Source organism: Psychrobacter sp. T6-6, from assembly GCF_052258185.1.
Taxonomy (GTDB): domain Bacteria; phylum Pseudomonadota; class Gammaproteobacteria; order Pseudomonadales; family Moraxellaceae; genus Psychrobacter.
The window spans coordinates 1-46,092 of sequence record NZ_JBQQEX010000016.1 but is presented as its reverse complement, the minus strand read 5'-3'; the positions used below and the strand labels follow the sequence as shown (position 1 = coordinate 46,092).

Here is a 46,092-nt window from a genome sequence, read left to right as displayed (position 1 = left end):
GGATTGAAACTCCGTAATGGACGGTTTTTGCAACTTCCAACCGTTCGCACCTATCACGGGTGCGTGGATTGAAACTCAATACCTGCTTACGTTCAATAGCCACACCGTTCGCACCTATCACGGGTGCGTGGATTGAAACTTTGATGTGACAGAAACCACAATTAATAATTGTTCGCACCTATCACGGGTGCGTGGATTGAAACATCTCATTATATGAGAATACTTGTAAAAAACATTCGCACCTATCACGGGTGCGTGGATTGAAACTTTAACATTTTGCACCCCTTGTCAATGTCCCATTTTCGCACCTATCACGGGTGCGTGGATTGAAACAGTAACCAGACTAGAAGCTATGCCACACCCAGTTCGCACCTATCACGGGTGCGTGGATTGAAACAGATCGGGCGCAAGCGATGAGCAGGGCGTAGTTTTCGCACCTATCACGGGTGCGTGGATTGAAACAGTAGCGACAAGTGAGCAATGGACCGATAAACATTCGCACCTATCACGGGTGCGTGGATTGAAACGCTAAGTGTAGGCATCACGCAGGGTTATGCAGTTCGCACCTATCACGGGTGCGTGGATTGAAACCAATTCATTGCTGCTGCTGCTAATTGGCAAGGTTCGCACCTATCACGGGTGCGTGGATTGAAACACTCATGACTAACTCCACACTCACAGCAAGAATTCGCACCTATCACGGGTGCGTGGATTGAAACTTGATGCCAGTGCCAGCAATTGCTAATCAGAACTTCGCACCTATCACGGGTGCGTGGATTGAAACGAGCTGTTGAAGGTATGATTGGCAACACTGGCATTCGCACCTATCACGGGTGCGTGGATTGAAACTTTGCAGACCTCTGGATAATGCTTTTGCCATGATTCGCACCTATCACGGGTGCGTGGATTGAAACACGGATTTTGACCGCAGTGTTTATCTAAGCGGTTCGCACCTATCACGGGTGCGTGGATTGAAACAAACCCTTTTATTTGGTTGATAAGTATTTCATTTCGCACCTATCACGGGTGCGTGGATTGAAACTTGTACCTCGCCCTCTTGGCTCCCAGCAGTGACCTTCGCACCTATCACGGGTGCGTGGATTGAAACCTCTTTGATATGAATATTCAGCACCTCAACGCTTCGCACCTATCACGGGTGCGTGGATTGAAACGTTGTGCTTGTCTGTCTGATGACGTTTGCAGCTATTCGCACCTATCACGGGTGCGTGGATTGAAACGTTTTCTAAGTTGCTCATGCTTAAATCTCCAAATTCGCACCTATCACGGGTGCGTGGATTGAAACAGTCACAGCAATAGCAGATATAACGCCTATTGCTTCGCACCTATCACGGGTGCGTGGATTGAAACCCACAGTATGAAAAGGTAGTAGATGCTCAGTTTTCGCACCTATCACGGGTGCGTGGATTGAAACAAAAACCTATCACCAGCACAGCAACGCTCAGTTTCGCACCTATCACGGGTGCGTGGATTGAAACAATATAAAAACTGTGGACTTTCACAACTCTCTCTTCGCACCTATCACGGGTGCGTGGATTGAAACACGCTTTTTTACCCATGCTTCAGCTAATGCTTTTTTCGCACCTATCACGGGTGCGTGGATTGAAACTTTTGATACACCTCTTTTTACCCAATTTGCTACCTTCGCACCTATCACGGGTGCGTGGATTGAAACATTGGCATAACTTTTATTGGTGGCAACATCAAATTCGCACCTATCACGGGTGCGTGGATTGAAACTTTTTGTATCAGTGCCAGTGGACGTGTGCGCTCGCTTCGCACCTATCACGGGTGCGTGGATTGAAACTGCTGTGGTGATGGCAATAAAGACTTCGGCTTCTTCGCACCTATCACGGGTGCGTGGATTGAAACACTTACCGGCTTATTGCCGATAACCGCGATTATTCGCACCTATCACGGGTGCGTGGGTTGAAACGGCGCAAGAGGTGATGGAGACCAATCGACTAAAAGTTCGCACCTATCACGGGTGCGTGGATTGAAACACACAATACGCGCAGTCAGTAAAGCGTAACGTATTCGCACCTATCACGGGTGCGTGGATTGAAACAAATGAGCATGGCACGACAATCGCTAATGATGTTCGCACCTATCACGGGTGCGTGGATTGAAACGCTGATCCGATTAAAAAGATGCTTGAGGTCATATTCGCACCTATCACGGGTGCGTGGATTGAAACTTAGCCACCCACTTAAACTCAGGCGCTTCAAAGTTCGCACCTATCACGGGTGCGTGGATTGAAACAACTGGCTTTGCAGACTGGTAGATAGTCTCAGTTTCGCACCTATCACGGGTGCGTGGATTGAAACAATCTTGCTGAACAGTTTTGGCAAGTCCACAGTCTTCGCACCTATCACGGGTGCGTGGATTGAAACTTTATGACTAATCATCGTCCTTACTCCTAAAGTTTCGCACCTATCACGGGTGCGTGGATTGAAACTTACTGGTGCTGGTCTTGGTTTGGTCAGTACCTTCGCACCTATCACGGGTGCGTGGATTGAAACAGGACGGCTTAACATACCTCCTTGCGCTTCTCTTTTCGCACCTATCACGGGTGCGTGGATTGAAACTGCCAGCTGCTGATTGGTGCGTTCAATGTTGCGTTCGCACCTATCACGGGTGCGTGGATTGAAACTAGTAAATAGTGTTCATTAGGATCAGTGTTACTTTCGCACCTATCACGGGTGCGTGGATTGAAACGTCAGCGAGTTGGCTGTTACCGTTAGTCGATGTTCGCACCTATCACGGGTGCGTGGATTGAAACATTGTCCATGAAGCTGTTAGTCCGTTGATACTAGTTCGCACCTATCACGGGTGCGTGGATTGAAACCATTTAGAAAAAGTACCTCGATTAAGAGCAGAGTTCGCACCTATCACGGGTGCGTGGATTGAAACATGGCAAATGTCTGTACACATCAGCGCGAAAATTCGCACCTATCACGGGTGCGTGGATTGAAACTTCATCGTCTGCCTTGGCGTCTGCTTCAGCTTGCTTCGCACCTATCACGGGTGCGTGGATTGAAACAGCAAAGTTGGCCGCTTGGCGGTTATTAAAGTTTCGCACCTATCACGGGTGCGTGGATTGAAACATTACTAAGATCAGGGAAGCCTTCAATGTATTCCTTCGCACCTATCACGGGTGCGTGGATTGAAACCAATCACGGCTATTATCTCGTTTACTGCAGTATTCGCACCTATCACGGGTGCGTGGATTGAAACGCAATATGCGAGAGACTGTACTGGGAAAAAGTAGTTCGCACCTATCACGGGTGCGTGGATTGAAACAGCCCATCGAAAACAGGCAATAGGGGCGATATGGTTCGCACCTATCACGGGTGCGTGGATTGAAACCCTACTCGTTTTGCCACCCCAATAAACCGTATTATTCGCACCTATCACGGGTGCGTGGATTGAAACGCAATATGCGAGAGACTGTACTGGGAAAAAGTAGTTCGCACCTATCACGGGTGCGTGGATTGAAACTCTACAGATAACGAAGATTGGGGCACTACTGCCATTCGCACCTATCACGGGTGCGTGGATTGAAACACGTATGCGAGAGTCACTATTAATCTTTGTACTATTCGCACCTATCACGGGTGCGTGGATTGAAACTAAGAGTATTTTGATTGTCATGGTTTTTGCTCCAGCTTCGCACCTATCACGGGTGCGTGGATTGAAACGAAACTTTCAAAAGCGTCTCAAGCCTTATCTGATGTTCGCACCTATCACGGGTGCGTGGATTGAAACCAGAAAAAAAGCACAAAGAGTATCAGCTCTTTGTGCTCAAATATTTATAAAACTCTAACTTTATAGCTCTAATTTATAACCCCAAATAACACATCACTGAACGACTCTTAGCATCAAACTCACCACCTCGAAGCTCATCCAAATCATCCCTTGTCGTCTTAAAAACTGGTTTCAGATCTACAAAGTTTGCATTTTTAAAATACAGCGTATCGTATACATAATCACTTTCTGGCTGATAAAACAGCTCCAAGCGCGATAAGTCATACCCACGGTAGGTGGCATTGTTAAAGTCCACATAATAATGCACACCTTTGCTGTCTTCTACCACAGAGATACTTTTAACAGCTTCTCTATAGTTAGCCGGAAGTTTCGATCGATAATCAGGTTTGACATAAGCGGTGTAACTGCCATCAGCTTTATACTGCTTTGCCATAAAAGACTCTTGAAAAGTGTCAAATCTTTTCTGAACTTGATTTTCTTTAGTTCCCTCAGTATAAGAGACTGGATCAAAACCACAACTGCTCTCAAACCAGCCGACCAATCCAACCAAATCTGTCTTTGATGAAGCAACTGTCTGAGATAAGGCAGCGGCTTTATTGGTTGGTTGCGCAATGCCTTGTTTGGGTAGATTTGAGGTAGTCATGGTTTGTAAGTCATTCATAACGCCATTCATCTCACTACAGCCCGCCAAAGCAGCTCCCGCGGTCAATACTACTGCCAGTGTTACTGACCGCATAGGTGCCTTTAAAATAGTTCTCATATTCATTCCTATCAGTCTTTTTATTATTTATTCCACTAAAACATTACCATCGCTAAGCCCATTCATTTCGATGAGCTACTTGAGACCAATCGCATAACTCCATGGTTGCTGCTGAAGATCATAGGTCTGAATGGCTTTGAGTTTGAAATCTTTACGGTCATAACTACTAGGGCTATTACTCAATTTTTCTTCTAATTTATCCATCATTAGATAGTAGTCATCTTGGCTAAAACTACCAAACAGCTTTTTCGCCATAAAGTTAAGATAATCGCTGTTATAACCTGCTATATCAAACTCGGTATAGTATTTGTCCTGATATCTATTAACTACTAAGCTATCAGGTAACTCAATACGCGAAGGACAATTAAAACAGCCTGGTATGAACTTAATGTCCTCAAGTTTTACTTGATTAAGAATGTCTACTGTTTTAGTACTTTTAGCATTGAAACTTGCTCCGCTCGACGTTGCTTGATAATTACACTTCTCAGTATTGGGTGAGACTTGAATGCGGGTTATGAGGTTCCGGTTGTTTGCTTCAACGTTAACACTACAATCGTATGCGTCGCTATTACTATAACTACCACCTTCCTGCTTTTTAAGCCCAAGCTTATACTGACTGTTGACTGTCTTGACGTCTTTGCCTAAAGAGCTGGGTGATAAAAAGCTATTGTAGTCAGCTGCCATGGCGGTGGTACTCAACGTTAAGCCAAGTATAAGGCTCAGGCAAAGAGATTGTTTATTCATGGTACATGTCCTTTTATAAGTTAACATATAATCGATTTTAGTTTACTTTTATGGTTTGTGCAGTATTAATTTAACAGGGCGTTTAATCTGGCCACCCATTGATCAGCGTCAACACTATCGGCTGCAAAAAAATCATATCTCGGCTGCTCAGGGTTTCTAATGTATACACTCACATAGTGCTTACTAATTAAGCTTCGCGTGGCGCCATACTGATTTTGCGCTTCTACTCCTTGCGAATACGCCTGCCAACGCTGCACATCCACAAAGTCACAGACAATTACCTGAGGTCTGACTTTAGGATCAAGCGTAAAAGCAATGCGTCCGGCTTGTGCATCAACCAAAATCCCCACCGATTCATAATCCACCTGAAAGTTATGATTTTGTACGAGGTGCTGCTTAAAGTAATCATGATTCTGCTGGAAATAAGCGGGAACCTTGTCGTTCCTGATGAGTCTAGCAAAAGCCTTAAATTGCGAACCTATCATTGAGGCTATAAAGCCAAGTATGGCAACGACAAGGTATATGAGGAATACGGTATCAAAAGGCACACCCATAATTAAAAAGAGCACTGATAAGCCGGCCACCACTATCCAAAATTTCTTATTGGTAAGAAGCTGTGTCGACCAGCCGGGCTTGCCCAAATTAAATTTAGGCGCACTGTTGTCAGGAGCAAATACAGTTTGGATAGTCATACTTATCATTCTCTAATCAATTAAAAGTCAATTTATTCCTTATATCATCTACACGACAAAAATCCGGCCTGCATAGATAAATAGCAATACTACGTTATTCGTAGTAAAAATCAAGAAGAAATAGACGAAATTCGTAGTTTATTTATTTTGAGATGACCTATGAATTTACAGACTGTATTTACTAAAAGGTTTAAAGAGGCTAGAAAAGCGAAAGGGCTTACGCAAGAGCAATTAGGTCTTGCTATTGGATTAGATGAGTTTGTGGCCAGTACGCGTATCAATCGTTATGAGCGCGGCATTCATCAGCCAGACTTTCAAATACTGACATTAATAGCCAAGACGCTAAAGGTACCGCCTGCGTATTTTTTTGCTGATGATGCGTTGGCGGCTCAGATACTTGAGTGGCGGTAGGATGGTTATGTAAACACTACTTACCTCGACTAACCACTTATTACTTAGATTGTTGTACGAAGTTTTATTTAATTTTAACATTCAAGTATTTGAGCTAGTATGAGACGCTACTTGGAATTTTCCAAATTATGGAACGCTATTTAATTTTTAACTTTTCATCACTGATCATCATTATATGTATAAAAAATCGTAATAACGGCGAGTACTTCCATCTGCCTTGGTTGTCCCTGACATCAGGGCTTACGATCCCAATCTGAACCGTGGTCATACTTTCTTTATAGTGGATTTTTATACCTTCAGCTTCCTCATTGAGACATTCAGCAAGTAGACATCTATTGCTAGTAATAAGCCAATTTTTTGCTGGCAGTAACTGTGTCGCTATAGTTATAAAACGTAGCAGTTCATTACTTTTTCTTCTTGTAAATGATACTAGGGAATTAGTAGTGGTTAAGCTTTGACTACAGATATTGGTAAACCACTGCCAATCATTTGAATTATGGTCACGTAGTTTGCGAGCGCTATATTGCAAAATTGATAACATTCTAAAATCGCTTTGATGCTGCAAACTCAGTGGACTAAAAAATATCTTATCCGTTTCTCTTACTTTTACAAATCTTGGTCGACTGTGTTTAGTCATTAATGTACTAACCTGATATGCTCTCTTTATCAAAATCTCGGCATCATCTTCACTTATTTGAGCCAAGTGTGCTGCTTCTTTCAGCGATGATAATTTATCAGATCCGTTTAAGAAAAGCTCAAGCTTATTAATACCATAACGCATAAATAGATCAGTTTTTTTATTGGATAGCTGATAATCCAATGGTTGCTCTTCAGAATTTTGAATAGTAAAATTCGGTGACTTTCTTATCTTTTTTATAGTGTTTTTAAAAAGTAATTTACGGATACTGGTTAACACTAATTGATTACCCTCAATTAAAGCTGCGTTTTCTGCAAGCTTCTTATTAGTTATGCTTGTAATATTGTTTACCATCTTTAGTGATAGACATATCTTTGCAAAGCTCAGCTCATAAGTCGCCATTAGAGTTGCAATATGATTGTAATATTCAAAACTACGTTTTGGTGATAGGTGACCCATTACCCCAGACAGAGCATACCAACGATCAGAACCTTCAGTCTGTATACCTAACAAACCATTCTTAATATGTAATACATCATCTTCATTATAGTCTGTTAGTGCCTGTATTAGATCCTGCCTGCCATTCAATACTAAAGATAAATTACTGACAGCCGTATGTCTGAATGCGTGAAAAGTAAAATTGCATAATTCGTCTGATACGGATATGTCTGCCAATACTTTTTTAAGTAATTGTAGTGGGACATGATCGTCAATCGGCTGATGAGCACTTGATAGCGTAAAGATAAATTTATTAGAGTTACTGCCTATATTGCTTTCTACAAAATTAATGAAAAATTCGAGTTCTTGTGGCTTTAGTAGTGCAAATATAGCTATCCTTCTGATACTCCCCTGAGTCTTGGTAGGTCGATATTTATTAGGACGCACAATGATAGAGGGCTGACCATGAGATAGTCCTTCTATATCTATATAACGTAGACCTAACAACTCTTTCTTACGCATACCAGTTCGATACACCAATATGAACAGTAACGTGAACATCTCCCTTTCCAAAACATCGACGGAGTTGAGTATTTGTCTGATAATGGCATGGTACGCTTGTGGTGGAATAAGCTCGGAGCGGACACGACGTTTATTTTTCGCCTGTTCGATAATCACTGGAGCTAAATTAAACTCCTTGACTGCGAGGTTATGCATTTTTTGAAATAATCTAGCCGGATAGCTAAGATCTGTTACTTTTCGTTCGAACTCTTTATATTCAAAGATATCATCATACATCTCTTCAAAATCTTCTGATGTCCAATTTTTTAATACCTGGCCTTCTGTAAAATAGAGCCACTCATAACCTATATTTTTGACATAATGTATAATAGAAGTATCACTGAGTGGTCTTTTTTGGCTCAATAGACTCAGCACCCATTGAATGACAATTTTTTCATTCATAGCATTGTACTGCTTATATCTTTTTCTTACTCTTTGAATCAATGTTGGAGGAGTATAAGCAAGCTTCTTATTCTTATTCTTATTCTTATTCTTATTCTTATTCTTATTCTTATTCTTTTCATGTACCTTAAAGTCTTTAGCCAAGGTTTGTATTAGATCTGACTTACGAACAGGTGTTTTAGAGGTACTATATTTTTCTTGAGTATTAATAATGGCGTTTGTAGACTTGATTTTAAGTTTTAATATCCCGCTTAGATCATACTGAGCGGGCGTACTACTATTCTTATACTGTCTACTCAAATATCCTTCAAAATCTGTAGTACTCAATCCAGTATGGTTGTATTTGCCTCGTATGATAGATGCTGAAGCTTGATCTATAGCTACTTTGTCTAACATCTCCCAATAGTAGCTTGCATTCACTAGTAACTTGCTAAGTGTCGTTAGCTCTATAGATAGCGGGTTTAATATGGGCAATAACGCTTTGAAAATATAGTTTTTGATTTGCTTTTGAGAGTATGGCCTTAAGGAACTTTGAATATTTTTAGTACTACTTTGAGCGTTATATCGTATTAGCCAACATTGGCTAACCAAATCAACAATGATTTGTTTGGTATTGTAAATATCACTACAGCACTCCATACGTTCATTACCGTAATTCCCTGACTTGTATCGAATAGACAAATAAACTCTCTCATTTATGAATGGACGAGCTTGGCCGTCTATAAGTGCTTTCAACCAACCACCTAGCAAATCAGCATCATTTATACCTCCATATATGATACCTGAATATAATAACCATCCTAAAACCTCATCATGGCTATACTTGGCGGTATTTTCCCAATGCACGTTTACCGCATTAATGATTTTAGTTAATTTTTTTCCTTCCGTAACCCAGTTTGTACTAATAACTAAAGGATTTAGCTTTGCTTTTTTTGGTGGTGTCAACGCAGAATAATAATACTTAGCTAACATGTAGTGCTTATTTTGATAATTGATAAACTCCGCTATCGTCGTCCAAGCTCGCTTAACTTCTTTCTCTGTTTTGCATTGTTTTCGTACCAATTCAATTGCAAAAGTCCTAAATTTCTCAAAGCCTTTTTGAGAGATAGGTTGTATACTTAATTTAAGCTGTTGTCGGAACTTATCAAGACCGCAGCCCCAATAGTTGTAATGAGAACCAAGATAATTGACTGGTATACTTCTGAAAGTAAACTGCCTATTATGCAAATTAAGAGCTTTGCGGTAATATTTAGTAGTAGATTGTAGCCATTTCATATTACCTGGCATTTGATGCTGTAAGTGCTTCCACTTCGTTTGTAGATCTGCAAGGAGCTGATACCTACTAATTTCTAATGCTTGATTTTCAGTTAGTGCACTGGTTGACTCACTAGGTATACTCAGTAAAACGTATTTTTTACGCCTGCCATCGTATTTAGCAAATTGATTTACTATCTTAGGTAGGTTTACCGGGTTAAGAACCTCATTTATCATAATTAAAATCCTTGAGCTGACCAATTAGGTAACTCAATCTCATCACTTAAACCTAATTGCCTAGCAATTTTTTCGAATGACTTACCCACTGATTTAATTTGATCTTTACTTAAAGATGAGAATTTACCTAATGCTTCTTGGCGGTTTTTTTCATGCCCAATGACACCATTTATTAACGCAATATCTACTCCTTGTCTTTCTAGCTGCGTTCTGACGAAATGACGTGTCCAGTACGGACTTATATCTATCATCTCTTTTGTCATATCATATACTGCACCGCGTTTTATAGGAATCAGCTTATCGTGCTTCTTGGACAAAAGCCTTAGGAGCGAGACTTCATCCCCAGAAATAATTTGATCAACAGTTTCATTAATATCAAGACTTAATGGATGCTCCAATTGATAATCTATTAAATAGCGCTGATATTTTTTGAGATAATTTGTAAGTGTGAAACACAGTGGTATAAGTCTATGATTTCTAACACTCTTACTAGGTTTGTCATCAATTAATAACCAACCCATATTTAAATCTATATCGCTGTTTCTTCCTATACCATTATTTGGTCTAACGCCTGTCAGTAAACAAAAGACAAACCATGTATAAATACTGACTCTATCGAAGTGCACCTCTTCACTTGAGCTAGCTCTAACCCACTGGATTAAAGTCTCCATAAAATCATGTACGTATTCAATCTTTAGAGCAAACCCTGAGCCAGTTGTATATTTATGCCAAGGCGTGACATAAGATAAGTCATATTTGCCCTCAGCATTTAATACAGACAGCGCGGTATTGTAATGAGATATCAGTTCTTCACTACTGTGACTACTGTAGTACATTGCTGGTGCCTGAGGTGCTGGTATGCGACAAATAATATTGGCTATATGTGAGTGACTATGTGGCGTATAGCGTGATAAAACAACGTGAAGGGCTGATTCAATTCTAGCAATCGACAAATAAGGAAAAGCGCGGTTTTTACGTAGTGATTTCAGATAAATCGTAATATCATCTTTTGAAGGAAGGTCGTTACCTATTAGTTTTTGAATCAGCCAAACCGGAACAGGAATTTTTATCACATCTAGTTTATTCTCGTACTTTTTATCATCAAAAACATCTAACCTTTTAGTTATTCCTAAATGATGATAAATATAAGCTCTACTGTCTCCAATACGAAAAGCTCTTGAGTGTTTTATATAATTCTTGGTTATTAGTGACTCTACTGGTAGAGCTGTCAGCATAGATAAAAGTAGAATACAAGCTGGTACGGCCTCTTTATCAAACTTTATCGGATATTTCTGGGCATCATGGACTAAAGTTGCAAATAATATTTGGTAGCCAGGAAATGATAACAAACGAGTATTAGAGTTGAGCGCTAACTCACGTTGAGAGATATAGTTTTGCTGTAGTGAGAGATCGATAGTCTGTAGCGGTACTGAATATCTAACAAATGTATTAGGAAGTTGTTCATAGTTAATATATGGTGAATCATAAGAATCTAATACTTCTTCGAAACTAGGTGTAAAACCATCACATATTTCGGTTTCAGCCTCTAAATAATCAACATTATAGTTAGCGCTGTATTGCTCTATATCTTCTTTTGGTGTGTCCCAATAATAAGGTCTTAATTCATTAGTAGGACCAAGGTTTGATAAGTCGTCTGATAAATTAAGAGGTTTGTCAGAAAATTCTTTTACCTTATCTTCTTCATCTTTCCTAGATTTTATCTTCTTTTTAGCATTCGGATAATGCGCACATACATAAGCAGTTAATATTTTACTTATTTGACTTTGTTTCTCTGGTAAATATTGATCTACATCTTTTTCGATCGAATCGAACGCAGAATAATTGGCAACTGTATTAAGCGTTTTTTCGGTCCGCTCTATAATATCAACGAGTACCGATAGTATCTTTTCGACATTTAATCTATTGTTAGAGTTAGGCCTGTAACTATAGTCGGGTAACTCCCTCCATATCCAACGCCTTTTTTTTGTAGTAAAAAATATTGCTAACTTAAACTGCATTAGCATCTGATTAGCCTGCGTGGTCTTATCGTAGTAATAAAGCACAACGCCTGTATGTATCGCTATCGCCAACCATAAAACCCGTTTATTTACATGCTCACCGCCATGTTTACACATATTTTGCATAAGTATAAGAAGCTGAACGATGAGAGGTTTCCCAACTAGTCCTGACTTGGAGGTATCCATATCACAAAGAGATACTGGGTTGCTTTTTATAGTCTGTAGTATCTGTCCTATGGCATCTGCCCCCTCTTCACCATATTCGTCGTAATTATTGTGGATGATCATTACGATATCGGTGATTGCACTAACGATAGATGGCTGAGCAACAAAACTATGGTCGGAGCTCATTTTGTAAACCATATTGCTTAGATCTTGCACTGAGAGATGTGATGGACGCTTTTTTTCAGATATCATATATTTAGAAATCATAACTATTGCACCTTAGTTCGGTTATGATAAGTTCTTACAGGTAAATTTATTAGATTGCAGAATAAAACTATGGAGAATTTATTTTTAACGAAGATCCTTTGACTGATCTTAGTATCTAACAACTCACTAAGTGCTAGATATATTCTCTCTAACTCTATTATATTGTGATATCTAGAAACTATGCTTATCAGCTCATAAAATACTAAATCGAATCTGAATAAATCAGCATTAATTTCTACAAGTAATACTTCTTGGTCTAATGGCTCATTAACTTTGTTAACGCTTTTTAAAATATTGAAAAGAGAGAAATTGTTCACCAAGAATAAGGTATTACCATCTTTAACACATACTAACGGTCTAGATAGTGCGCTTCTTTCTTCAAATTTCAGTTGATACTTATTGAGATGAGAATAGATTAATTTGTTATAAATCTTGTAGAGGGGCACAGCCTGCGGGTATAGTGCTAACGTTCGCTTCTGTATTTTTCCTATCGTGCTGATCTGCATATTGTCGTACCTGATAGTGGTTATAAACATTCAACTCCTATAGACTATATTTTGATCAAAAAAAATACGCTACATTATTTTTAAGTTTTTTTTATCTAATTTCAGGAAAATAAGCAAATACTCCTACTTATTCCTATGTTTAATTTTCCTATTAAGAAAATAGAGTTCTGCTTACAACACTAACTAACATCTTTTATAAAAATTCTTAACTTTTTATAAAAAAACAAAAAGCCAGATACTTGCAGTATCTGGCTTTTTGTAAGGTTCTAAATTATTTTAGAATAAAGAGTAAAAAGGTAAATCAATCGACTTAGATAACGTCTCCATATCCATTATTCATACTATTCTCATCGAACTGCTGCATCACATCTAACATAGAGCCCAGTGTGCTTTGATGCTGGGAGCTAGATACGTTAGTAGGATTTGGATTACTAATGCCATAAGCACCAAATATCTGATCAGCACTGATATTACCACCTGATGCGAAGCTGATATTCCCTACCGCCGACTCTCCTCCTTCAAAAAAGTCAGCAATCGTTAACTGATCAGTAGTGCCACTAACTTTGAGAATCAGATCGTCATTGCTACGCATAAGTCCACTGGCTATATCATTAAAACCAACACCATCAAAATAGATGTTGTCAATGCCGCCGCCCGTATTGTATATAATATCTTGGCCAAACCCTGCTTCGAAGTAATAGAGGTCATCGCCTTCACTACCTTTTAATAGATCATTACCCAGTCCACCAATGAGGATGTCATTACCTAGTCCACCATCCAACTGATCGTCGCCTAGTAGTCCCTGAAGTCTGTTATCGACTTCCGTACCTTGAAGTTGGTCATCACCATCTGTACCCACAATATCAGCAGTTGCATCAAGGCTATCAGGTGTACTTGGTATTGTATCGTCAATAGATGTGGTTTCTGGTATTGCTTTACCAAACAACCCGAATATTTGCTCATGTGAAATACTACCGCCAGTCTCAAAGCTAATAGTTTCAATGATGCTATCGCCATTACTAAAGTAGTCTTTGATCGTGACTTGATTATTGGCATTGCCATTCACTCGTAAAATGAGATCATTACCAGAACTCATCAACCCTGATCCAATCTGATTATAAGTGATACCGTTACTAAAGATAATTTCGTCTACACCATGCGTATCAATAATAGTATCTATTCCAGCTGTGTAGATATACGTATCGTTACCTCTGCCACCTTTCAACTGGTCGTTACCTGCCGTGTCTACGATAGTATTATCACCCGATAGATCTGTATTATCAGTAGGTACTTCAGGCTCGGTTGGTGTGGTGGTGTCGTCATTGCCACCATTATCTGTATCACCACTGCCAGATCCAGGTAATGCTGTCAATTGACTAGCGATACTCTGAGCAGAGATAACCATATTGCTACTTGGAACAATATAATCGATGGCTTTATCATTACTACTAAAATGTCCGTCAACTTTGACTTGCTGATTCAAGTCCCCATCGACTAGGATAATGAGATCATCTCCTTCTTGATGGTAGCTGAGTTGACTCTTATCTATACCTTGGAAGAAGATGCCGTCATTACCACCACCACTATTATTGATAATGTCAATGCCTTGGTTGGCTTTGTAGATGTAGCTGTCGTTACCAGCGCCACCAGATAAGGTATCGTTACCGTCTTCGCCAGATAACGTATCGTCACCAGCGCCGCCATTGATTATATCGTTACCTGAATTGGTACCTGAACCATTACCGCCTGCTAGGTAGTCATTACCTACGCCGCCGTTTAAGGTGTCATTGCCAGAAAAACCGAAAATCTGATCGTCACCTAAGTAGCCATTGATAAGATCATTACCGTTCGTACCGAGTAGCTGTTCACTGCTATCTGTGCCTTCTACGACATTATCAGGGCTGGTCTCTACGGGCACATCAACGGGTTGGCTTGAATTGACGGTAAGAGTGAGATAAGTACCTGCACTAGTGCCAAAGAGGTCACCCGCCCATAGTATGAATGAATAGCTGCCAATACTATCGACAGTCGGGCTACCTGTAAGTGTCCGAGTATCGGCATCGAAATTTAACCAATCAGGAATATCTTGATAGCTGCCATCGGCATTTTGAGTGTCTAAAGTGATGCGGTAGCTAAGACTTGAGTCCCAAGCATCTGCATCAACAATGGTATCCGCATCAAACTGAACGCTTAAAGCTTCGTCATCATTGATGGTAATGGCCTGTGCGTGTTTATTGACAGTCGGCGCATGATTGTCTGCTCTATCAATAATGGCATTATCAATGTCTTGTTGTGTGAGAACCACTTGTTCTCCGTTATTGTCGAAGATGATGCGGTCGATTTTGTTGTCGATCATGGGTATGGGTTGATCATTGATAAATAGATCTTCTGATGATGGTTCACCTAATGGCATCTCACTATCTAAGTTACCTTCTCCATTAGGAGAATCAGATAGCAATACTAATGTGTCACCACCAAGAGAATCACTATCAACATCGTTTACGGGTAAAAAGTCAACGTCAGGCTGATTCAGTTGGGTATCAGCTACAGCCTCTTTGAAGTAATCTGCAATCCAAATATGTTCATCACTACCGGCAAAGCGAATCATTAAGCTGTCTTGCTCTCGTGTGAACGACGATTGCTGTTGAGAGTAACCTTGAATGACCAGAGTATCAATTGCTTCTACATTATCAGTCACACTAATAGTGTCTTGACCACCACCTTTTTGATAAATGATAGTATCATTACCGCCTAAACCATTTACGAAGTTGTTCTGCTCATTAAGCGTGATGACATTATCAAGACCGTTACCGAACGCTGTTTTAGCGTTACCTTTTAGGATAAGATTTTCGATGTTGTTTTGCAGATGATGGTAGCTACCAGTGTCTGACCAATTGCCCATATCATCTTGGCGATAAAATCGATGATCATCCCATTGCTCTACGGTATCATTACCACCTGAATCACCTTGTACAAAACTACCACGGCTGAGCGTCCCTTCTACAACTTGGTCTCCATGTTGATATATAAGAGTACCATCAAGGTTTTTAACGAGGGTTTCATACTTATCAACGACATAGTAGTCATCACCAACACCACCGCTCATGATGTCTGCTCCTGCTTTGCCATCTAAATAGTTGTTACCATCATTGCCATACAATCCATTATCATTTGCATCGCCGATAGCTTTAAAATGGCCATTACCCTTTAAACGGATTTCTTCAAGGTTAGTGCCCGCTAAGTCAAAGTCATTGGCAATAAAGATAGAATCATAACCCTCGTCCGAATTTTCGATGACTGTATCAAACTCATCAACATCGTATGTATCATCTCCTAATCCACCAATTAAGATGTCAGCTCCACCATCGCCTTGTAGCCAATCATTGCCTTCACCACCTTCAATATAATCATCACCGGCACCCCCAAATAAGGTGTCGTGACCGTCCCCACCATATATACTATCCGCACCTGCGTTACCATAAATAAAGTCTTCACCTGTGCCACCAAAAATGGTGTCGATATTGTCACCACCATGTAGCTCATCCCAACCAGCGCCACCGTCAATGATATTTTGGGCAGTTTGATTGCCATGTACGAGATCATCACCGTCATAAGCATTTATAATATTGGTACGATCGTTCAGTGTGCCAGTGATAACATCAGTATTTTCGCTACCTTCAAAAGTCACTTGCGCCATCAAGTCTTGATTTAGCCATTGCGTTTCATCAGCAAATTGCACACTTAATATGGAGTCTTGGGAATTAACAATATAGTTTTTTAATATGAGTTTATCAATGTCACTGTATTGAATAACAAGATCATCGCCGTCAAAAGTTATTGATTGGACATCTGATGCGTTGATATCAGTGAACTTAATATAATTTGCCTCACTAGCATAATTACTTTCTTGAATCGTATCTATACCATCACCTAACGAAAAGTGGTAAGTGTCTTGTCCCTCGCCACCTACCAATATGTCATTACCTTTGCCACCTTCGATTTCGTCATTACCAGCGTATGCATATATTTGATTATCAGTATCGTTACCATTTAATATGTCTTCGCCACGCCAACCGTTGATATATTTTTGCGTATCAGATGTAGTTAAGTTGACTAATGGCTGTTCCGTAATATTATTTAGAGATAACACTTGGTCTTGGAACTTAAATATTAAGGATTTTGTTGAGGTGGTGTCTAGCGCCCCAAGAACAGTTACCTTATCAGATCCAAAGCTTACTATCAGGTTTTGATCCTGCTTATAAAATATAACCTCATCTAAATTAACGTCAGTAAATGCTAGCTTTTCATACTCATTACCACTATAGGTATTATCATAGTTAACAAAATCTTCGCCAATACCTTTATAAAATATGTAGGAGTTTCGTCCAGCACCGCCTGCAAGATAATCATTACCTTGACCAGCGACTATAACGTCATCACCATTTTGCCCTTCGACAGTTTGACCATTACTGGTGTTGATAATAATAGTGTCATTACCTCTCAGAGCAGTATATTTCTCTTGTGTCTCATTATCTAAAAATACAAAGTCTTTACCTTTAACACCACCTGCCGACTGAGTATCAATATCTTTGAACATTTCATCAATAAAGGTTTGATCTTCAGAAGAGTTTTCAGACAACTCATCTCGCCATTGTTTTAAAAGAACAAAACCTTTTTCCCAACCACCAACCTCTAGTATATGACCGTTTAAAGATAGTAGATCTTTTAAGTCCTCTAAAGCTTCTAAGGGGTTAACAGTATACTTTTCGTTTAGTAAAACAGATAGATTGTCGAACGTCATTAAAATATTTTCGCCATCTGTATATACATCAACTGATTCTAAATATGGTTTTAAGATAGTTTGGTTTAGTAGGTTGTGATAAAGATCTTCCTTGATCTCGTTATACGCTTTGCTAAATTCAGCAATTTGACTGCTTCGAATCTCATATAAAGTATTAGTTGGTGCTATACCTAGAGTAGCATCCATAAATTTAACAATTGCTTCAATTTCGTTATTGGCAATTTCTGGTTGTAATGGCTCCGTCCATATGAAGTCTGGTAAGGACTCATATGGGCGGAGTCGAATAACATTATGAGAGTCATCTGATTGCGTCCAAGGAATGTTTTCTGGACGTAGAATACTAATATTTGTATCAGCATACTGAGTATCTGTTTTTGCCCATGCAAACATCAAGTCATCTAGTAATGCCTTTTGACCTTCACGGGTCTCAGTATTTGCGTACTGTTTCAATATATTTGCTAACTCATCAGAAACCATGGCAGCTTGTTGTATGTCACGCAGCCTTCCAGAACCATATAAACTTGGTAAGTCAGCAATATCATCTCTTAACTCTAATTTTTCTGAGTATTTTGCATGCATACTATCATTGCTTAAATTAACATCTGCAATAGTCCCTATTGAACCGTCCGTTTTGGTGAAAGTATTCTGTTCTTTAATAACTCCGCCAGTGACAGCCTCATTTATCATTTCAGAGTTTGTAACATTTAAACTTGAGATACCTACTTCTGTTAATGTTAGAAGCTCATCTGCTGTACTAATACCATCACCATTTTTATCTTGCCAAACCTTGAGCTCATTAAAGTTTTCATCTTGTACATCGACAATGCCATCACCGTTACTATCAAGGTCAGCTAAAGCCTGAATACCAGATTTTGCTAATGTACCATCATTGAGTAGGGTACTATCACCAAATAGTTCTGTACCATCGTTTATTATTCCATCACCATTTATATCACGTACAAGCAGACCATCTTCAGGGTCTACCCAGCCGCTTGCCGTTCGGATGCCATCACCATCGTGATCAAAAAATGCACCGAAATTACCGTCATCCTCTACTAGTTGAATTCCGTTACCGTTGAGATCCAACACAATAGGATCATAGTATTCAATACGATAATTTTTACCATCATTTGCGTCGGGATCAGGCGTAAAGGGGTCTAGAGGATCTTTATTTGGATCATTGTCTGGGTCTTCACAATCCTGAAATGAATCCATATAGTTATCAATTGCCATTGAGACTATAGTGCCTACTACAACTCCTGCCACTATAGGTGCTGCAACTGTCATTAATCCAGTAGCTGCTAATCCAGTAGCAAATGTTGCTATTCCGGCTTCTACTGCAATTGTTGTAGCCGCTCCAGCCAAGTACCCGAGACCACCAGATACAGTTCCTTGGAAAGAATCATAATATTCACCTTGAGCAGCTGAAGCTGCAATATTTCCAACCGTAAATACAGAACCAAATTTAAAATACTTTGCATCGTTTGGTGCAATTCTTTCTGCTTTTTCAGCAAAATCGCCAAGGCTATCTACTGCATTAGCGGTAGCTGTTTGTTTGTGATTAGCGTAAGAACACGACATGTTTTCTTCCTTCCATCATTAATAGTGAATAAATTAGTAAATAAAAATTTAATGAAAAACCCAAAAAAATGTTTATTATAATAAAAAACTCAGAACCATCTAGGAAGCTTCTCATAATTCTTGAATTTCCTGCTGAGGTGAAACCGAAAAATAAAACCCAACCTATATTTATAAGAATTAATATTAATGCAGTTATAAATATAGTTCTTTTTGGGTTTTCTCCTACTGTATGATTTAGCCTATCTGGATTCTTTGCTGCTAATTTAAATTCCTTAACAACTTTTTTTGATAGCCCTTTCATAAGATAAGTAAGAATGATTGTAGAGAAGATCAATACAAAATATAACATAACAGAATCACTCAACACCTTTATTCTATCTGAAGCCAGCTCCATTGATTGAGTGAAAGGAGTGATACCTTGATAGTGGGTGAACTTAGAACCTATAACTAAAGGAGTCAGGAAAACTACAAAAAATCCATAAATATAAGCATGTTTAAAGGGGGATAGATCGTTTAATAGATTAATCATAGTTTTATGAGAAATATAGTGATGCTCTTCTGTCATTTTTATGCTTACCTTAATCGCTATGATAATAGTAAATACAATTACGTTAGATAAAAAACCTATTCTTATACTGCATAATTAGCTTTACGAATTTTTGCAAAATGGAAGCTGCATATAAAATCTTTATATCGCTAGTTTTAAAATTAACTGACTCATATTGCGTTAACTATAAATATCTTAAATTCTTATATTTACTCTAGAGCTTGAAAAATATAAAGAGTATCTAGGCCTGTATGGTTAGCTACTTCCATTCTTATTAAGGTTATTAATTAAAAGAGTTATAACGAGATATTCAATCATGAAGTTCTATTTCAAAATTAGAATTTTAATACTTTTCATGAAATATATAACAAATAATATTAACAATAGTTCACAGAAATGTAAATTTTTATTTAAATATTTCTCGATAGTGACTTTAAGGATATATAACTGTATAAATATTAATCAATATTATTGGTTAGCTCCTGTATTTCGATATCCAAAGCATCACATATCTCATACACCTTCTTCAGCGTAATATTCCTTTCGCCACGCTCAATATTTCCCATGTAGCTACGATCTATACATGCAATAAACGTTTTTCTTGTAGTACTTGAGCATGATCTCGCAATTGTTCAAGCTCAGCATTTACTCTGGTTAACTTGGTTTTTAGCGGCGTTACATAAGTATGAATTAGACAATAGTATACGATTGGCAAAAAATATTTTTGCCTTAAAATAAGATGTTTGACCGTTATAAATAGCTAAAAACCAACTATCACCTAAGATATTATGGACAGAGTAGACGTCAAAAACACTGCCAAATGGCAGTGCCCAACTACGAGTTAAATATTAATTTACATCTATTTCATAGTGATATATAATTTCGCATATAAGGCTCTAGCCCTTTAAGAACAATGAATATAGAACTAGGTCATTTAAGACCAGTTCGTCGACCTACCTTGACATGGTAGAGGTCGTTGGTTCGAATCCGATTACGCCTACCAGATTCGAAAAGCCCCAATCTTAAGATTGGGGCTTTTTTTTGTCCGTGAAATATGGGCTGTAGCGGAAAAGGAAACTATACGTCGATGCAAATTTCCTCTTTTCTCACTTTCAGCAAATGTCATCAAAAAACGTGTGTGCCCAAATTGTGCCTAAGTTGTGCCTGCTCTCTATTTAGCATTCCTTCCAGAGTAGCACTTTTGACCTCTACCCTGAATCATCTAAAGCGCTCTCAAGATTAATTTACTTCTCTTTATCTAGCGACTCGTTAGGTACATAAGTAAATAAATCACCTACTTCAATATCTAGTGCCTCACAAATTTTATCCATAGTGTCAAAATCTATTCTTGAAGTCTGTTCGTTATAGATCTTGTGCACTGTCGACTTGCTAATTCCTGTCATTCTTATTAGATCTGCCACCTTCATACGTCGTTCAGCTAGTAGCACTGGTAGATTACATAAAATCATTAATAATTCCTTAATAGACTAAAAAAGTACTTGCATCGACTAACGGTAGCTAGTAAAGTACTTCTATCGAACAACAAATTACTTTTATAGAATTATTTGTTATCTCGATAAAACAACCTAGTTATTTAATTGGCTTACAAGGAATTTATTATGTCACATACCTACCTAACTACCCAAGAGCTTTCTGAGCTCATCAAATATAACCCTCGTACTATCCGTAATGAGCTAAAGGATAGTGTGCTTATCGAGGGTATTCATTATATACGCCCGTTCGGTGGTCGTAAGATTTTGTACATTTGGGAAGAGATTGAAAAAGATATGCGCACTGGTATCGCCGGTAGCATCAATGCCATGGCACTACAATAAGGAGAAATAGGATGGCTAGTATCAGAAGGCGCAAAGGGAGCAATATGCTATTTGTCGATTTTTATTATATGGGTATACGCTGTCGGGAGACGACAAACCTAACAGACACACCAGCGAATCGCAAGAAGCTTGAGAAAGTGGCTGAGAAAATGAAAGCAGAAATCATCTTAGGACTGTTCAATTACGCTAAGTACTTTCCAAAAAGTGACAAAGCGGCACAGATGGTAGCGTTAAACGATCGCAAGGAATGCATTAGTACCGATACGCCCTCTTTTGAACAGTTTGCAGAATTATGGTTCTCTGAAAAAGAAATTGAATGGCGCGATACCTATAAGCGCAAAATAAAGGAGATTATTGATATGTACTTGATTGCTAAGTTTGGGACTAAGCCCATTCATCTCATAAAAAAGACAGATGTATTAGCCTTCCGTTCATCGCTCGCCAAAGTAACGTACGGAAAAGCTAACAAACATCTGTCAGCGGCACGCATCAATTCGATAATGGTACCTTTGGGTATGATACTAAAAGAAGCGGCTAAACGCTATAAATTTGATAATCCTTACTACGATATCAATGCGCTCAAACAACCCAAAACAGATATTCAACCATTCACACTAAGTGAGGTCTGGACGTTTATTAATGGTGTAAGAGCAGACTATCGCAATTATTATCTGGTACGTTTTTTCACAGGTATGCGTACGAGTGAAATTGATGGATTGACTTGGGAGAACATTGACTTTGACCGACGTGAGATTGTGATCAAACAAGCTTATGTCAAAGGCAAAATTGTTCCTCCTAAGACTCAAGAGTCTTACCGTGCGATTCAAATGTCACCTTGGGTCTACGATGCTCTGAAGGAACAGCAGACCATCACTTATAAGCGATCTGACTATGTATTTTGCGCGCATACGGGTGAGCCACTTGACTACAACAACGTGAATAAACGTGTTTGGCACCCTACTCTTAAGATTTTGGGTCTCAAAAAGCGTAATGCTTATCAGACTCGTCATACCGCAGCAACGCTATGGTTGGCTGCTGGCGAAAGTCCTGAGTGGATTGCCAGTCAAATGGGACACTCTACAACTAAGATGCTATTCAACACATATAGCCGTTACGTACCGAATATGACTCGGCAGGATGGTAGTGCATTTGAAGCATTGGTCAATCGCAGTCAGATTGCTCAGGTATCTACCGATAAGGGGCCTCACAATGAAAATGATTGATTACGATAAATTGCATGCGACGTTTAAACCTAGTGGCTATGTCAGTAATGGCGCAGATAATATTGCTAACTACCTCATTTGTGAGCTCTGTATTCAGTCAGGTACTGGTTTGGCTAGGTTCCTAAGTATTGATAGTTGCTTTGATAATCATACGGCGCTGCGCATATGGGTTCAAATGCGCTTAGAGGCCAATCCTGACTATGTCGTTGATGATATGTGTAGTCAGCTACAGAGTGAGCTTTACGAGCTACTACCTCAAACTGGCTATGGATACTAAGGAGAATGTTATGAGCATGAACTTCGTCTTTGATTCAGCTTTTGATGATACAGCGAAGCGTTTGTGTCATGAGTATTGGTCCTATGTGTCGCCCAGTGATTATATAGCGCATTTAGAACTGCTTTGTTGTGACCACAACACGGAGATTGATGCATTATTTACTACACTTGCAAAATGTCAGGTTTATTTAGATGACGTACACTGTGAGTACTGTGGTCGTCCCTATCAATTAGATGTCCCAGCAGATATACCTCATGCAAAGAGATTGAACTCTTGGTTTTGTGAGGGGTGTATCGGTTTTTCTGGTGGACAGCTTGTCTTAGGTAGGTAAACCTTAAAATAGTTAGAATCAGAAAAACAAAAAAGCCTCAGCTTAAAGTTGGGGCTTTTTCAGTTTAGTCAGTTCAGCCATATTTTAGCTAAAAATTTTATAAGATTACACTTTACAGACCACACTAGCTTCTTTAGCCTTATCATAGACCCCGTAAGCATCTAGTCCTAAAGACTCTACATCATCAAGATATTTCTTTGTACCTTTTTCAAGTGGGCCTTTCCAGTCTGGGTCATTGAGTGGGTCTAAGATATCGACAACTTCGTCTCCTTGATCGATAGCTGCTTGTAACTGCGTTGAATAAGTCTTATCCCACATAGCCCCTACTTTTTTGCTAAGCGCCATACCTGAATTGTCATCAATAACTTGTTTCAAGTCCTCTGGCAGACCTTCATACTTATCTTTATTCATAGTTACCATTAAAGCAGAACTATAAAATGGCATATTGGTATGATACTTCGTCAACTCATTTAGTTTAAAAGTCTCCATGGCTTCCCATGGAAAGCTTAATCCATCAACGACACCACGCTGTAAAGAAGTATATATATCATTGGCAGGTAGCCCAACGGGAGAAGCTCCCATACTCTCGATGATGTCACCTGCAACTGCTGAGGGCCTACGAATACGCATACCTCTCATATCCTCAGGAGTTCTGATTAATTTGTTAGTACTGTGCAAGGTTCCAGGTCCTGTGGCAAACATAAAGAGCAAGTGTGAATCTTCATACTCGTTAGCAATCGTACCATTGTCATATAAGGTTTGTAGCATACAGCCTGTTTGTGTTGATGAGTTAGATAACCCTGGAAGCTCTGCAATCTGAGATAGTGGGAATCGACCACTTGTATAACCTTGTACTTGTGAGCCAATATCAATGGTTCCTTTTACAGCAGACTCATAAGCTGTATCCGCTTTACTGATAGTGGCCGAAGGATATACCTCAACTTTAAGACGCCCGCCCGAATCAGCTTCGACTTTCTTTGCCCAAGGTTCAAAAATCTCTTTATTAATATCAGATGTTGCAGGATAGAAATGTGAGAAACGTAAAACAGTGGCTTCTTCTGAGGAAGTCGTACCATTACTGGATTGGTTTGAACAACCTAAAAGGCTCATCGCGGCTAGCACACTTATCGAAAAAATGGGTGCTAATTTCATTATCAATTCCTTTTGATAGTAGTCATAAGTTCATTAATTTAATTTATGTTTGTATAATATTTGACAGGTAAGTTAAATACGCCATTAGCAGTAGTTATAGATAACTAGGTCAATATATACTTAACGTACGCCTAAACATTCATCTGAAATTAGCAACTAAAATGATATCTGTCAAATCATTTAATGACTATTCTCTAACGTTTGTGATAATGTAACACCTTACAAACATCGGCTAGTTAAGCATGCTAAGAAATTCAGATATTGCTTGCTTTTCTGGTACCTAGAATTTTTTAATACGTTTTTTTTGCAGCTCACTGTCCGCAATGATTTTGTAAAAATGTATTGAAAGTAAAAATGTTAATAAGATAAGTAGTTACCTAATACTCTTGAAAAGCATTGACGCCTTATAAGAGTCTAATCGATATAAAAGCACTCTTACTTTTGCATCGTTTGATCTCAACAAGTGAGTATATATATACAAGGAAGAACAGAATGACAGGGATTGAATTTTATACTAACGGTCATATTGTCAGCGAAGCTGACAGCATGCGCCAAAAGCTAGGGGTCTTAGCGAAACAATATTCTGCAACATCAGCCATCATTATTACAGATGCTGGTATCTCCGAACTAGGCTATGTCGATATCGCCCAGCAATCCTTACAGGAAGCCGGTATTAATGTCGTTGTGTTCGATAGTGTCGTTGCAGACCCGCCCATTGAAATTGTTGAAAGCGCTATTGAGCGTGCAAGAGACAATCAATGTGACTTGATCATTGGCTTAGGTGGTGGAAGCTCTATTGATACAGCAAAGATTGTCGCCTTATATCCAAACGACTTTCAGTCCGTTAACGATATTTTGGATAAAGATATTAGCGGTTTCAAAAAACTACCACTGTTTGCGATACCGACCACTGCTGGTACGGGCGCAGAGTCTACTTTTGTCTCCGTGATTACCGCAAAGGATGGCAGTAAAAAGGCTATTTATACTCCTAAAATCCTACCTGACGTCGCCATTTTAGATGCAACATTAACACTAAAACTACCTCGTCATATCACTGCAGCAACCGCGCTTGATGCCATGGTGCATTGTATTGAAGCCTACACGAGTCGCACTAAAAAGAATCCTATTTCAGATGCGCTAGCACTAAAAGGCTTACAGATGCTTTGGAGTAATTTTGGAAAAGTATTAAACCAAGGTGACAATATTGATGCTCGTGCCGATATGCTGTTAGGTTCCACACTGGCAGGCATAGCCTTCGTCAATGCCTCTGTAGCCGCCGTTCATGGACTCTCCTATCCCCTTAGTATTAACTTCCACATTCCACATGGACATGCTAATGCACTCGTCATGTGCGGTGTTTTTACATTTAACTTATCAGAAGCTGCTCCTCTATACGCAGAGCTTGCTCGTGCTGTCATGCCTACTCAAACAGCTGGAATGACAGATTTAGACGCAGCGAATTCATTTATTAGTCAACTAAAAATGTTTTTGGAAAACAGTGGTCTTAAATACCGTTTGAGTGAATTGGATATTACAAAGAACGATATTCCTGCCCTAGCCGACATAGTTATCAATACCTATGCACGACTAATCGCAACCAATCCCAAAGATATGACTTTAGAGGAAGTCACTGCAATATATGAAGAAATAGCCTGATAATAAATATTGTTTAAATAATTTTGTCTATCAATCAAGGAAGATGATTATGTCGAAATATGAATTAGAAGTTGTCGTTGATGGCTTTCACTATTTAGAAGGGCCTCGCTGGTATCAAAATGCGCTATGGTTTGTCGATTTCTATACTCAAGGCGTTTATCGAGTTAACGACGAAGGAGTAGCGGAGAAAATCATCCATGTTGAACAGCAACCTTCCGGTTTAGGATGGTTGCCTGATGGGCGTTTGCTGGTTGTATCGATGAAAGACCGCAAAGTCTTACGACTAGAAAATGACGGTAACTTGGTCGTTCACGCTGATATCTGGGAGCATTGCGGTGGTCATGCCAATGACATGGTTGTTTCATCTAATGGCAACGCTTATGTAGGGAACTTTGGTTTTGACTTGATGAGTGGCGCTGACCATGAAAACACAGGGCTTATATTGGTCAAGCCTGATGGAACCTCACAGGTTGTCGCTGAAGGATTGGCATTTCCAAATGGCATGGTTATCTCTGCGGATCAGAAAACATTAATCGTTAACGAGCTGTTTGGCAATAAAATCACGCAATTTGATATCAAAGAAGATGGTAGCCTTGGAGGAAAGCGTGACTTTGCTAATTTTGGAGAATTAGGTGATGAGCCAAATCTTGGTCTATGTATAGAGAATGCCAGCATATTACCGGATGGTTTAGCCTTGGATGCAGAAGGTGCCGTGTGGATCGCAGATACTTTAAATCAGCGAGCTGTACGTATAGCAGAGGGTGGTGAGATTTTAGAAACTATCGATACTGCACCTGATGGTATCTTTGCAGTTGCACTTGGCGGACAAGATGGCAAGACACTATTTATGTGCGCGGCACCAGACTGGGATGAGGCCTCTCGTAAGGCAGAAACCAAAGGACGTATGCTAGCTGTACAGGTTGAAGTAGGGCATGCAGGTACGCCATAATTAAAAAGCTTCTCAGAACTGAACTTAAAACAACCCGCCTGATGCGGGTTGTTTTAGTTAATAGCTAGCTACTTTTTGAAGGTGGTTTTTATGTTAATTGCGATAAAGGTATTATGATTTACTCATTCAAATAAAGCTCAGCCATCCCATCAAGTTTGGCTTTTACCTCTTTCCAGTTCGGCATCACCTGCGTTAATAAGCGCCAAAAACGCTCACTGTGATTATGCTCTGCAATATGACACAGCTCATGCAGTATCACGTAATCAATGCATTCCTTTGGTGCTTTTGCTAAATGCGGATTGAGTATTAAATTGCCTTTAGTTGAGCAGCTTCCCCACTGCTTTTTCATAGTCATTAATTTTATTGAAGGACTATTTTTAACCCATGAAGCCTTATATATCAAGGCTTCAAGCCTCTCTCTAGAGATCGACCTAAATTTATTTTTATACCATTCATCAATAAGACGTTTAACTAAGACAGCTCGTTTTTCAGCGTCCAACTCAGAATCACTTTGAGATAATTCTACATTCAGCTTACCGCGACTAAGCTTCACAGTACTGTTGATCCCATCGTTAGCTTCTGCATCGGTTATCACTTTTAACACATAACGACGACCCAGATAAAACTGGGTTTCACCGCTAACATATCGTTTGGGTAATACATGGTTTTTTTGCTTAGTAAAGTCTTGCAGACTTTGCCATATCCAACGAGCACGTTTCATTATAGCGTCATGGATTATTTCTTCGCTGGCATCGACAGGTGCGGTGGCAACCACACGCTGATCAGGATGTACTTTGATAACCACTTTTCGAGGCTTGGTCTTTTTAGCAATCAGCTTGTCGCTTTCAGGTTTCTTTATCTTCTCTTTATAAGTTACTTCTTTACGCACGACTTCATAGTCAATCTTATATTGACCATAATAAAATACGCCATTCTCAGTCATTACCTACTACCCTCTTGCTGCTCTTAGGCTACTTGTCTCTTGAAAGTCCAAGACGGGTAATCTTTAGCACTTCCTCGATGAGCTGTTGCGCTTTGTCGATACCCAAATCCATAAATAACATCGGTAGCAATTTGACACTAATAGCATTTTCGATCTCTGCTGGGTTAATAGAATACTCAGCAACTGCTGTCTTAACGATACTATCAATCTCAAAGGCGTAAGCGACCAGCTTGTCATTATCTAGCTCTTTATCCGCTAAGAAATCAATATCAAATAAGTGTTTAAACAAACCAAAGTACGCCTGAGCATGTTTGTTCAATTTACCACTATCATCGATAAACGCATTCGGTACATCAGCGACATCGCGGTCTTTGACAGCTTGCTCAAAATCAGCAAACATCATGTACTGCTTCACGGGTGCATCGAACATTGCCTTGGCATCCGCAATAGCTTGCTTGAGCAATTTAGAAAAATACTCTTGGGCATAAGGGTCATCAGCCAAATCTTGTTCAATCATCTTGGTGACACGACCAGTGATTTTATCGGTTTGGTTGCGCGCTTCATCATCGCTTAATTCTTCAGGCTTAACATCCTTACCTAAGTTACCAACCAAGTAAGCACCTTTTGCCTCACGAACTTCAAGCCCTGCGATATGCTTATCAAGTAAGCTACGAATGTCCGCTTCATACTCATCGTAATCAATGGTTTCATCAGCATCTTCGCGTACTTGCTTACGTAGATTGATAAAGGCTTTTAGATCGGCTTTGTAGCGATCACGTTTACTATCGAATGATTTGTCTTCAAAGAAAGACGCTGATTGCAACGCAATTTTCATAGCATTAGAAAACGTAGTCAAAGCTGCATAAAAGTCGTCACGTTCTTTGAGCTTGGTATCGACTACCCTACCTTCTATTTCCTGCATTTTTGGTGCAAGTACTTGTCTTAACGCTTGACCATCCTGTTTGTTCTTCACTGATGAGAAGATAGCCCATAAATCACTATGCAGTCTTGGTAGCTGCTTATACTCGGTATCCATCGCGTTATACAGACCCTTAAGATCTTCGATATCAAAGCCACCTTGCGTACGTTCTGCTAAGTCTTGATATTTCTCAATGGTGATATCCAGCTCTTTTAAGATGCCACGATAATCAATCAGATAACCAAAACGCTTTTTCTCATGCAAGCGGTTAACGCGAGCAATCGCCTGAATCAGGTTATGCTGTTTTAAAGGCTTATCAATATACAGTACGGTATTTTTTGGTTCATCAAAGCCCGTTAGTAGCTTATCAACGACAATCATAATGTCAGGACCATCATCCTGACTAAAGGCTTCTATGATAGCTTTGGTATAGGCTTTTTCATCACCACCATATTGATTGGCGACATTATCTTGCCACCAGTTTTGTACGATGTCTTTTGATTCACCATCAACAGTGTCATGCCCCTCACGGGTATCAGGTGGCGACATGGCAACCACTGAGGTCACTTTGCCAATCTTGTCTAAGGCCATCTTATAGCGGATAGCTGAGGCTTTAGAGTCACAGGCCAGTTGACCTTTAAGGTGCTGCTGTTTAAAGTTTTGGAAGTGATCAGAGATGTCATGAGCGATCAGCTCAATACGACCTTCAACCTGATAGATTTGACCTTTTTGTGAGAACTTACGCTTGAGATCAGTCTTTTGATCATCGGTGAGCTTTTGGGTGATACGGTCAAACCATGCATCAATGGCTTGATCATTGGTATTCAATTCAGGGATACGCTCTTCGTATAAGAGTGGCGTGACCGTTTTGTCTTTGACCGCTTGCTGCATGGTATAAGAGTGAATGATCCTACCAAATTTATTCTCAGTCTTGTCATCCTTGAGCAGTGGCGTACCCGTAAAGGCAATAAAGGCAGCGTTTGGCAGGGCTTGCGCCATACGGATATTATTCTCACCGTTTTGGCTACGGTGACCTTCATCGACCATGACGATGATGTTTGGGCTGTCGTTATAACATTCATCATACTTAACGGCTGAACCAAACTTATTAATAATGGAGAAAATAACGCGTTCGTTACCATGACCGATTTGCTGCGCCAGACGGCGACCAGAAGTTGCCATGGCGTCACGACTATCACGTTTACTAGTTATTACACCACCCGACTTAAAGGTATTGCTCAACTGGGTTTCAAGATCAACACGATCCGTGACGACAATAATGCGACACTTAGCGAGCTCCTCTAACCAAATAAGTGCTTTAGAGAAAAACACCATCGTAAAGGATTTACCACTACCTGTGGTATGCCAAATCACACCGCCCTCACGACTACCCCTTTCATCAAAGGTACTGATACGTTCAATCAAGGCTTTGATACCAAATACTTGCTGATAACGGGCAACAATTTTCCCCGCCTTTTTATCAAACAAGGTAAACATGCGCGTCATCTCAAGCAAACGCTCAGGTTGCAATAAGCTAATGATTAAGCGGTCTTGATCGGTGATCACTAAATCACCAGCATTAATCAGTGATAAGTATTCTTTTTTAGCAGAGGCAGGACGATGATCAAATAGACGACTAAGCTGCTCATCACTGAGCCTTTGGTTTTTTAGACGATTAAACTCAGCCTCTTGTATGTCTTCTTCGACCCATTTTGCCCAAAACTTCTCAGGCGTTTTGCAAGTCCCGTATAAACCGTCATTACCATTGACCGCGAGCAATAACTGGCTGTAGGCAAACAGATGCGGGATTTCTTTTGGCTTTTGATTGCGAATATGCTGGGAGACGGCTTGCGTGTTGGTTGATTGCCACTCTCTACTCGAGTCAGGACGTTTGGCTTCAATCACTGCCAACGGTAGACCATTTACGAAGCAGACGATATCAGGAATGATATTACCTGTCCCTTCAGCATTCTGTACTACCAGCTCTTCGGTAAAGTGAAAGCTATTATTATCGATATGATTCCAATCTATCAGATTGATGGTTTGCGAGGTTTTTTTACCATCGATAAATTCGGTCACGGTCACGCCATATAGCATGGCGTTATAGAGCTTTTCATTGGCGAGCTGCAAGCCTAAGTTCATAGCTGGGTTTAGCTCATGCATGATCTTATCAATGGCACTGTCGGATAAATGATGCTGCGTGCCTTCAAACATAAAGGTTTGCTTAGCTAAGAACGCTCGCATGATAGGCAATAACACCACTTGGTTAGTGGCTTTGTTAGCGTTAGCCTGATTAGCTATTAGCTTATTGCTACGCATGGCGTTGCATTGGCTTGGCGGAATAAACTCATAGCCGAGTGTAGTAAGTAAGGTTAAGGCAGGAATCTTTGAGCTGAATTCTTCAGCGAAATTGATGCTGTGGTTGGTCATATTAGTATTCTTATCATTATTGCGTAATAAGTGTGAAACTAGTCACGACACTTTTTATAAGTTAATGAAGCATCGTTCCAATCAGCTTTAATGCGTACACTTTTATCTGGTAGATATTTATAATTTATCGTGGATACGACAGGATCTGCTTCATAATAAAAGGCACCCATGACATTCAATTCGGTTGAAGATATGGGGTCTACTTTGATAACGTCGAATCGTTGAACACCATTTGAAGAGCCTCTATTTGCACTCAAAAATGCTGGCTCACGAATTTTTTTAGGGAGATCGCAGTCTCCCCAAGCGCCTTGGTACTTTTTAGGAACAACACTGGATTGCTGGGAATAGACGTAAGAGCCATTAAATGCCCTTTCAGTAGAAGTGCAATTGCTTAAGTTCTTTAACTGAATTTCATTGGGTGAAAATCTCGCTTCAACTTGGCAACCTAAGTTAGACTGATAGTCTAGATAACCACTCTCCGGTACCGTAAAAACAACAGTGCTATTGTCTTGAATGGGCTTGGCTTTACTAGCAGTGACAAAGCTAGAGTCGCCAATCATATTGGCGAGAAACAGCTCGTAGTGTTTAGCGCCCTCATATTCAAAACTGCTTAGATGTATTCGTTTATTCGTACCGCTAACATAGACACCTTCCATTACAGGAGCAGCCATCGCCGTCACAGGTAGTATGGAAAATAGCACTAAAGCTTTTTTCAACATGAGGCTATATCTTCTTATAATCAGTTTTCTATAGTGATTTATAGGTTTATGAAACGTTCCCTACGGCTACGCACTTTGCGATAATACCTCTAAAGTTTTAAGCTGTCTTGCTTGGAAAGTTCGAAGTATGTCTGGTAAAATTAGATTAAACTTCACTTCCTGAGAATAAAAGAACTTTCGATTAACATAACCTTCTATCCTACCGTTTTTATCTGTGTCAGGCAGAAGAATATATCGCTCAACTAACTCATAATTTTCATATTTTTCATATATTCTTGGAGTATCATCTAATAAACTGTTGTGAATTAACTCGTTGCGATAAGACTCTATCGCATTAATAAAAGCATCCTTTTCAAAAAGAGTTCCTATGCTTTCGTTAATCTTAAGCTTTTTCTTATCACTGTAAAGTTTATTATTTGATGCTAATTTAGGATATTTCTCAAAGCTAGTTTTGATTTTCTCAATCTCGTATGCAAGCTTCGTATAATAATCTAGCAAGCTATGAAGTCTTATGTAAATCAATGCCATTAAACCAATTAGCTTATTAGCTACGGGAGACTTGGTAGTCCTAAAATTCTGCTTATTGCTATTAGGTAAGCCTGAAAACTCTGATTCAAAGTTTAGAATGTAATAAAAATCCCCGCTCAAATAAATTAGTTCTTTGGATAATTCTTGAATATTAGAAATTAAGCTAAAAACATCTATGGTATAAAGATATTTATGTAAAAATTTCTTATCATCGGCATCAGTTATCTTTCCTAATATTTTGTCAAAGTCGCTTTTACTTAGTGTACTTTCAGCGTTAAGACCTGTATCAGTAAGCATATCTTTCCAATCCGCATTAATTGAGCCTTCTGCATCCACATACGCTTGAGAACTACCCCACAACTTTGTTACGACTAGCTCATATAGCAGTAAATACTGAGACTCTAGAGAATTAATAATGGTTTGATTTGGAAATGACCAATAACCTGTGGGATTATGGAACAGGAAGTTAGTATGATCAGTTGGCATGGTTTCTAATGGAATACCATTCAGTCCTAAATACATAGATTTTTCTAAGCTTTCCGAGATAATCGAAGGCGATACTTTTCCTGTATTTTTAGCATTCATCAACCACCACCCTTTTCTTACCCGTCAACAACACCTGCATGAGCGCCTTCTTCTCTTGCTGTAAATCAGCCAATTGCTGCTCAAGCAGTTCAATCTCTTTATCAGCATTGGTTAACACGGTGGCGATTTTTTGTTGTTCTTTGAGAGGTGGCATTCTAAATTTCATACTTTCGAATGAAGTTTTTGAAAGCTCTAAGAAGGTTGAGCCACTCGCTTTGCTTATCATTCTGTGTTTGTTATACGTTAGGAGGTAATACACAAACTCAATATTGGTTTTGCTATTAGGAACGATATTTTTAAAGCCTTGGTTCGTACACATCTCATGAGAAGTAATTGCCATTGCACCAATTGTTGCACGGGTACAAATAAGCAACGAACCTGCTGGCACTAGTTTAGCTGAGCTATTTTTTAGCCCTTCTAGCGTGATTTTTCTTAGACTAGAGTTTATATAACGACTATCTTGTTTGGTAATATCAGTGGGTGTAATCCAGTTTATATCACCATCCCAATATTCAGTATTGGATGTACTAGGCGTACCTCCTGAATAAATCTTGCCCAAGCTTGAAACTGCTCTTTCCTTCCATTCACTCTCAAACCTTTTCCCCGACTCATCAAGCAAACGCTTTTTACCCGTCAGCAATTGCTGCATCAACGCTTTTTTCTGCTGGGTACTATTCTCAATCAAACGCTCAGTCGCGCCAATCGCTTTATCCCACGTGGATAGAATTTTGGCGATTTTTTGTTGTTCTGGGAAAGGTGGAGAGTTTATTATTATTTCTCCACAGTCTGGAACCCTCATATGAGCAACTGTTCCACCATTGCTGAGATCTTCTATTTGCTTTTGGCAATACCCACTCATTAATGAGTAGAAAACAAACCTGTTGTTAGCGACTTTAGGATTTACTCTATACATCATTGTACGTTGACCTAAAAAAATCCCTCCGCTATTTTCTAATATGCCAGCCTCACCAACAGGTGCTTCACGGGTAAAGATAATATCTCCGTCTTGTGGCGCACCTCTACGAATCCACTGTTGATAAACGTCTTCATCTACATAGCGCACATTTTCTGTATCAACTTTACCGTGCCGAACATTAGTAGTCCTTATCATCTTATAAGGAGTTATATAGTCCACATGCTTGGCAGTTTTATTAACACAATCAATTATAGACTCGCAAAGTTCCTTTATAGGCTTACGCTCCCATCCCTTAGGCACCATAACCCAACTCCTTTAAAAACCCTGCCATCTCAGCTTCTAGCGTATCCAATTCAGCTTTTAACTCAAGACGCTCAGCACGTACCGCGTCCAGATCAATCTCTGCCTCTTCCTCAAAGGTATCGACATAGCGCGGAATGTTTAGGTTAAAGTCGTTTTCTTTAATTTCATCAAAGGTGGCTAGATACGCGTATTTATCGACGCTTTCCCGCGCTTTATAGGTCTCAATGACTTTAGCAATATTGTCTTCAGTCAGCTGGTTTTGGTTCTTACCTGATTTAAACTCATTGCTGGCATCGATAAATAACACCGTGTCATCATTTTTGTTCTTCTTAAACAGCAAAATAGCCGCTGGAATACCCGTCCCAAAGAACAGTTTTTCTGGCAAGCCAATCACCGTATCAAGTAAGTTTTCTTCAATAAGTTGTTGACGGATTTTACCTTCACTTGACGCACGGAACAGCACGCCATGTGGCACGACCACACCCATGCGACCAGTGCTTGGTTTAAGCGTTTCGATCATATGACTGATAAACGCATAGTCGCCCTTAGTCTTGGGCGGTACACCGCGATGGAAGCGACCATAGGGATCGCTACTGGCATCTTCATGACCCCATTTATCCAGTGAAAACGGCGGATTGGCGGTCACCACATCGAACTGTAATAAGTGCTTGCCGTCCTTATCGAGTAGCAGCGGATTACGGATGGTATCGCCCCACTCGATACGGTGGTTGTCCTCACCGTGGAGGAACATATTCATCTTGGCCAGTGCCCATGTCGAGCCAATGGCTTCTTGACCGTATAGCGCATACTTCTTAGAATTTGAGTTTTTGCGTACCATCGCCCCACATTTAATGAGGAGCGACCCTGAACCACAGGCTGGATCACAGATTTCATCGCCTTCGACAGGCTCAAGGATAGTCGCTAACAAATTCGATACTTCAGGCGGTGTATAGAACTCACCAGCTGTCGCCCCACTACTGGCAGCAAAATGCTTGATCAAATACTCGTAAGCATTACCAATTACGTCCAAGCTACCGACACGCTCAGCGCTTAAATTAAGGATGTCTTTGCCAAAATCTTCTAACAAATGGCGTAGTAGCTCATTCTTTTGCTTTTCTTGACCAAGTTTATCAGTGTTGAAGCTAATGTCTTGGAAGACGTTTTTGAGCTTGGTGCCGTTGGCTTCTTCGATAGCGTGTAGCGCCTCGTCAATACGTTGACCATTACCCGGCTGATGACGCTGCTCGTACAAGTCCCAGAAGCTTGCGCCTTCAGGCAACACAAAACGCTGCTTGGACATCATCGCGTGGATCAGCTCAGGGTTGTCGCCAAACTGCTCAACCAGTTTGTTGTACTCATCGCGATATACATCAGATAGGTACTTTAGGAACAGCATGGTTAAGATAAAGTCTTTATAGGTATCGGCGCTGATGACCCCGCGAAACGTGTCACAGGCATTCCATACTGCTTTATTGATGTCGTCTTGATTGATTTTGCTAATATTATTAGTGGTACTGGCAGGCATTTATTATTCCTTAACGCGCTGGAAAATTGCTGGTTGTTATAGTGAGGTAATGATATAAGGGTATATAGTCGATATCTTAAAATGATGGGCTTTTAATTATTAGACTTTATCAAAGCGGCGGCACTGAAAATACTAGGCATTAACTCTAATACTCTATCTACGAAATGGTTAGCTATCAGTGACCCTTTACGCGATGACATAAGCTACTTTTATTTATTCGACATTCATGACGATATTTCACCGTCTAAATATCAAATACTGAGAAGACTCTAGAAAGTGTTATTTAATAATAACCAGACTAAATTCTGTTTATAAGAAGCATTATCTGATGCATACAGTATAATTTTAAAGTTCTTTTTCCATTTGCTCCGCACGTGCAATACACGCATCCATAGCATCGCCAACGGTTTTAGTTAAGCCTTCATCTTTTAAGTGCTCAACAGCTTCGTGAGTAGGACCGCCTTTAGTTGTTACGTTTGAGCGTAATTGCGAAATACTAATATCAGGCTGGCTAAGTGCCATTTCGGTAGCGCCAAGTGCTGTTTGTTGTACTAAGCGACGGGCATCTTCATCGTTAAAACCAAGTGCTTTCGCTTTTTCTTCAATGGCTTCCATAAATAAGAAAAAGTAAGCTGGCGATGAGCCAGTCACAGCAATAATATCGTTTATTTGCGACTCTTGCTCAACCCATACAGCAATACCAGTACATTCAAAGACTTGTTGTACAAACTCGTGTTCATCGGCTGTTTCGTTTGCACCAAATAAACCTGACACGCCACGCCCTAGTAGCGATGGTGTGTTTGGCATGCAACGTACCATCTTAACGTCTTGGCCGAGCATTTCACGTAAACGCTCAACGGTTAAACCTGCGGCAACCGATATAAATAATTTATCACTAAAATCTACGCCTGACTCTTGAAACGATTTACATAAATCGCCCATCATTTGAGGCTTAACAGATAATACAATAACATCAGCATCGCGTAGGGCTTCGTTATTGTCACTGGTGGTTTTTACCTTAAAATCGTCTGCTACCTTTGCAAGCTTTTCTTGGTTGCGGTTTGTAGCAATGATGTTGTTTGCATTAAAACCGTTTTTTACCATGCCACCAATAATGGCATAGCTCATGTTGCCTGTGCCTATGAATGCGATTTTTTTATCTGACATATACCTGTTATTACCTTTTAAGTTCGCGTTCCAAAAATTTCTGTGCCGATCCTCACCATGGTCGAACCTGCACTGATGGCAGCTTCAATATCTCCACTCATACCCATCGACAACGTATCTACATGAGGATATTGGGCCTTTAGTTTATCAAAGCAAGTTTGTAATTGCTCAAAAGACTGAATTTGTCTCTACGATCGCTTCAGTATAGTACCGTCTTCTTTTTCAGAGTAAACCACTGAGACTCTCTAATGACTGTTAAGTTTAATAGTTGATATTCGTTTATATCTCTGTTAGGTTTTAACTCGATACATAATGTATCATTTTATATATAACTGTATTTAAACAGTGGCTAACCCATCGGTGTTTGCACATCACATTGTTATAGCAGTTGTATTAGTCATATTTCGTTCGTGCTGTATCTATGGACGTTTACCATACGTCTTAGCTACAACTGCTCTTTTCGATAAAGCTCTATCAATAAGTACTAATGAATAGCACGCACTATCACTTGATAGCTGGCAAATAGCATCACAAAAATCAAAGATACATGTTGTCTCAAAGCCACATAACACACTTTTCTTACCAGTTTAGTAAAACCTCCTAGCTTTCTTATCTCATCATAAGCACCTTTTAGATTCTTAACATTGAGATTTTCGGTCTATTAACAGAGTTGTCATCAGTTTTGTCTACAAAAGCTCAGAGCGCAGCAAGGCGTCATCAGCTGTCGCTTAATTCAAGTGTTTGACTTAAAACCTCATAAATTGGCTTTCAATTATTAGTTGGTCCTCGTAAAGTATTAGTGGAGGTCATTTGAAAGGTATATGTAAAGAGTAGTTCATTTACAAGACACTGAATAATTGAGGAAGATATGGATAGGATATCAATAGCTAAGCTTCAAAAAAACACAGTGACGATACATCCAGATATCGTTAGTTTGTTCGATATTTACGTTAATCATATTCGACCTTCAATGAGTAGCCATAATATAGAAATGGAGCAGAACCGAGTCTTCTTCAGACCTACATTATTTATTAAAGAAAAGACAGTATGGTCGATGGTCAATAATTTCGAACTCCACTTCTTAAAACCGTTTAAAATAGATCAGAAAACAGCCAGAAAGGATGTGAGTATAGGTAGTATAAGTGAAGATCAGTTGGTGTTTGGCATACCTTTTTATGAATTGGTTGACATCATCGCACGGTATAAAAAGAACTTAGATATAAAACTTATCTATAGTTGCTTAAATGAGATTTTAACTGCGAGTATCAATCAAGACTTATTCAACAAGAATACCTTTCCCATCACTACATTTTGTCAACTCATAAACATCAATGAGCAAACCTATCATAGACGTCCTGAGAGTGCTTTATGATGGAAAATACTGAAAGTATTGATAAACAGCTAGAGTGTCTTAGCACTCAAGCAATGACAGATATTGTTAATACACTTAACGATGATGAGACATTTACATATCCAGAAGAAGTTTTAGCTGCCATATCTGCCATTGTTATTGCCGTAAATGATAGCTATGTATATCCGGATGACTCTGTTCAAAATTTGTTCGAGCGTATCGTACAGATATTACAGAAGGAACCAGTGGCTCGCCGCTATATGGAGACTAGCAAATCAGCACTGGCACAAAAGCCGCTGATGATGCAGCTACTCATTCTCATGCAGAACCCTATAAACAGAGTCCCCCATGATTTTCTAAGAAGAAATCTGATTTGGCTAGCTATAGCAATGCACACCAGCGTACTGCTGATGCCGAATGGTATAAAAAAGCACACTGATAATATATTAATGCAGTTTAAGCAGGCTCAGTTTTCAAGCTCTATAAGACGAACGTGGATTTGGCGTGAACTACCCGACTTGTCTCAGATGATCATAAGTGTGGAGTACATATCTACCCTTCTCAATAATCTATTAGAGCAGAAAAAAAGTGAGCTTGAAGTATTAACTAACAACCCTATTAGTGACTCAGTCAAAGCGAAAAACGAAGAATCTATAGCAAAGGCTAAGCTTGGCCAAATAGATAAAATAACGATTGCCTACCAGCACGCATACAATTTACAGGTAACAAAACCTAAGCGTAAAAAACCACCAAAAAACAACAGTATCAAGCCTATAAAATTATCCGATGATACTCTGATATATCTGGCTGGTTCCAATACATTGACTCATAACTGGGGTAGTACACATAGCGATAATAACTGGAGCAGTACACCGGATGATATCGAGCATAATACTACTGCTGTAGATCTGGAGTTTTTGGACGCCCATACCGAAACTCACGCAGGGTTAACGACGAGTTTCGAAGAGTATGTCGATCACAATGAAGCACCATATATTAGCTACGACAACTATCCTGACCCTCTCATACAACAGTCTATACCACTACAAACTATTGATTTGTCACTGCAGCAAAACTATATGTCCCAGCGCAATCTTGCGCTCAATTCTAATACACGACTACTCCCTCTTGTCGGTTACCAATCGCTATTTGCCGCTCTACACCAAGATGCCAAATCTTTACCAGAAGCAGAAACGAATAAAGTCTGCGCTGGTATTCTATTGCTCTCAATGCTGACTGGTCTCCCAGTTAAATCGTTACTCATATCAGGTTATATCGGTCATCCTAGTATTTTTGGTATCTACGATAAAAGAGCTTACATCAAACACAGCCTTGGTATTACTAAACGCTCTGTTAGTCAGACATTAACGAAGCAAGATTACGAAAACCACTCTGATGACATCAAAATCCCACTACCTTTATGGCTAATTGATAACCTGATTGCTTGCAAATTGCCTGTGAAAGCGGACTTTATAGCTTATCTCGCTGACTTACGTAGTAGTCTTGGTCTGTCTTACCTTTCAATCAATCGAATAGAAACGGCATTACACGTCGTACTCTCTCGCTATACGCCAAATTGCCATGCACATATCGCCGATATTATTTGCCGCACGGCCGCGCCTCACGCTCCAGCAATGTACTATAGCAGCCATACCAGTGAGGAAGTTCTTACACACTATAAATCAGCACTGAGCGTATTTAATAGTCATAGTGACTTTGACTTAACTTATATCACCCCTTGGCACAAATATATGGTGGGCTCAGCGTTTGCGCTGAAGATTGAAACAGTTTGCGACATCTTGAATGAGATGAGGTACTGGACCGATCAAAGTTCAAACGATGAAAAGCACTTTAATAGAACCAGTATCTTTGTATGGTTTGTATTTTGCCTTTTAACCGGCGTGCGACCAAATAACGGTCTTGGAAAAATGTGCGATATCGATCTCGATATGGGCTGGCTTGTTATCAATGATAAACCCGTTAAAAAAGTGCAAACTGATCGGCTAATTCCATTATGCCCTACTGTTGTACGCCTTCTAATAGAATATAGAGACTATTTGAGTGACTATAAAACTAGACATCCATCAAATCAAAAAATCAGTGAGACTATCAAGAATATCGGCTTAGGTAACGATGAAGCACTGTTGAAGCTCTTATCTGCAAGTGTAAATAATCTAAAAGATATCAAGCGTGGCGATGCTTATCATATGACAAAAGATATTATTGATGCCAACCCTTATTGGACACGTCATTTCGTACGTACTCAGCTTGAGAAACGTGGCGTTCAGCTTCCACTCATCAACACCATTATTGGTCATGAAAAAGCTCGTCAAGAAGTATTGGGACGTTTCTCATCAAGTAGTAAAGCAGATATCAGACGTGTTGCACCTATATTTGAGCAGATGGCTGAGCATTTAGGGTTAAACCTTATAGAAATAAAAAGCTATTCTAAACTCAGTCGTATACAGAGAAGACATATAGGGGTAGATCATGCTAATAGATAATATCCATCTGCCAAAAATTATTGATGGTTTAGCAAAATTTGATGGTAGAAAAAAGCGCTATGTACCATACCCTTCCATACTTAGAAGCGGTGACACGGCAAGGATACGTGAGATACAGCTACTTGCCGATTTACAGACCCAGTGGGAACTCCTACTCAAAAAACATCCTGGCAACGTTAGGTTCACCCAATCTTTTAATAAACATTACAAGCAAATGCTTTGGCCAGATAATCGCACCTTTTTAGCTATGCCGAGGCCTGTAAGTTTTACTGATGAGTTATGGTTGCCAGAAAGTCAAATGCTAGGTCAGTTTCAGCGTAATTTTACTAATAAGCGAAAGCCTTTATCGGGCGAAGGGTTCGATAAGTTTCAAGCGATTGTTCAGAATAAAATTTCTCAAGCCTATAAAACTACCAAAACACTAAAACAAGCATGGCAAACCGTTAGTCAGTTTATCGATTATCAAAATCAGTGTTACATGCTTGCTGAGCATCACTATCCCAAGATAATCGCGCCGCAGCCCATAAAGTTCAACCCATTAGTTACTAATAAAAGCTGGGTTAAAAACGGTAAGGTACTGGTCAAAATTGTTCGCGCAGTAGAGCATAATTGGGAGCAAACAGCCGATTACAGCCAAGATCAGATTATAGGTTGGCTGATATTCTCAGGAATTGTATATGGCGGTATCAATGAGGTTCAAATGCTTGAAGGGTGGCTTACCTCATTGCTTGCAAAAGAGTATCAGCCATTCATCAAAGACAGGATAATGGTCTCGCCGCGTTTTGTGCAAAAGCGCTTTGGTAACGAGCGCGAAGAAGAAAGTGACCAGCTTTATAACACCAAGCAAATTGTTGTAGATATGGTCAGTCAGTGTTGGCTGATGCATTACCATAGAAACAGCAGTCAAGCAGAGACCACACATATCATTACCAAGCTGTCAGAAGATAAGATCAAACAATACTTGACCATGGTTTTGTCTGACGTGATCAAGCCTTTGGGTATTAAGCCACTTCCCTTTTCAAAGTTTTTACGTTACGCCAGTTATTACTGGGAGGGTCTCGATGGCTCTGATATTGATCATGCTTCAGTTGGAGTGCTGCGAGGTATGCATAACACTGCAGGACTGAGTACTCAGAACTTTGATCGGTTTCTGAATCAGAAATATCAACATACAAATGAACCTTATAATCTAGAACATATTTTAACGCTGTCTATCAGCAAAAACTCTACTAATCAAAAAGAAAAGACTGACATTTCTACCAAAAATATAGAGGTTAGAAAGTCTGATTTGATTGTAAATCTCACTAAAGACTTCAAAATGGATGAAAAACAGAAAAATCAAAAAACCAGTAAAAAGCCACCTACCCTTATCGAAAGAGTACAAAAACGTTATAAACAATACGATGACTTAAGTGAAAAGATTTTATTAGATTGGGTATTAAGTCTGCTAAGCCGAGAAGGACCACCGAACAACGTGACTATTTTGAAATATATTAGAACTATAGGCTATGAATGGTTATATTTCACAACAGCGCAGCCGCTTGATATTTGGTCAGAGGAAGAGTTTGAAGAGCTCTATGAAGATATTTTAGAGTATAAAGCTGTCGTACGTAATAATACTGACATTGTATATTCTGCCAATTTATTGAAGAGTATGCACAACTTTGCTAAGAGCAAATACAACCTACCCTCCGTGAACTTCCAACATACCAAAAATGGTCGGCGTGTACGTGCAGAGCTGATATCACCGCAAGCGTACCAAGCCATTATCATACAGATACTGGGTTCTGTAGATATATTGGAGCGAGAGATGTTCGCACTTTTATTTATCTTAGTCTATCGTACTGGGATGCGCAAAAAAGAGCTGTTGGGGCTTAAGTATAATGATATCGAAGGTCTAAAGGCAGCTACCCCCTCAGTGGTAATAAGGCCGAATAGCTATCGTCCAACCAAGACTCAAAGTAGTATTCGCCGCGTTCCCTTATTTGCCCTCCTCAAACCTGATGAGCTGAATTTTTTTATTAACTTTGTGCAGAGTAATATGGGTGATAGTTCAAACAAATTTATCTTTACCTTATCATCGGATCAACGTCCTATTGATGACCATGTTCCTTTACAATTACTCAAACGAGTCTTAAAAGACATTTCGGTAGATGATAATGTTACAGAGCATACCTTTCATGGGTTTAGGCATACGGCAGTGAGTAACCTATCTCTGGTGCTAGTAGGACATTCAGATCTCGTAGAAGCCCTCACCGATTATGATGAAAGCGACATACTGCGTATAAAGGAAGGCCTACTCGGCGAGCATATCGATGCACAAGATCGCTGGTACGCTCTATCAGGTATTATGGGGCACTTATCGCCTGAGCGTAGCTTTGAGTATTACAACCATTTTGCCACGTTGATGGCGACCTACGCGCTTAGTAAAGCAGATATAACATTGCTAGAGCGGACGCTGTATAACGTAACAGGTTTTACGAATAAAAAGCTTAAGGAGAATAATGCGACTGTCCATAATAGTAGCGTCAGCATACCTAGTATTCGTACGCTGTTATTTAAAAATATCGTAGAGGGCAAACGCAAGTCACCGAAATTTACGATCGAGAGCTGTGATAAACATTTTCTCTTGAGTACCAATACGCAAGCCAATAATGAGCTGTTTGGTCGTTATGGTCTAAACCGAGTACAACTGCTACTACAGACCTATGATAAAAAGATGCCTTTAAGTAAAGCAGCCCAGTTGGCAAATATTTCTATTCACGATGCAAAGGTTCTAATAGAACGTGCGAGCGAGGTTGCCAACATCACTACCAAACGCAGCAAACCTCGCTTTGTTAAGCTATCAGATTCAAACACCCCTGTACTGAGTCCACTGAACATTCAATACCAAAGTGATTTAAGGTTGCTATCGTTTTTGTTAAGTAGTGCCTATCGTCTACGAGAAAATTCAGGGGCTGACTGGATTTGGTTTATTGAGATATGTCGTGAAAGACTGTCTAATAGCCGAGCATACCTACCATTTAGAAAAGAAAATGAGAAGGAGTTGCAGCGTTTCATTGATATTGCTGAAAAACTACTGCCTTTGAAGCGTTGGCTGGTGAGTAGCAACGAAGATTTGTTGATGAAAACTATGTCATCTACTGACTATCAAGACATTAAGCAGCAATCTAATGAGTCGAAAAATGCTCTCCATATCGGTATTGCTAGTCAAGACCATAGGGAACGGACTAACAAGTGGCAATACTCACCGCTACTACGGTTTTTTGTGCATATGATGCTAATCACAGATGAGAAACTATCTATTGTGAGTTGATTTTTCTAAATTATTCACAGATTTTTAGAGTCAGGCCCAAGCTTAATCACCGTAAGAACTATGATGCGCCTGAAAATCTAATCAGCATATATATTCCCATACCGACCATCATAATGTTTTCGGTCAAAGATACAAAACCAAGCGGTACATTTGAGTTACCACCAACACAGGCACATTTCAGCTCACGCTTGTCTATATAGACGGCCTTAAACACTGAGAGGCCATTGATACCACCTATAAATATAGCCACGATAGCCGCTATGACATTAAGCCATGCAATACTAGCCAACATTGCGATACCGACAAACGCCTCGGCGAAAGGATAAACGTAGGCGTAACGGACCACCTTACGTGCTAACAAATCATATCCCAAAAATTGATTGGTAAAACTCTCTAAATCTTGCAACTTTTGAATAGCGAGTACAATCATAGATAAGGCAACAAACCAGATGATAGTTTGTACCGAAAATAATGTGCTGCTAAACCTCCAAGTCAGTGCAATACTAGCGAGTGCTGTAGTTGCGAATATTGCGATCACTGGCGTATAGCTGACCTCAGTACTCTGAGAAACCTCTTTGCCAAAAAACGCTTGCAGATCGTCATACCCGCCTATGCGCTCGCCATCGATAAAAATCTGTGGTGTAGTTTTGACATTAAACTTATCTTTAAGCGCTTGAGTTTCAGTATCATTAGTCAAATGCTTGTCTTCGATCTGATAACTATGACGCTCTAAAAGATCGAGTGCTTTTAAACCAAATGGACAAACATGATCAGGTTTGACCATACGATAAACCACGGCTGTTTTCATAATACACACTCCTACCTAATTTCTAACCTCTAAATCCTACCTTTTAAACCCTTTATGCTTCATTCAAGCTCTTGAATGAGCGCTTGCATCTCAGCGATTTCACGCTCTTGTGCTTTTATAATATCGTCAGCAAGCTGTTGTACACGCGGATCTTCAATATCAGCACGACTACTGGTGAGAATGGCAATCGAGTGATGCGGTATCATGGCTTGCATCCAATCAACTTGATTAACCGTTGCTTGCGACCTCACGCCCCAAATGCCGACAGCAAACATCAATACGCTCAGACCGTAAATCATCAAGTTAATCTTGGTCTTCTTATACATAGTGGTCATAAATGCCAACATGACGACTGCCATACCGGCACCCATGTATAGCGCCATATAAGCTCTGGTTTCACTAAAATAGATATGATCCCATTCATAAGTATTGAAATACATCATGATGTACATCACAATCGTAGACGTCACGATCATCAGGGTGAACTTTGCATACGGGTTCATGCCCTGTTGATGATTCATGTTGTTTTGATTTGAAGCATTCATAGTATATCCCCTATTATTTTAATAATATCAGAACCAGATTTTAACCCCTGCAGTCAAACTACTGCTATCAACCGATTCATCTTCTTGACGTCGTTGACCACGAGCCTTGCCAAGCGCTGTCTCATAACTAACACCCACATAAGGGGCTAGCTGGCGACTGAACATCTCGTAAGTCAACCTGACCTCAGTTTCCATCTCATTAAAGCCTTTGGTAATGCCATCATCGTGGTCATCTTTACTAAATGCACTTAGTTCTACTTCTGGTATGACTACCCAATGCTGATCCAAACGCCATTCATACTC

General features: G+C 39.7%; 30 protein-coding genes, 1 pseudogene and 1 CRISPR repeat array. Of the genes and pseudogenes, 10 read left to right on the top strand and 21 right to left on the bottom strand.

Features of this window, described 5'->3' with window-relative positions:
- Positions 1 to 43 precede the first annotated feature (43 nt).
- A CRISPR array of direct repeats spans positions 44 to 3,786; the repeat unit is 32 nt; unit sequence TTCGCACCTATCACGGGTGCGTGGATTGAAAC.
- Between the two features lie 73 nt (positions 3,787 to 3,859).
- From ACTXGL_RS13990 to ACTXGL_RS13980, 3 genes are all read right to left on the bottom strand, one after another.
- Entirely contained in the window at positions 3,860 to 4,546 is a 687-nt protein-coding gene (locus ACTXGL_RS13990; protein WP_443527298.1) for a hypothetical protein, read from the bottom strand.
- 75 nt (positions 4,547 to 4,621) lie between these two features.
- Positions 4,622 to 5,290, bottom strand: coding sequence for a hypothetical protein (locus ACTXGL_RS13985; RefSeq protein WP_443527297.1), 669 nt, complete (start codon positions 5,288 to 5,290; stop codon positions 4,622 to 4,624).
- A gap of 65 nt (positions 5,291 to 5,355) precedes the next feature.
- A complete protein-coding gene (locus ACTXGL_RS13980; protein ID WP_443527296.1) occupies positions 5,356 to 5,982 on the bottom strand; it encodes a hypothetical protein in 627 nt (208 codons plus the stop codon).
- Positions 5,983 to 6,141: 159 nt separating this feature from the next.
- Here ACTXGL_RS13980 and ACTXGL_RS13975 point away from each other — a divergent pair, with 159 nt between their 5' ends.
- A complete protein-coding gene (locus ACTXGL_RS13975) occupies positions 6,142 to 6,393 on the top strand; it encodes a helix-turn-helix domain-containing protein (RefSeq protein ID WP_443527295.1) in 252 nt (83 codons plus the stop codon).
- 136 nt (positions 6,394 to 6,529) lie between these two features.
- On the opposite strand, the gene ACTXGL_RS13970 is transcribed toward ACTXGL_RS13975, so the two are convergent.
- From ACTXGL_RS13970 to ACTXGL_RS13945, 6 genes are all read right to left on the bottom strand, one after another.
- Entirely contained in the window at positions 6,530 to 9,922 is a 3,393-nt protein-coding gene (locus tag ACTXGL_RS13970; protein ID WP_443527294.1) for a tyrosine-type recombinase/integrase, read from the bottom strand.
- Between the two features lie 2 nt (positions 9,923 to 9,924).
- Entirely contained in the window at positions 9,925 to 12,372 is a 2,448-nt protein-coding gene (locus ACTXGL_RS13965; protein WP_443527293.1) for a site-specific integrase, read from the bottom strand.
- Positions 12,373 to 13,188: 816 nt separating this feature from the next.
- Positions 13,189 to 19,260: a calcium-binding protein gene (locus ACTXGL_RS13960; RefSeq protein ID WP_443527292.1), complete on the bottom strand. Its 6,072-nt coding sequence runs from the start codon at positions 19,258 to 19,260 to the stop codon at positions 13,189 to 13,191.
- Complete coding sequence (locus ACTXGL_RS13955) at positions 19,241 to 19,825, bottom strand: hypothetical protein (protein WP_443527291.1); 585 nt, start codon at positions 19,823 to 19,825, stop codon at positions 19,241 to 19,243. The genes ACTXGL_RS13960 and ACTXGL_RS13955 overlap by 20 nt, the downstream gene beginning before the upstream one ends.
- A 440-nt stretch (positions 19,826 to 20,265) precedes the next feature.
- Positions 20,266 to 20,388, bottom strand: a complete 123-nt coding sequence (locus ACTXGL_RS13950; protein ID WP_443527299.1) for a helix-turn-helix domain-containing protein — start codon at positions 20,386 to 20,388, stop codon at positions 20,266 to 20,268.
- A 663-nt stretch (positions 20,389 to 21,051) separates the two neighbouring features.
- Positions 21,052 to 21,276, bottom strand: coding sequence for a helix-turn-helix domain-containing protein (locus ACTXGL_RS13945; protein ID WP_095570171.1), 225 nt, complete (start codon positions 21,274 to 21,276; stop codon positions 21,052 to 21,054).
- 150 nt (positions 21,277 to 21,426) lie between these two features.
- Here ACTXGL_RS13945 and ACTXGL_RS13940 point away from each other — a divergent pair, with 150 nt between their 5' ends.
- The 4 genes from ACTXGL_RS13940 to ACTXGL_RS13925 are packed head-to-tail and all read left to right on the top strand — an operon-like array spanning position 21,427 to position 23,473.
- Positions 21,427 to 21,642 (top strand): hypothetical protein, encoded by a 216-nt coding sequence (locus ACTXGL_RS13940; protein WP_045447035.1) that lies wholly within the window; start codon positions 21,427 to 21,429, stop codon positions 21,640 to 21,642.
- 11 nt (positions 21,643 to 21,653) lie between these two features.
- Positions 21,654 to 22,865 (top strand): Arm DNA-binding domain-containing protein, encoded by a 1,212-nt coding sequence (locus tag ACTXGL_RS13935; RefSeq protein ID WP_443527290.1) that lies wholly within the window; start codon positions 21,654 to 21,656, stop codon positions 22,863 to 22,865.
- Positions 22,852 to 23,142: a hypothetical protein gene (locus ACTXGL_RS13930; protein WP_443527289.1), complete on the top strand. Its 291-nt coding sequence runs from the start codon at positions 22,852 to 22,854 to the stop codon at positions 23,140 to 23,142. Before ACTXGL_RS13935 ends, ACTXGL_RS13930 begins: the two co-directional genes overlap by 14 nt.
- Positions 23,143 to 23,152: 10 nt before the next feature.
- Entirely contained in the window at positions 23,153 to 23,473 is a 321-nt protein-coding gene (locus ACTXGL_RS13925) for a hypothetical protein (protein ID WP_443527288.1), read from the top strand.
- A gap of 105 nt (positions 23,474 to 23,578) precedes the next feature.
- Here ACTXGL_RS13925 and ACTXGL_RS13920 read toward each other — a convergent pair whose 3' ends face one another.
- Complete coding sequence (locus tag ACTXGL_RS13920; RefSeq protein ID WP_443527287.1) at positions 23,579 to 24,625, bottom strand: TRAP transporter substrate-binding protein; 1,047 nt, start codon at positions 24,623 to 24,625, stop codon at positions 23,579 to 23,581.
- 492 nt (positions 24,626 to 25,117) lie between these two features.
- Here ACTXGL_RS13920 and ACTXGL_RS13915 point away from each other — a divergent pair, with 492 nt between their 5' ends.
- Both ACTXGL_RS13915 and ACTXGL_RS13910 read left to right on the top strand, forming a co-directional pair.
- The gene (locus ACTXGL_RS13915; protein ID WP_443527286.1) at positions 25,118 to 26,281 is read left to right on the top strand and encodes an iron-containing alcohol dehydrogenase; all 1,164 of its coding nucleotides are present in this window, start codon (positions 25,118 to 25,120) and stop codon (positions 26,279 to 26,281) included.
- Between the two features lie 49 nt (positions 26,282 to 26,330).
- The gene (locus ACTXGL_RS13910) at positions 26,331 to 27,230 is read left to right on the top strand and encodes an SMP-30/gluconolactonase/LRE family protein (RefSeq protein ID WP_443527285.1); all 900 of its coding nucleotides are present in this window, start codon (positions 26,331 to 26,333) and stop codon (positions 27,228 to 27,230) included.
- A gap of 118 nt (positions 27,231 to 27,348) precedes the next feature.
- Here ACTXGL_RS13910 and ACTXGL_RS13905 read toward each other — a convergent pair whose 3' ends face one another.
- The 8 genes and pseudogenes from ACTXGL_RS13905 to ACTXGL_RS13870 form a co-directional block, all read right to left on the bottom strand.
- Positions 27,349 to 28,173 carry a M48 family metallopeptidase gene (locus ACTXGL_RS13905; protein ID WP_443527284.1) on the bottom strand — a complete coding sequence of 275 codons (825 nt, stop codon included), beginning with the start codon at positions 28,171 to 28,173 and terminating at the stop codon, positions 27,349 to 27,351.
- 28 nt (positions 28,174 to 28,201) lie between these two features.
- Positions 28,202 to 31,522: a type I restriction endonuclease subunit R gene (locus ACTXGL_RS13900; RefSeq protein ID WP_443527283.1), complete on the bottom strand. Its 3,321-nt coding sequence runs from the start codon at positions 31,520 to 31,522 to the stop codon at positions 28,202 to 28,204.
- 38 nt (positions 31,523 to 31,560) lie between these two features.
- Entirely contained in the window at positions 31,561 to 32,241 is a 681-nt protein-coding gene (locus ACTXGL_RS13895; protein WP_427609273.1) for a hypothetical protein, read from the bottom strand.
- 66 nt (positions 32,242 to 32,307) lie between these two features.
- On the bottom strand, positions 32,308 to 33,354 hold the full coding sequence (locus ACTXGL_RS13890; RefSeq protein ID WP_443527282.1) for a hypothetical protein: 1,047 nt from the start codon (positions 33,352 to 33,354) through the stop codon (positions 32,308 to 32,310).
- Positions 33,344 to 34,573, bottom strand: a complete 1,230-nt coding sequence (locus ACTXGL_RS13885) for a restriction endonuclease subunit S (RefSeq protein WP_443527281.1) — start codon at positions 34,571 to 34,573, stop codon at positions 33,344 to 33,346. Before ACTXGL_RS13885 ends, ACTXGL_RS13890 begins: the two co-directional genes overlap by 11 nt.
- Complete coding sequence (locus tag ACTXGL_RS13880; RefSeq protein ID WP_443527280.1) at positions 34,563 to 36,098, bottom strand: type I restriction-modification system subunit M; 1,536 nt, start codon at positions 36,096 to 36,098, stop codon at positions 34,563 to 34,565. Before ACTXGL_RS13880 ends, ACTXGL_RS13885 begins: the two co-directional genes overlap by 11 nt.
- Before the next feature lie 345 nt (positions 36,099 to 36,443).
- On the bottom strand, positions 36,444 to 37,265 hold the full coding sequence (gene proC, locus ACTXGL_RS13875; protein WP_443527279.1) for a pyrroline-5-carboxylate reductase: 822 nt from the start codon (positions 37,263 to 37,265) through the stop codon (positions 36,444 to 36,446).
- A gap of 17 nt (positions 37,266 to 37,282) precedes the next feature.
- A pseudogene (locus ACTXGL_RS13870) lies at positions 37,283 to 37,441 on the bottom strand (alanine racemase); the annotation flags it as partial.
- Positions 37,442 to 38,133: 692 nt separating this feature from the next.
- On the opposite strand from ACTXGL_RS13870, the gene ACTXGL_RS13865 reads away from it, so the two are divergent.
- From ACTXGL_RS13865 to ACTXGL_RS13855, 3 genes are read left to right on the top strand one after another with little or no spacing between them, the layout of a single operon-like run.
- Entirely contained in the window at positions 38,134 to 38,637 is a 504-nt protein-coding gene (locus ACTXGL_RS13865; RefSeq protein WP_443527278.1) for a hypothetical protein, read from the top strand.
- The gene (locus ACTXGL_RS13860; protein ID WP_443527277.1) at positions 38,634 to 41,120 is read left to right on the top strand and encodes a site-specific integrase; all 2,487 of its coding nucleotides are present in this window, start codon (positions 38,634 to 38,636) and stop codon (positions 41,118 to 41,120) included. Before ACTXGL_RS13865 ends, ACTXGL_RS13860 begins: the two co-directional genes overlap by 4 nt.
- The gene (locus ACTXGL_RS13855; protein WP_443527276.1) at positions 41,107 to 44,436 is read left to right on the top strand and encodes a tyrosine-type recombinase/integrase; all 3,330 of its coding nucleotides are present in this window, start codon (positions 41,107 to 41,109) and stop codon (positions 44,434 to 44,436) included. The genes ACTXGL_RS13860 and ACTXGL_RS13855 overlap by 14 nt, the downstream gene beginning before the upstream one ends.
- Before the next feature lie 58 nt (positions 44,437 to 44,494).
- On the opposite strand, the gene ACTXGL_RS13850 is transcribed toward ACTXGL_RS13855, so the two are convergent.
- The 3 genes from ACTXGL_RS13850 to ACTXGL_RS13840 form a co-directional block, all read right to left on the bottom strand.
- Complete coding sequence (locus ACTXGL_RS13850; RefSeq protein ID WP_443527275.1) at positions 44,495 to 45,244, bottom strand: MauE/DoxX family redox-associated membrane protein; 750 nt, start codon at positions 45,242 to 45,244, stop codon at positions 44,495 to 44,497.
- 59 nt (positions 45,245 to 45,303) lie between these two features.
- Positions 45,304 to 45,789 carry a DUF305 domain-containing protein gene (locus ACTXGL_RS13845; RefSeq protein WP_443527274.1) on the bottom strand — a complete coding sequence of 162 codons (486 nt, stop codon included), beginning with the start codon at positions 45,787 to 45,789 and terminating at the stop codon, positions 45,304 to 45,306.
- A 27-nt stretch (positions 45,790 to 45,816) separates the two neighbouring features.
- The coding region (locus ACTXGL_RS13840; RefSeq protein WP_443527273.1) for a copper resistance protein B at positions 45,817 to 46,092 on the bottom strand (276 nt) is incomplete at its 5' end.

Coding starts and splice junctions, on each gene's coding strand:
- ACTXGL_RS13915 (WP_443527286.1), top strand. CDS start 25,118: ATGACAGGGATTGAATTTTATACTAACGGTCATATTGTCAGCGAAGCT.
- ACTXGL_RS13845 (WP_443527274.1), bottom strand. CDS start 45,789: ATGAATGCTTCAAATCAAAACAACATGAATCATCAACAGGGCATGAAC.
- ACTXGL_RS13890 (WP_443527282.1), bottom strand. CDS start 33,354: ATGAATGCTAAAAATACAGGAAAAGTATCGCCTTCGATTATCTCGGAA.
- ACTXGL_RS13970 (WP_443527294.1), bottom strand. CDS start 9,922: ATGATAAATGAGGTTCTTAACCCGGTAAACCTACCTAAGATAGTAAAT.
- ACTXGL_RS13910 (WP_443527285.1), top strand. CDS start 26,331: ATGTCGAAATATGAATTAGAAGTTGTCGTTGATGGCTTTCACTATTTA.
- ACTXGL_RS13940 (WP_045447035.1), top strand. CDS start 21,427: ATGTCACATACCTACCTAACTACCCAAGAGCTTTCTGAGCTCATCAAA.
- ACTXGL_RS13980 (WP_443527296.1), bottom strand. CDS start 5,982: ATGACTATCCAAACTGTATTTGCTCCTGACAACAGTGCGCCTAAATTT.
- proC (WP_443527279.1), bottom strand. CDS start 37,265: ATGTCAGATAAAAAAATCGCATTCATAGGCACAGGCAACATGAGCTAT.
- ACTXGL_RS13880 (WP_443527280.1), bottom strand. CDS start 36,098: ATGCCTGCCAGTACCACTAATAATATTAGCAAAATCAATCAAGACGAC.
- ACTXGL_RS13855 (WP_443527276.1), top strand. CDS start 41,107: ATGCTAATAGATAATATCCATCTGCCAAAAATTATTGATGGTTTAGCA.
- ACTXGL_RS13965 (WP_443527293.1), bottom strand. CDS start 12,372: ATGATTTCTAAATATATGATATCTGAAAAAAAGCGTCCATCACATCTC.
- ACTXGL_RS13945 (WP_095570171.1), bottom strand. CDS start 21,276: ATGATTTTATGTAATCTACCAGTGCTACTAGCTGAACGACGTATGAAG.
- ACTXGL_RS13960 (WP_443527292.1), bottom strand. CDS start 19,260: ATGTCGTGTTCTTACGCTAATCACAAACAAACAGCTACCGCTAATGCA.
- ACTXGL_RS13975 (WP_443527295.1), top strand. CDS start 6,142: ATGAATTTACAGACTGTATTTACTAAAAGGTTTAAAGAGGCTAGAAAA.
- ACTXGL_RS13865 (WP_443527278.1), top strand. CDS start 38,134: ATGGATAGGATATCAATAGCTAAGCTTCAAAAAAACACAGTGACGATA.
- ACTXGL_RS13885 (WP_443527281.1), bottom strand. CDS start 34,573: ATGGTGCCTAAGGGATGGGAGCGTAAGCCTATAAAGGAACTTTGCGAG.
- ACTXGL_RS13925 (WP_443527288.1), top strand. CDS start 23,153: ATGAGCATGAACTTCGTCTTTGATTCAGCTTTTGATGATACAGCGAAG.
- ACTXGL_RS13955 (WP_443527291.1), bottom strand. CDS start 19,825: ATGACAGAAGAGCATCACTATATTTCTCATAAAACTATGATTAATCTA.
- ACTXGL_RS13850 (WP_443527275.1), bottom strand. CDS start 45,244: ATGAAAACAGCCGTGGTTTATCGTATGGTCAAACCTGATCATGTTTGT.
- ACTXGL_RS13895 (WP_427609273.1), bottom strand. CDS start 32,241: ATGTTGAAAAAAGCTTTAGTGCTATTTTCCATACTACCTGTGACGGCG.
- ACTXGL_RS13900 (WP_443527283.1), bottom strand. CDS start 31,522: ATGACCAACCACAGCATCAATTTCGCTGAAGAATTCAGCTCAAAGATT.
- ACTXGL_RS13930 (WP_443527289.1), top strand. CDS start 22,852: ATGAAAATGATTGATTACGATAAATTGCATGCGACGTTTAAACCTAGT.
- ACTXGL_RS13905 (WP_443527284.1), bottom strand. CDS start 28,173: ATGACTGAGAATGGCGTATTTTATTATGGTCAATATAAGATTGACTAT.
- ACTXGL_RS13920 (WP_443527287.1), bottom strand. CDS start 24,625: ATGAAATTAGCACCCATTTTTTCGATAAGTGTGCTAGCCGCGATGAGC.
- ACTXGL_RS13860 (WP_443527277.1), top strand. CDS start 38,634: ATGATGGAAAATACTGAAAGTATTGATAAACAGCTAGAGTGTCTTAGC.
- ACTXGL_RS13990 (WP_443527298.1), bottom strand. CDS start 4,546: ATGAGAACTATTTTAAAGGCACCTATGCGGTCAGTAACACTGGCAGTA.
- ACTXGL_RS13935 (WP_443527290.1), top strand. CDS start 21,654: ATGGCTAGTATCAGAAGGCGCAAAGGGAGCAATATGCTATTTGTCGAT.
- ACTXGL_RS13985 (WP_443527297.1), bottom strand. CDS start 5,290: ATGAATAAACAATCTCTTTGCCTGAGCCTTATACTTGGCTTAACGTTG.